Below are 57,422 nucleotides of genomic sequence, written 5' to 3' on the forward strand. Positions count from 1 at the left end.
ATCAGGTGGCGGAATCCGATGCCAACCTGCTCGCAAGGCTTGCTCGTGACTACAACGCAGTGAGCAAACCATCAGGAGGCTACTGGCTTTTTTTACAGCAAGGGGCCACGGCAACGGCTTCAGGGAAGCAGACTGGCGGGATCACCGTCACACCGGATGAAGTATCAAACTGGTCCTACAGTGAAGGTGAGCGGGGGAGTTCGACGGGGAAAGCCACGGGGAGCGGAGGAAAAGCCAAAGAGAAAATTGGTGTGCGTTATTACGACGAGGAGGATGGTACGACAAAGACTTCCTCCGTTGAACATGATGGTCCGGCGATGACCAATCCCTATACCCAGTCGGAGAAATCGACCGCCGAGCAACAGGCAAACTCCAGGAAAACACAGGCGAAGCGTAACGAGCAGAAAATGACGCTCACGGGGCCATGTCGCCCTAAACATGTTCCGCTGACAGCAGAAGCAAGTGTGTCGACTTCCGGTTTTGGCTCCCGTGAGGATCGGGCCTGGGTGGTTGAGTCTCTGGTATTTTCTCTGACGTCAGCAGGATTCAGCTACACCTACAACCTTGTCGTGGATATTCGTAAACCCGCAGCGGCTTCGAAAAAATCAGAAAAGCAGGACAAAACAGGCCCGTCCTACTTCGGTTAACCCTCCCGCCATCCGGCGACTCAGCAACGGAATTTAATCATGAACGGTGTAAACAACCGGACCGGAAAACGCCTGTCCGGCGTCGCCCATTTGCGCCAGTCGGTCAGCGACATACTGACCACGCCCATCGGGAGCCGGGTTCTTGTCCGGGACTATGGCAGTGATCTGTTTTCGCTGGTGGATAACCCCCGGGATGATTTGACCCGGCTACAAATAATTGCTGCGTCTGCGACCGCACTGGCCCGGTGGGAGACGCGGCTGAAGGTAACACGTGTGCTTGTTTCCTTTCCTGAAGAGGAGTCCGGCTGTGTGCTGGATATTGAGGGGATCAACAAGGAAACCAATTTACCTGTCAGAACGGGAGACATAACGATTTATGGCAAGCGGCTATGACGTGATCAACCTGTCCGAACTGGACGTACCGGATGCCATTGTGGTGCCGGATGCGACTGAAATCTTCACCCGGTGGCTGGCGCGCCTGCGGGAACTTGATAAGCAGTTTGATGCGCTGGTGGAATCCGATCCGACGTTTAAACAGGGGGAGGTGAATGCCTACCAGCTGACGCTGGCGTTCCAGCGGGTTAATGATGCCGTGCGGGCGGTATTTCTCGCGAGTGCAAAAGAGGCTGACCTTGACCAGATAGGTGCCGCATTCAACGTTAAACGGCAGGTGATTAAGCCCGGCGATCCGCTTGCCATTCCGCCAGTGGAGCCTGAACTGGAAGACGATGCGGCATTTCGTGAACGCATCCAGCTTTCATGGGCGCAGCTGAATACAGCAGGCGCGCGTAATTCATACCGCTTTCATGCGAAGTCTGCCGATACGGATGTGCTGGATGCCGATGCCTATGGGCCGGAAACCCATAACCGGCCAGGCTACGTTGATGTTTATGTCCTGTCACGCACCGGGGATGGGACAGCGGGACAGCCCCTGCTTGATAAGGTTAACAGCACACTGAATGCAGATGAAATCCGCCCGTTAACTGACTATGTGACGGTAAAAAGTGCCACGATTGCAAACTATGCCGTTACGGCGGAGCTGGAAATTCCGGAAGGACCGGACGCCAGTACGGTGCTGAATAATGCCATCGATGTTTTACGGTCATACACCACGCTTTCTCATCGGATTAAAACCGTCGTCCCGCTGTCTGCCATTTATGCCTCGCTGCAGCAATCCGGCGTGGTCCGGGTAAGGCTGATTTCTCCGATGGCAGATCTGGAAGCGGAACCGGGTAAAGCCCCGTGGTGTACCGCCATTAATGTCACCCGCAGGGAGGTAAGCAGCAATGACGACTAAGTTTCGATCTCTGCTTCCTCCTGGCGCATTTCATGAAGAGCGGGCGCAGGAGCAGGCCAGCGCTGAGCAAATCGCCACTCTCGATACCAACATGGTGCGCAAGTCCAAAAATCCTGACACCTGTCCGGCGCATCTTCTTCCCTGGCTGGCCTGGGAGCATGCCGTTGATTTCTGGGATGACGGCTGGACGGAGGCGCAGAAGCGACAGGTGATAAAAGATGCCGCATATGTGCATCAGCACAGGGGAACGGCCGGCGCGGTACGCCGTTCTCTCGGGTCTGTGAACCTGCCCACGACCGTGGTTGAGTGGTGGGAAGACACACCGCGCGCTGAACCTTATACCTTTCGGATCGAAGTACAGAGCAGTGAGGGGGTCAGCGACGCTCTCTATCATCAGATCCGCCAGCTCACCGATCGGGCCAAGAACCTGCGCAGCTATCTGAGCAAAATTGATGTGATGGCGAATGTGGGTATGGACGGGGCTTTTTATATTTCGGGTGCGACAACAGCGCATATCGATGTGGACATTTTTGCCGGGGAATCTCATGGCTGATTACTACTCAATTATCACTAACCGGGGTAAAGAACTGGAGGCGGAGGCGCTGGCCAGTGGTCGCCTGATTGTACTGACTCACTTTGTGGTGGGGGACAGTAATGGCAAGCAGGTTAAACCCGATCCGGCACAAATCCGGTTAATCAATGAAACGTTCCGGGGAGATATCGCTGAGCTGGTGGTGTCCCCGGAGCAGTCCACGCAGTTAATGGCAAAAATCGTTCTGCCGACCGGGGTTGGTGGATTCACCGTTCGCGAAGTTGGTTTAATGACTGACGCCGGAGAGCTTTACGCGGTGGCAAACTGCCCATCGATCGATAAGCCGGTTGGCGGTGTCAGCGTTAATATGCAGTTTCGCCTGGCGGTATCAGATACCTCAAATATCACGCTGAATGTTGCAACCGGCGACGGGTTATTTCTGCGTATTGACCAGTACCTGAAAGAGATAAAAGCGCGCGGTGCGGAAGCACAAAAAACATCGCGTGAGTCGATTGGTGTCCTCGATGGCACGACACAACAAAGAGGGCTGGTTCAACTTAACAGCGCTGTGAACAGCACCAGTGAAACGCAGGCTGCCACCCCTGTGGCAGTTAAGATCGTAATGGATAATGCGAATGCGCGACTGGCTAAAGACCGGAACGGCGCGGATATACCGAATGTCGCATTATTTCTACAAAACCTTGGCCTGGTAGAAACGATAAATCGAGCAGCCGGTTCGCTGCAAAAAAAACAGAACGGCGCTGATGTACCGCAACCGGATTCGTTTGTACGTAATATCGGTGCCGGGCGAGCTTTCAGTGGCTCGGTCAGTATTGGTGGAGGCGGTAACTGGACAACAGCGGACTTTATCGTCTGGCTTGAAAATCAGGGGGCATTTAATCATCCCTATTGGGTATGCAAAGGTTCATGGTCCTACGGTGATAACAGGGTTATTACGGATACGGGATGCGGGAATATCAGTCTTGCTGGCTCGGTAGTGGAGGTTATGGGAGTACGTGGTGCGATGACTATTCGTATTACTACGCCAACCACCACCGCAGGAAATGGAACGCCTTCCGCTCAGTTTACCTACATCAATCATGGCGATGGTTACTTGCCTGGCTGGCACAGGGATTTTAACACGGCAAATCCTCCTTATGAGTATTACCCCATAGGCGCACCCATACCATGGCCTTCGGATATACCGCCTGCTAACCATGCGCTTATGCAGGGTCAGGCGTTTAATAAATCTGCCTACCCATTACTTGCTGTGGCATATCCAACGGGTGTTATTCCTGATATGCGTGGCCAGATGATTAAGGGCAAACCTGATGGTCGTGCTGTCTTGTCTCAGGAGCTGGATGGTATTAAGTCACACGACCACGGCGCAACGGTCGCAGCTACCGACCTCGGAAACCGTGACACTACCGGGTTTGATTACGGTAATAAATCTGTTTCGGCTTTTGACTATGGCACGAAATCAACAAGCAGCGGAGGCGAACACGCCCACTCGTTAGATGTTTATTATCTCAACACTTCCCAGCAGGCAGCGAAAGTTGGTGCCGGTGGTCAGTGGGCTGGCGGGGTGGGAACTCAGGGAACTTATGTGGGTGGGGCGCATGCTCATTCTGTTGGTATTGGTGCGCACGACCACATTGTTGGTATCGGAGCACATGCTCACTCTGTCTACATTGGTGCGCACAGCCACGGCGTAACTGTTTCGCCGTCTGGTCATGCAGAAAACACCGTAAAAAATACCGCATTTAACTACTTAGTGAGGCTTGCATAATGGCTTTTAAAATGACTGATTCCAACCGGGTAATTACAATCTATAACCTTTCATCAGCAACGAATGAATTTATCGGTCAGGGTGATGGATTTATCCCTGCTAATACAGGGTTACCCGCATACAGTACCGATATTGAGCCGCCTCTGGCGAAAGATGGTTTTGTCGCTGTATTTAATTTTGAGTCAGAAAAATGGTCACTTGTTGAAGACCATCGAGGGAAAACGGTCTACGACATTCATACAGGGGAAGCCGTCACAATTAACCAGTTAGGTAAGTTACCTGACGATGTGGTTTCTGTTGCGCCCGAAGGCCATTTTGTGAAATGGGACGGAAAAAAATGGGTTCATGACACTGAAGCTGAAAAAATGGCACAGATTACGCAGGCGACACAGCAAAAAGAAAGCCTTCTTGCTCTGGCTGCTTTAAAAATCGCACCTTTACAGGATGCAGTTGATCTGGATATTGCAACTGAAGCGGAAGCGGCACTTTTACTGGCGTGGAAAAAATGCCGTGTCTTGCTTAATCGAGTTGATACCTCAAAGCCGGAATGGCCTCCTCTCCCGGATATAAAGGCCAGTTGATAAGGTGCCACAAGAACGGGCGGCAGCGAAAAGCGGAAGTTCATAATTCCTTTGGACAATCCTCCTGGGTGGTTATTATATAAATAAACAGCCACAAAGAGAGTGGACATGACATTGTTTGAGGAATGTAAGGCGTTGCTCAAGGCAGATTTTGATGTTGTGGAAGGGGATGATTTGAGCATGGTAATGGATATTTTTCATCAATATCCATGGCATAGCGGTAATCTCATATGGTCAGAAATGGATTTCAGCGATTATGAACTCACTCATGAGATGTTTAACAGGAGAGACTTAGGCAATAAAACTGTATTTGTCATAGCGGATGATGCCGATGTGCCCGTGTTCAGAACCCATCTACAACTTATTGTCGATAATATCTACGATATTATCGCCATACCACCTAATCTATTTATTTTTAACGATAAAATAATGATTAAGCCTTTATTTCCTCATGATTTTATACGGTTTAGTCTGCGAAAGTGATGAGCAGAAATACTGACTTACTCTCTGTTTATCAACTCAGACTGTTGTTAGCAACGTTCGCTCCTGGCACTTTGCTGCCATTCATAGTGGTAGCTTTAAAACTTTGAGCGAAGGCCAGAAGATAGAACTTATAATTGAAAATTGACAGAAAGGTCCTTCTGGTGGCAGTTTTTCGCTATTTAACGCTTAACTTTATCGCGTAGTGCGCCGTTAAAGCTTGGGGGTTAAGTCGTCTCTAAACTTACCAGTCTGGCCTCCCGGTGGGGCTTTTGCTTTTGTTAGACTTTATTTTTAAAGACTCAACCTTTTTTTCGGCAAAGGTATTTACCTTTAATTACACCATCATAAAAACGGCCTTTGGATTTTGCCGTTAGAAAGTCATTATGAGTTTTTTCAGACACTTTAATGAATTGATAGGCTACTGAATCTACAAAAGCCACCTCCAGCACTTTTTCTGATGAATAATAACTTATGGATTTGATTCTTGATGATATGACTTTCTGAAAGTGCATATTATTTCCTCATTGTTAACATCTTTTCTAACCCATAGTACACCCATAGATGTCTTTCAGGGTTGTTTCACAAAATTATTTTTTTGGTGAAGCGATTGTCAAAGACACCTGCACCGGTTGACTTATGAATCATGAATATTATTATCTCTCCGTCTTGTTAAACAAACTTATGGAGGACAGGTGTTGGGCTGGAAATTACTAATTGGCTTTCTTTTTGTCACCATCATTGGGTTTGCACTATTTGGTTTCATTTTTTCACTCCAGCAACTGCAGTAAAATGGCAGTCACCCTTGCTACATGCCATTCATGAAAAACAAAAACCCGCTCAGGGCGGGTTTTTTATCACGTTCACTTATCTGCTCAGGTCAGTGCCGTCATCGCTGTCGTAAGCGTCTGTGTCGTTATCGGCAATTAAAGCGCGACTACGTTTCCGGCAGCCGGACCTTTGGCACCATTCTCAATCGAGAACTCAACCTTCTGGCCTTCCTCGAGCGTTTTATAATCATTGCTCTGAATGGCAGAGAAATGAACAAAAACATCTTTGCTGCCGTCAGCTGGCGTAATGAAGCCGAAACCTTTGTCAGAGTTAAACCATTTTACTAAACCAGTCATTTTATTCGACATAGATACTTCCTTTAATTTTCTTGAGCCACATGTTGTGGCGAACATGGCCTGCTTGCAGATGAGGACTTATTGGGCACTTAGGAGGAGGCTCACGCAGAAGAGTATCTAAGGATAACGCTTGAAATGAGGACTGCTTTACTAAAACTGCTTTCATAAGGTCTGTATGCCAAACCGATAAGGCATGATGGACTATTACGGGGCAATAATCAAGGTTAGTTTTGTCAATGATTTGTCTGGAAATTTACAATTGAAAGGAGGTAATCTTAAAAGCCCTGACCATTGCAGCCAGGGCTTTTAAGGTACTACAAACTTCAGATTTAACATTAATGGACTTAGTAAAGTGATACTGCTATTTATACTGCTTTAAAATGTACCCGTTAACTACAGATAATATAGGGCATTAATACTAAAAGACCTCCCTCTATTTATCTCGTTATACAACTACCTGCGCTTTTAAAATCTAAGCGTGGCAACTCAAACAAGCACATCCCCCATCGCGACATATACTCTTTGATGCGTTGCCCTTTGCCAGCAGGATTAAAAAACAAACAAAACCGCCAACATAAACTCAAAAAAACAAGGCCTTACATCGTCGCGCTAACACTACCATTTTGCGAACCAGCACAAATACTACAAGGCCTGAAAGCAAACTACATCCCAAACAACAAACTTCATGGCCTGTAAAGCAAAATGGCTTCTCCAGTACTTCTTACTTTTCACTAACTTACCAACCACTTTCATTGTGCTGCTTTGTAGTAATTTACTCATTTTAGATTTGAGGTCAATACTGTTTTTTAAAACATGTTTTTATTTACAGCGATACTGACGGTGCTGCATCCATCGGTTGAACTCACAGTATACAGCGGACTGTCAGATTAGGTTTCGCTCTGTGCCGTAAGAGTGCCAGATCAGGTCTGAATTAATACAACTTAAGCGATATGACCGTTCAAGGTGTTTAATCTGAAACATCATCAATGACGCCAGGAATGCAGAGTTTGATGATTGCCCGGTGATGTGAGCACATCACTGTTAAGTGAAGTATGAAGTGGTGTTACGTGGTTGAGGTTAATTATCATTTCTGTCTGGATTGTTAGACAAACCAATCCCTACTTTTACCGTAGCGAACAACATGATGCACAGAGTGGTAATCACGGCAAATACCAATGAGAGACTAGTAATCATAGGGCTTCTTAATGTCAGATGAATTCTATTGTCAGACAACTGTATAGGGAAAAGGTTCCTGGCAATTATCGTGCTTGCTATTCAAGAGGATATTACAATCCGATAGAACGTAGCCGGCTGGTGATCTGTCGATAGTTTCACCCCAATAATTCCCCGGAGTTTCCCCGTACAGAAAACAGGCATAAAAAAACCAGCCGTAAAGGCTGGTTCTTAAAGGAGTTTTTGGTCGGCACGAGAGGATTTGAACCTCCGACCCCCGACATCCCATGACGCCGTAATACCATCTTGAGGGCTGCTATTTGCCAGAAACGGAAGTATGTAGTTTTACGAGCGTATTACGTAGTAGGCTATGCTTAAATTGACTCAGCAAAACGTGGTTGGACGGCAGTATGCTGGGCTTGCACTTCTGCCACTCCACTTTTTTTCTTACGTAATGCCAATGTCTCGTAATAATGTTGTGCTACAACTGTTTCGATAAAATCGACGTCATTACCTGCAAGTTCATAAACAGCACTCTTGATCTCTTTCAGACTGACGTTAAAAAACTCTTTACGCCTATTAACGAGGTTCGTTCGTTTGGCATCAAAGTGTTGATGAAGCGCATTTTCTAGCGCTGGAGCATCTTCACTATGGATCATGGCGTGAACATCAAAGAGAAAAGGTACTGAGGCACTTCCTAGTTCATCCACCCGGTCCTGAGGGTCAAGACGGCGCGTCATACCGATTTTGAAAACATCTTCGCCGAAAGACCCTACATTGGAAATGACATAGACATGCCCACGTTTGGTTTGCTGTGCCATGCTCAAAGCTTTTTGGCCCTTCAATTCTGCTTCGGTTAAGGCGTCACGTAACTCATCAATTTTTGACTGATATTTTTCTGCCTGTTCGGTAGTCAGTTGCGCCAATTTTGACTCCATTTCCTTACGGGCTTTATCCAGTGCTTTTTGTGCACGAAGCTCTTCCGCTTCTGCCTCTCGAATCGCCCGCTCAATTTCCTGCTGAGCTTTGCGTTCTTCTGCCATTTGAGCACGTATTTCCCGCTGTTCTTCTTTTTCTGACTGTTTTTTCATTTTGTAGGCATGTACGAGATCGAGCTCTTTTAACTTCAGTCTGAGATATTCTTTACTGATATGCACATCATTCACTTCGTTGAGTGCATTGATTTTATCGAAAGCTGCCTGGATCCTGTCATGCATGACTGACCAGTTCTTGAATGTACAGTTGGCAATTGCTGCATCACACTCACCATTGAACGCCCTCGCTGTTAGATTGATAGCTCGGGTAGTCATTTTTTTCCCTTCGGCACGGGAATTATGGACCGTCCAGTCAGTTCCACACCAGATAGCTCCGGCTTTGTTTTTGAGGCGTAATAAGGATTTTTGCTCATTTCTGTTATCTTTGATCGCCTCCTTAAACTCTTCGGAAGTGTCGAAATCGAAATGTGGGTCGAACATACCCATCTCTGCAAAATCTACATCTTCACGATAAAGGGCTATCGCTTTTTCGAGTTCGTCATAAATGCTTTTTTTCTCGGCATATGAGGCACGTAATGAAGTAATTCTCTCCTGTAATGATAGGGTCGTTGACTGTGCATTACTCAACAATGTAGTTGCTTCCTCCTCCAGAGAGGCAGCAGTGCTTTTTGCACCGTCGATGATTTCTCGAGCTTGTTGTTCCGCCTCTAGCGTTACCCGAGTTGCTTCCGTTTCTGCATCAGAAATGACGGAATAACGCTCAAGTTGTGCTGTTTTACTGGCATCTGAGGCCTTCACTGCGCGTAATTTTGTCAAAAGGACAAAAACGATGACAACTAATAATACTGCAACAGTTAATGCAGCGATTGAAAGATAACCCATATTCATTCATAACCTTCCTTGAGAGGATGCTCTTCACATGCAACTAGACATTGCTATCGATGAGCACAATTAAACCCTGATCTATTAATGGTCAATATTATCAAAATAGGGACAATAGGACATACTGTAAGTATCACACTTAACCTGACCAGACCATTAAGTGCAAAAACAGGTATAGATAGTTTTCACATGTTATTGAATAGTAAAATTTTGCGCATAATTTCACCTCCTTTCCGTAAGAATGAAGCTTAGGTTTAGCTCAGAAAGTGTTGGTATATTAAGTATGGAGAAACGAGTAACTAGTTGAATTTTATGAAGTGGAAATATTGTGGATATACCAGCGTGAAAAGTTAAGTTATTGAAAATATTACCAATGAAATCGGTCTCGAAAACCGGAGTAGGGGCAACTCTACCGGGGGTTCAAATCCCCCTCTCTCCGCCAAAACACCGCCTCAACCCAATCGATTTATATCTCTTTCAGCTAAAACTTTATTTGTTCAGTATGCCATTCATAACTGGTTTGCTGGGTATTGTCCTGGTATGCATTGGGCAAACTCGCAGCTACACAAGTTATCACTTAGCCAGCATTCCAGGTAGAGCTTTACCAGCATGTCATTCATTTTGTGACTTCAGTCGAAGTGTTGCACTTTAATAAGGTTGTTCCTCAGCCCAAATACCGGATATTCACTCAGGAATATCCGGATGCGCCTTACTATATCAATACTAAATTTCTGTCGTTTTGCTTCTGATATAAGCTCATGCCCTTGAGACGTTACGCAGCGTTTCGTAGTGAAATATTTATCGCTGAAACGGCAGGTTTCCGTTTAATAGTATGCTTCCCGTTACATCTGGCTGCTGGTAAAATAAGCAACTCAATACTTAACTGCATACTGAAGGGAATCGGAGTGTCCTCATCCATTGACTACCAGATTGAAAAGTACTGTTTAACGGAAAGAGGGGAGTCCCCCAGGTTAACCCGTCAGTGGGCGGATGTTATTGCTGAATGTCAGGATAAAAAAGCAGGGGCAGAGGAGCGCCTGCGTATTGCGTTGCTTAACGTGGATTATGTGACCAGTTTTGAGCTACCTTTTCGGTTGTTGCTAGTACGCACTCCACAGCTAATAGCCAGTGTGCGTGATGAATGGCAACTCAACCAAAAGAATGTGGTTTTCAACGGGAAACGTTTTGGTTGTGTCTGGAGTCTGAAGGCGGATTTGAGCGGGATACCAGATGAGTTTCACTATCATCTGTCCAATCGCATTCGGCGGGTGGATGTATCCGGGATCACGGCCGCACCTTACCAGCAAATAGCAAAAACAGTGAAGTCTCCGCGCGAACGACTGAGAATGGCACTTGAGGCTGGGTTACCGGTTACTGCGCTGGATGGACTTTTTTGGTTTGGGATCCAGAGGATTGCTGCCGATGTGCTAAGGCTTCGGAAGGCTGGTATGGCGATTTCAACATCAGAGACTGAGGTTTTCGACAATCTGACCGATACCCATCGACGGGTCCCTGTTTACAGATGTGACGGTTGTTCAGAGTAACAGCTATGTTGCCCAGACGGGCAATAGCGTCAGGCGTGAAGTATCACTTTTAATAATTTTTCCTGAAAAGACGGAGGCGACGCCATCTCTCTGGCGTTTCACAGAAATCAGGAGATAGCGCAGGCTTAAGATTACACAAAACCCTCATCGTATAATCGGAGAGAGGTTGCCATTAGGGACTAATTTATCCTTTCACAAACAGACTGAGAATGCCGACTCCCAGCGCACTATAAAAAAAGACTCTGTATAAATTATCCGGAATATCAAACCATCTACGAAATATGCCTAATATTACTACAACCAGAACAGCCGGATAGATAGAGCAAAGAACCGGTATCGCCAGTGTTGTCAGCGAATTCAAGCCCAGAATAGCAATTGCTGCTGAGAATATAAGAGACAGAGTCACAAATACGCCGTAAGAAATACCTGTGTTCTGCTTGAAAAATTGTGCTGTACCGCTCGTGAGTCCTATTGCGGTGACAAGGCAGGCCAGAGTAATAATGGCTGCCAGCAATTCTCTGCCATATGTTCCAAAAACAGTCTCTACATATGCACTCATGATTTGCATACCGTTTGTCGCACCAATCTCTGGAGTGTGTGCGCCCATCGATATGTAGCAAATGTAAATCAGAGTTAGTCCGGTGGCAGCAATAAATGCTGATGAAGCAGAATATCGGAAAATGCCTTTAGTATGTGTAACCCCACGTTGCTTAAGCGTGTGTGAGATAATAGCCCCAAAACATAGTGCGCTGATCACGTCTAATGTTTGGTAACCATTTACAAACCCTGCTCTGAAAGCTTGTGTTTCATATATAGTTGTCGCTGTAGTGATCTCGCCTATGGGATGAAACCATGCGCATACGCCAATGAAAATCAGCACACTAATTTTTACCGGTGACAGGACAAAGCCGACGACTTCAAGCATCTTACCTGGCTTTGCTAAAATTGCGCCTGCCAGTCCGAAAAAAACAGCAGAAAAAATAAGTTTTTTCCACCATATGTCTGCTGCTCCATTAGTTATTACTTCATAACTAATGGTAGCTGTGCGTGGAGTACCAAATAACATACCAAGAGTTAAAAAACAAATACCGATGAATATAAAGCTGACCCATTTTCCTAATGGCCTGGTGAGTTCATTGATACTACCTTCATTAATCGCAAGTGAAATTATTGCTAATGCAGGAAATAACACAGCTGTAATAATAAAACCAAAACCAGCGTTAAACGTGTTTGTACCGGCTTGCAGACCAACCAACGGTGGGAATATGATATTGCCGGCACCGAGAAAAAGAGCTAGCGTCATTCCGCCAAGTGCCATAGTTTCTGGCAAGGATAGTTTTGTGTTTGCTGTCATTTATAAACTCGCATTTATGATATTGCCATATTTATTGATTGTGTTATCAATATCACTGGAGGGGTAAAGTATGATTTTCTGAGCATGAGTAATGGTGAAAATATTCACCATTACAAATCAGGGCTGTAATATTACAACTGAAACATCCCTTCAATCATCAAGCGGGCGGCGCCGTATAATTCTACACGCTTATTATCGCCTACAACGCAACGCAATGTGCCCTTTCGCGCACCGCCTTGTTGCGCCGTTAATTCTGTTTTGCCTAACCGTGATGCCCAAAACGGGGCAAGAAAAGTATGTGCTGATCCGGTAACGGGATCTTCATTTACGCCAACTTGCGGTCCAAACCAGCGAGAGACAAAATCAAACTCTTTATCCCCGGCAGTGACAATGACGCCACGGGTATCAAATAAAGCCAATTTATTGAAGTCCGGCGCTAATTTATCAATGATTGCTTTATCGTCCACCAGCACAATCAGATCGTCTGATTGCCATACACTAATCACACCGGTGGTGATACCGAGTGCTTCAAGTAACCCTGCAGGCGCTTCAACTTCTGTGGCAGACTTTGCCGGAAAGTCCATGCAATATTCATGACCTTGCTGAGTCACAGTCAGAATGCCACTGCGCGTATGGAAGCGAATAGATTTGCCAGGATGATTTAGTTTATTGAACATTACCCATGATGTTGCCAGCGTTGCGTGACCGCATAAATCAACTTCTGTCGCCGGTGTAAACCAGCGGAGATGATATCCATCTTCAATAGGTACGAAAAACGCGGTTTCTGAGAGATTATTTTCTGCAGCGATCGATTGCAAAATATCATCATCCAGCCATGCCGTTAATGGGCATACAGCAGCGGGATTGCCTCCAAAGGGGAGCGACGTAAAAGCATCCACCTGGTAAAAGGGGAGGCTGGTTGTGATATTATTTATCATTGATTTTGTCCAGATAGTTATAGATTGTATATCGCGTTACGCCTAATGCTCTTGCTACATGGTTAACGCTGCCTTTAATTTTAAAAAATCCCATTGCATGTATTTCAGATACGACCCGCTTTCTAAAGTCTGTTTTGCTTTCTGAGCCTGTTGGTCGATATTGAGCAAGAACTTCGTCCAGTGACTTATCTTGAATATCTCTGGGGATACTGTCAGCGCTTTCTGTCTCGACAGGTGTTGGCAGAAGATAATCAAGCTCACGCTTTAACCGTACCACGGCCTCAATATCAACATTTATACAGAAGGCCACCAGAGGACTACCTGATTTGCTGTAGTAAATTGTTGATGCACTATTCAGCTTTGTTCCTGCGACCGTTGTTGTTGTATATCCACTGAATACACGGGTAGGGACGGGCTGTGAAGCATCGAGTAGCCCTAAAAAGCCGGCGTCATCATCCGGTCCCGATAGCAGCGCATCTCCAATTTTCCGACCACTTATATGCCCGTTGACAATACTGATAACTGATTTTTCCGGCTGTGTAAGATCGTGTAACACGGCTTCAGTATTTGAGGGGAGAGTTGTACGCAGAGCTTCCAGTGAAGCGCTCAGCACAGTTATTAAGTGATCACGTTCGTTTTTCATTATGGTCTCTTTACGAGGCGACTGCCTGTACCTCTATCTCAACATCCAATTCAAAGGCAAGGCGGCTGGTTGTTACTGTCCTTGCAGGGTAACCATTTGGGAACCACGTGCAATATGCTGCGTTAAACTCAGCAAAATATTTCATATCACTTAACCATACCTGTACTTTGACGACATTATCTTGCGAAATACCTGTACGTTTCAGCGTTTCAACAATGGTATGCATGATCCTCTGCGTTTGTTCAGTCACAGAGCCATACACGGGTTCACCCTCCTCTGTCATAGATACCTGACCTGAAAGAAATACCATGCCATTCCCTTGAACTGCATCGGAAAAAGGGAAGGGCTTACTGGTGGCATAGCGCTTAATACTCATACTTTAGTCTTACTCATCGGGGGGGATATGTCATAACGTTACCACAGCTCCGCCCTGAATTAAACGAAATTGTATTTTTCAACAAATGTTTGTTTTTGTCCTAAAATCTTGTTTACAGATCACAGGAAACAAGCAACGTGTTGGTGTAAAAGTAAGCAAGCGAATAGTTTTTTGTATGATTATTTTCCAGGTGATAATTGGTTTATAGCTTTTTTAAGCAGATAAATCCTATTTTTATTGCGTTGGTTTTTTCTATGTCATTGTTTCTAAATGGTAAATTTTGTAGCCCTTAAATTCAACAAAAATATTGTTTTCAAATATTGTTGAATTTGATTTTGGGTGTCGATAAGATGCCTGTGCTCTGAGATATTTTCCCTGATTCAACCCAGGTGTGTCTGAAGGTGTTTTAGGCTGATCTTTCACATCAAAGTAAAAGTGAAGATCGATTAATTCAGAAACGATAAAATTATCGTTGAATAATGACGGGCTGGATTTGACCTTGCTGGTTCAGGAAAGAGGAATGTCTTTACTATTATCTTAAAAATAGAGCCTAAAGAAACTTCAGTGTACGCATTAATCTTAAAATATATTTAATCATAATAATTAAACGCCTGATTAATGGTATCGCTCAGGTATTTTTTGCCCAGATTTGCTAGCCAGACTAATGGTTACATCATCATTCATATGTGACGAAAATAGTGATCAATATAACTGATGGTCATTATCCGTTGCTATATCTATTCTAATGTAAGGCTGTGTTTATGCAATTAAGCAAAGTGTTTATTGCTGTTATATCTGCGCTGTGTACTACAAGTGCAATGGCTAATGATATCAATAATAACCAGGAAGTTACAATTGATTCCGTATGGGATGAGACCTCAAACAACCCGAGTCGCATCAGAGTTGGGTATGAAACAGACGGTGCTCTGAATATTGTTCAAGGTGGTGACGTTTTAACTAAATACTTCCATATTGGCCAGGAAGATTCTACCGGTACAGTAAATGTCATTGATGGCGGGAAATTGACAGTTAGCGCAGAATCAATGAGTTATCCCTTTGATATTGGCGGGTCTATCGATGGTCAAAACCATAAAGGGACTGGCACTCTTAATGTTTCCGGGCAGGGAAGTCTCGTCACCATATCCTCTACAAATGCTGCAGCTCTCCAGGTGGGGGCCGGGGACGGAAATGGGTTTATGAATATTTCTGATGGCGGAAAAGTTCGCCATCAATCCGGTGGTATATGGATCGGCGGCAGGGCATCTTCATCCGGAGAAACGTCAGGTGTTGTGAGTGTTGATGGTACAGACAGTGAATTATGGAGTGTGGGCAGTATTCATGTCGGAACATACGGCTCCGGAAGCCTCACCACGTCAAATGGCGGACATACCCATAGTGAAGCCACAATCTCGGTAGGCAATATGGATGAGACGAAAGCCTACGATAATCTGATGAGCGTAAAGGGTGCTGATTCAATAATATCATCGAATGATAAAATGACTGTTGGACTTCAGGGTAAGGGGACGGCGGTTGCTTCCGATAGTGGAATACTCAGTGCTCCAGAGATTGTTATCGCGCAAGATTCCGGGTCCAGCGGTGAACTGGCAGTAGGTGCCAGAGCGGGTGCTGATGCGGCGGTTGCAGGAATTATTGATACTAAGAAAATTATTTTTGGTGTTGGTGATGGTGTATTAACACTTAATCATACCAACACGGATTTTGTCCTTGATGCGGATATAAGCGGTACAGGTTCAGTAAATGCTGAGAGTGGGGTTTCTACCTTGTCCGGTGATAACTCCGCTTTTCGGGGGCGTTTTAATATTTCCTCTCCTGCCACACTGGTTATTTCAGAACAACAAAATATCGGCACAAATGAAATTACCATGACCGGAGGCTTACTGGAGATTGACGCAGCTCACGACTGGCAGTTTATTAACACGCTTACTGGGCAGGGCGTACTTCAGATTAATGCAGCGGGAAATACATTTGATTTTAACTCCTCCGAAGTGACTGAGAATTTCAACGGCACGCTGGCGCTTAAAGACACATTATTTTCTCTGGCAGGTACGAATACCGCTGCGCTGAAAAATATGTTGCTGAGTTTAGGTGAAGGAAGTGTGGTCAGTGTTGGGAATGGTCAACAGGTTATTGACGAGCTTGCGTTTGATGGTGGCAAGCTGGTGTTCGGAGATGTTATCCCAGGTCAGACAGAAAGCACGGAAACAGTTCATACCACCGGAGATCTGGATGTTTCAGGAAAGGGAACGATACAGGTAACCACGGGGGGAATGATAAATAACGATACTCCCACACCGAATACCCATATTACTCTTCTGGAGCAGGATGATGGAAACAGCCTGATTCAACTCGTTTCCAGTGATGCGGACACTATCGGCAGCGCAGGAAATTTGATACTGACGGACCAGAACGGAAAGGTTATCAGTGATGCCGTTGAATCCTCTATCAGTCAGAACGGCGAGGTTGTAGCTGAAGGGACCTATGATTACCGTCTTACCAGCGGTGAGAATAATGACGGGTTGTATATCAGTTACGGGCTGACGCAGGTGGAACTTCTTGCGTCTGGCGATAATGCGCTGGCCCTGGGTGCGAATGGTAATAGCGGAAATGCGGCAGACCTCAGTGCCCGTGTAACGGGTAATGGCGATCTGGCAATTGACAGTCAGAAAGGGCAGACCGTTTCGTTGTCAAATACTGATAATGATTACACCGGGGTCACCGATGTTCGTGGTGGTAATTTGCTGATGCAAAACGACAACGTTCTTGGGCAAACGAGTGAACTTCGTCTGGCAGCAGAAACCGGTTTTGATATGAATGGTCACAGCCAGACAATTGATCAACTGTCTGCTGCGGCGGATTCGTTGCTGAATATCAACGGCGGAAGCCTGACGCTGCAACATGGTGGTTCTGTTGACGGTATGCTGGCTGGCAGCGGCGAGCTGAAGATTATCGGCGACACGTTGACGGTAACCGGTGAAAACAGTGCGCTGACGGCTAAAACAACCATCGCAGAAGATGCAAGTGTGTTGATGAATAATACCCTTGGGCTGGGTGTGGGAAATATCGTCACAGCGGGCACGCTGTCTCTGAGCAAATCCGTAGGCACGCTATATAACAATATCAGTGACGCTGGGTTGGTAGAACTGAGCGGCAGCGATGTGGTGCTGGCAGGGAATAACAGTGATTTCTCCGGGCAGTTCACCATTGATGCGGACTCCCGGCTTACGGCTTCGATGGCGGAAAATCTGGGCGATGCGCAAGTCAGTAATGTCGGTTCACTGGTACTTAACAGTGAGAGCACATGGCAACTCGACAACGAGATCTACGGTCAGGGAAGCGTAACCAAAACAGGCACCGGGACCATTACCGTAGGTGATAACGCGGCCTGGACCGGCCAGACTGTTATCGAACAAGGTAGACTGGAACTGGGACAAGCAGACTCTCCGGTGGTACTTGCCAGTACGCAGGTCACTATTCATGACGGGGCGGTGCTCTCCGGCTCTGGTGGAGTAGCAGGCAACATCGATAACGACGGTATGTTACTGGTCGGGTCGGTGGTGAGCGACAACCCTCAGCTGTTTACTGTAGGTGGTGATTTGTCGAACAGCGGTGACCTTGTTACTGGTATTCATGGTCAACTGGCGGGTAATCAACTGGTCGTTAAGGGTAACTACACCGGTAACGGTGGCCATCTTTCATTAAATGCGGCGTTGGGTGACGACAGTTCCGTTACGGATAAGCTGGTGATTAATGGCGATACGAGCGGCAAAACGTCTGTCAGTGTGACGAATACGGGTGGCAAAGGGGCTGCGACTGTCGACGGAATAGAGGTGATTCACGTTGATGGACAGTCAAACGGTGAATTTACCCAGGCGGGACGTATCGTCGCGGGTGCCTACGATTATACCCTGGGGCGTGGTCTGGATGAGAACAGCGGCAACTGGTACCTCACCAGCGGTAAAACCAATCCGGATCCCGATCCGAAACCCAATCCAGATACCGAGAAGGACCTGCGTCCGGAAGGTAGCAGCTACACCGCAAACCTGGCAGCAGCGAACAATATGTTCGTCACGCGACTTCACGATCGCCAGGGTGAGACCCGGTTCACGGATGCACTTACCGGGGAGCAGAAAATTACCAGTATGTGGATGCGACATGTCGGAGGACACAATAGCTGGCGTGATGGCAGCGGGCAGTTGAAAACCCAGAGCAATCGCTATGTGCTGCAGCTGGGGGGAGATATTGCTCAGTGGAGTCAGAACGAGGTTGATCGCTGGCATCTTGGCGTGATGGCGGGCTATGGCAATGAACACAACAACACCCGGTCTTCACGAACCGGATACGATGCTAAGGGATCGGTGAATGGCTATAGTGCCGGCGTATATGCGACATGGTATGCCAATGATGAGTCACACAACGGCGCGTATCTGGACAGTTGGGTACAGTACAACTGGTTCAATAACCATGTGAAGGGCGATGACCTGCAGGGCGAGTCGTATAAATCCAGCGGAGTAACGGCCTCACTGGAAACGGGCTACACCCAGAAACTGGGTGTGTTCAATGGTAGCAAAGGGACACTGAACGAATGGTATGTACAGCCTCAGGCGCAGGCTGTGTGGATGGGAGTGGACGCTGACGATCATCTTGAAAGCAACGGGACGCGAGTCAGCAGCAACGGCAGCAGTAACTTACAGACGCGTCTGGGCATGAAAACCTGGATTAACAGCCATCATCAGATGGATAACGGTAAATCGCGAGAATTCCAGCCTTTTGCTGAGATTAACTGGATCCACAATAGCCGAGATTTTAGTGCAACGATGGATGGCGTGAATGTACGTCAGAATGGTGCGAAAAACATCGGTGAAGTTAAGGTTGGTGTGGAAGGTCAGGTAACTTCCCGTCTGAATCTGTGGGGTAACGTTGGCGTTCAGGTTGGCGATAAAGGCTATAACGACAGCGCCGCAATGGTCGGTGTGAAATGGAATTTCTGATGCCGTTGGATTGATGCAGCATGTAAGACTTTCGCCTGAATTTCTTAACTATACCGGAAGCACCCCGGTGGGTGCTTTGTCCGATAATACGAGTTAATTATGTCTATAACCAAGAAAGCTGCGCCCACAGTGATGGTGTTGCTTTTTCTTCTGACCGGAATGCTGGCCTCATGGTTGCAATGGAATAAAGAGGAAGAACTCATCAGGGAACACGCAGTAGGTAATCTGGTAGAAGAAATTAATCGTGTTTTTAATGGCGCACGGACACTGGCAGCACTTGCCAGTACACATATCCACGAAGCCTGTACGGACGAATTGTTGCGAACACTGAACCGTCTGACGGCATCAGAAGACAGCATCCGCTCACTCAATATTATCGAAAACGGCGAATGGACTTGCTCATCTCTTGAAGGCAGGGAATCGCTGGGAATTCATTCGTCAGGTACAACCACTCACTCTTTGATGATTGAGTTGGTTCATCGTCAAAAGACGGATATGTATATGGTTTATTTCCCTGCTGCGGGGCAAGTGGTTGCGGTTGCGGTCTATAAGGCAGTCATCGATAATATTTTACAAAAATTTTCCCATGATAAAAAAATAGATGCGTTGTTCTTACTGCACCCCGATAGCAAATCTATGACCCGGGTGGCTTCGCATAATTATCCTTTCTGGATTGTGGATAAATCCAATCGACAGGTCGGTGATTATTTACAAGATAATCGCTATATCATTATTTTATTTTTGATTCTGTTGATAAAATCATGTGTTCACTTGCGTCATATACAGCGATTGTCATCGATTGAAACGCTTGCACGGGCGATCGATAACGACGAATTTATTCCATATTATCAACCTGTCGTAGAACTCATGTCCGGAAAAATTGTAGGAGCTGAAGTTCTTGCCCGATGGAACCATCCGGAGCGGGGGATTGTTCCACCTAATGAGTTTATTCATGATGCGGAAAAAAATGGGCTGATTAATGCAATGACGCTCAGTTTACTGGAGCGGGTAGAAGTGGATATGCAACAAATAGGTAATCGCGGAGAGACATCGTTTCATATCGGTATTAACATCCCGCCTGAATCTCTGGAGTGCAATAAATTTACAGACGCCTGTATTCGATTTATTCAACGCATGAGTCTGATTGATATCGGTGTGATGCTGGAAATCACTGAAAGGCAGCTGAATCTAATCCAGGAAAATGTACTTAACCGATTGAAAGACGCCGGTGCATCGCTGGCTCTGGATGATTTTGGTACTGGTTATTCAAACCATGCGGCGTTGCAGAGAATTTCTCCTCAATATCTGAAAATAGATAAGATGTTTATTGATTCACTGGGCAGAGGAGGCGTTGAAGAGTCCATCGTCAGCAACATTGTTCATCTCTCTCAACTGGTACAGATTCCTTTGGTTGCTGAAGGTATTGAAAATAAAAAACAACAGGAGAAACTCCAGCAGATGGGGGTTGCTCTTGGGCAAGGGTATCTATTTAGCAAGCCCGTTCCCTTTAATGTTTTTTACGCCAGGTTTGATAATTCCGTGCACAAAAAATAAGAGCACCTGTTATAGATTTGCGCTAACAATTTTTAGGTCTCAATTACTGGTAAAGTGAATTTTTATTATTTGTTGTGGCTGTATAGTTTGGTTTTGGTTGCTATTATGTTGCATGCTATTTTTTATTGGGTGTGTTTTTGTGCTCGCGTAGAGTTTTACACTGCTTTAATGGGATTAGTTTGATTACGAACGAATTAAATTGTGTTTTTTTTGTTTGCGCGGAGTGTTTAACTGCAAAAATAACTTTTACGGCCGTCGCGTTATTTTATAGTAACTTATTATTAGGTATAATGTTTTTTAGGTTCTCTATCTGACTGGAGTTTGTGATTATTTGAATTGAAATTATTTTTTGTAAATTGCAAAAGGAAATCACTAATAATTTTATCCGTTTTTTTAAGTGGATGATTTTCAAATTCGTCCGTTATGATGTTTTAGTGTTCTTTTCCAGCTTGTGAAGCATCACACTGGTAACGTTGATGTATATTTATCTGTATGTCCTGGGGGCTTGGTTTTTTATGTCGCTGGGTGTTGCCAAAAATACAACATGAGTCATTTTTTCTGTTAGTGATTTAGAATCCGCATTTATACACAATATATCTCACAGAGGGGGTATTCATTTGGCTGCTATTAACAGCTAGCTAAATATATCGTAAAAAATATGAGTGATTAACGATCGTATATTTCAGTCATTATTACGAATTGATGTCGTCTTCGGTTATTGCCAAATATTTAACCGGGCGATAAACCAAAGCTTCACAAGTGAGCAGCAGGAATACATGAATGAAATTTAAATCTTCAACATTACTGGTAGCGTTTAATGATGATAACCAGATTTACAGCCAGGGAATGTTGTCTTTACTGGAAGATATTTTTACCCATGGAATGGGGATTTCATTGTCCCGAATGACTGGGGCGCCTGGCAATTCCTCCATCCGTGTTGCGGATATCTATGTTGATCATTGTGCTGCAGGTGTGCAGGCAATGTGTCGCCCTGAATACAGATTACGTAAGCAGTGCAGCCTGCTGATTGTGATCAGCTCGGCACGCGGAGAGATTTCGCAGAACACAATTCTTCCGTGTCAGCATAACTGTGTGTTTCTGCACAGAACAGATACTCTTGCGGAAATTCGGCGTCAGATAATACTGGCCTGGCATCGCCGGTTTCAGACGAAAGAGGTTAGTTGTCATGCCTGTCGTCCGTTGCTATTAACTAAATCTGAGGAACGAGTTATCGACTATTTAAGCCAGGGAACGTCGTTATCAGAGTTGGTGGACAGGCTGGCTCTAAGTCCGAAGACGGTAAGTTCACAGAAACACAGTCTCATGCGCAAATTTAGCTTGAGCAACAATGTCGAGCTGATGGATTTTATTCTGTGGTGGAAGCGTTATGAGCCAACTCGCAGGCTGAAGGCAACAGTTTCACCTGCATCAGCTATCGCCAGTACTCTGCCTAAAATGGGCATGAATAACCGTCAGTGCATCACGCCTTTTTTTACAGCAAAATCTGACAGGGACGAAAAACCACGCATACGACTGAAAGTGACTGAATAAACCCAGCGAGAATAAGTGGTGTTATACCTCTATTTAAGTTTTTTTGGGGGCATAACACTGATTGTTTTTCTATGCTCTATTAACTGAAAATATTCTGCACCACTCGCGGTATCAGGAAAGGTTGTAAAAATAAAGGAATGGATGATGTCAGTAATGAATCGGGATAGAAAATACACCCCCAAGACATCCTGTCTGGAATCTCACTATCAACGATTAGTTGCTCGCTGGCAGACGACTGCCGCGGCGGTGACGCTACAGGAAATTGCTGAAGAACTGGGATGCTGCCGTCGCTATACGCGGGTGTTACTCCAGTCGATGATGGCACGTCAGTGGCTATCTTGGACCGGACTGCGTGGCCAGGGAGCCAGGGGGCGTTTACACTGCCGTGTGAAAGATGTCTCTATGCAGGAAAAAGAGAAAATTTTCCTCGAAGTGAGCGCGACGTTAGATTCAGAATATGAAAGTTCTCCCCCAGAGGATGTTAGCAGTAACCGTGTGTGTATTCGTTTCTACCGTCCAATTGATGCCATTGTGCCCTCTGACCATACCGGGAGGGTTGAACGCCATCTGTTGAATATGGTTCATGCCGGACTGACTTCCATCAACGATCAAGGTGTTGCAGTGCCGGACGTGGCGATGGCTGCAAAAAAAAGCCAGAATTTACAGACCTGGCGATTTCCTTTACGACAAGGCCTGACCTGGCACAATGGGGAGCCTGTTCATGCCGACCAGTTGTTACAGTCGTTGCAGATTCACCTTGCTCGTCCTGCATTTTCTCATGTGACTTCCGTCGAGCTGGAAAAAGACCGCGGTATAGATACCCTGATTTTGTCACTGTCCCGACCTGATGCGATGCTGGCATACCGATTGGCCGATCCGGTACACCGGCTTGCTCACCCGCAGTCGGGGGAAACGGGGTTAGGGCCTTTCGCGATCCGGGTGCATAACGATCATCAATTGCAGCTTGAGGCATCTTATTGTTATCACGGTACGAAACCGCGGATACAGACCATCGAGTACAGTATTGAGGCCCGTTTGCCTGGCAGGCAGTGGACCACAGTGGTCCTGCTACACCCGGATGAGGAGCCGGAGGGAGCGACGTTTCAGTATCTCCCGAAAGATGATGCTGGTTTTGTCTACCTTGCATTTAATAATCGCAGTGGGAGTCTGAACCCATCGCAGCAACGTTTTATTCAGGCACTGGCTGGCGTTGCTCTGAGATCGCTTATTGGGCGTGAGAATGTATCACCTGTCAGTGAGCAATGGTCAGTACCTGCATTGTCTGAGAATGCGGAAGTCGTTTTGCTGCCGCCAGCGGTGACGCTCGGCTACTTTTGGGCGCCTGAGACGGAAGCATTGATGAAAAATCTTCAGCGTCAGATGCGTTACTGGGGATGTAAACTGACGATACGCCCCATTGATGCCAATTTGTGGTTCCTGCCTGAAAAATGGGATGACTGCGATATAGGTGTGTCGGATCTGCGCTTTCAAACCCCATGGTGGTTCGCACCAGAAACTCGCTTCTGTCATTCGGTTATGATCCGGCAATTCACGCCACCGACATTTTATAGCAGGCTTAGTCAGCTCCTGATTCGCCTTGGACGGGATGAAGCACGCTATCCTGAGCGTATACGCAGGATAATGGACTTACTGATCAGGACTGGCTGCGTGTCTCCGCTATTCACCCTGAAGTTTGAAGTGCGGGCAAGCAAGGGGATCTGCGACGTAACTGTATTTCCCCAGGGATGGCCAGATTTTAATCGAATTTGGGTGGACGTTAACTGAGTACTTTCGGCGAGGAAATACCTGATACTTCCTCGCAATTTAAAAACGTCATTCAGGACGGGTCAGCATAAATAAAATAGCCCGCTTTATATAAAGCGGGCATGCGTATTAATGAGCAGATTAGAACTGATAGACTAAACCAACTGCAACGATGTCGTCAGTCGCGATCCCGTTATCGGCGTAGAACTGATCGTCTTCATCCAGCAGGTTGATTTTATAATCAACGTAGGTGGACATATTTTTGTTGAAGTAGTAAGTCGCACCGACGTCGACATATTTCACCAGATCTTTGTCGGTGTACTGAGCGATACCACGGTTATTATAAACGCCCTGACCACCTAAGTCCTTACCTTTAGACAACAGGTAGGAAACGGAAGGGCGCAGACCAAAGTCAAACTGATACTGGGCTGTGATTTCAAAGTTCTGCGTTTTATTCGCGATACCGTCACTGTTGCCATATGAGGTCATATTGCGAGTTTCAGCATACATTGCCGCCAGGTAAACATCATTCGCATCGTATTTAGTACCAACAGTCCATGCGTCAGCTGTATCGCCGCCCGCAGTAATGCTGGATTTGTCATTGCGGTTGCTTTTTGCAACCTGATCATTTGTACGATCTGAACTGGAATAGGCAGCACCCATGCTTAAACCGAAGTCAAAGTCATAAGAGGTGGACATGCCATAACCATCGCCATTTTGTTTAGCCAGTTTACGACTATTGCCATTACCAGAACCTTCCTGATTTGCGCTGTGCCCTTCATTATTACCCTGATATTGCAGCGCAAAGTTCAGACCATCAACCTGACCAAAGAAGCCATTGTTACGGTAGGTTGCAACGCCGTTGGTACGCCCTGTCATGTAAACATCGGTCTGGGCGTAGGTATCACCACCAAACTCTGGCAGCATATCGGTCCACGCTTCAACGTCGTAGACTACACCGTAATTACGACCATAGTCGAAGGTACCATTCTGACCGAAGCCTAAACCGGCAAAGGCCAGACGAGTCCAGGAATCACCGTGATCGCTTTCGGGGCCGTTGGCCTGAATGTGGTATTCCCACTGACCGTAGCCCGTCATCATATCGTTGATCTGGGTTTCACCTTTAAAGCCAAGACGCGCATAGGTCTGATCACCGTCACTGCCTGCATCATTAGAAAAATAACGCAGACCATCAACTTTGCCGTACACGTCGAGTTTATTGCCATTCTTATTATAGATTTCAGCAGCATTTGCTGCGCCGGCAGCTAATAACGCAGGAAGAAGTAATGCCAAAACTTTTCTTTTCATTATATATTTCCTTTAATAATAATTGATAAGAATATGTAGCTCTATCCAGTAACTACATTTAGATACTATTCTATTAAGTTCGATTGATTTAAAAGATAACATGTAACAAATATATTTTAAATATTTCAATATGTTTCCGTTTGGTTTTTTGATAACTATTTAATATGTGCCTTATTGTTTTATTAAATATTTAAATGTATGTTTTCATGATGTTATGGGTATATTTTAATCATGGTGATTTTATATATTATGTGCGTAAGGAATGATTTCTTTAATCGCATATTGTTGCCATGTCATATTGTAAACTTGGTTGTATTCATTCTTTGATGCTATGTAGTAATTACTTCTTATAAAGAACACAACTGTATGTGGTCTGTGATGACTTTTATTGTTAAGGTAGTTTTCTTTCTGCTGAGAGCGTTAACGTGGATTTACAATACTGGCAGTCGCAGTTTGAAGCGTGGTTACGCAAAAATCACTTGGGACAAGATGCTGCGCATGACATTTTTCATTTTCGACGCGTGTGGATGACGTCGCAAAAGCTGGGTAATGGTGCAGAGATTGACTGGTTGGTGGTTCTGACAGCCTGCTATTTCCATGATCTTGTCAGCTTGTCGAAAAACCATCCTGACCGTCATCGTTCGTCAGTGTTGGCCGCACAGGAGACGCGCCGTGTGTTGGTTCAAGATTTTCCTGATTTTCCTGAAGACCATTTACCAGCGGTGAGTCACGCCATTGAAGCGCACAGCTTTAGCGCAAAAATCACGCCTGAGACTATTGAAGCTAAAATTGTCCAGGATGCTGACAGACTTGAAGCTTTAGGGGCCATCGGTTTAGCACGTGTGTTTGCTGTTTCGGGCGCATTGGGCGTAGCATTGTTTGACGCGGAAGATCCTTTTGCCCGACACCGGACTCCAGACGATAAGCAATATGCGCTTGACCATTTTCAGACCAAATTGCTGACGTTACCGATGACGATGCAAACTGAGCAAGGACGACATCTGGCACAACATAATGCTGACTTTTTGCTGACCTATATGGCGAAATTAAGCGCAGAGCTGAAAGGGGAATATGAAATGCTGGATCTCGCTGCTATTCAACCCTTTACATCAAATCAGTAGACATAACAGTCAAAACGTCAACACCTCTATTTTATGTTAACCTGTCGACCATCCATTTCGGCCGGTTAAACGTATGCAGGAAAAATTTTCAGTAGCAGGCACCATGAACCTGATGACAGATGATACCGGGACCGCCGCGCAGGCGATTTTGGTGAAGTTGCTTGAGATCTACGACGTAAAAACGCTGGTCGCTCATCTTAATGGGATTGGCGAGAATCACTGGAGCCCGGCAATCTTTAAGCGCGTAGTTGCGAATGAGACATGGCATCGCCTTAGCGATAATGAACTTGCTCATCTGAAGACTTTGCTTCCCACGCCGCCCGCGCATCATCCACATTATGCTTTTCGTTTTATCGATCTTTTTGCCGGAATTGGTGGCATTCGCCGAGGTTTTGAAGCAATAGGCGGACAGTGTGTTTTTACCAGCGAGTGGAACAAGCATGCGGTACGAACTTACAAAGCGAACAACTATTGCGATCCAAATCAACATTACTTTAATGAAGATATTCGCGATATCACGCTCAGTCACCATGAAGGGGTGAGTGATCAACAGGCAGCAGAACATATTCGCCAGCATGTTCCTGAGCATGATGTGCTGCTGGCGGGTTTTCCTTGTCAGCCGTTCTCTCTGGCTGGCGTATCAAAGAAAAATGCGTTAGGTCGTGCTCACGGTTTTGCCTGCGATACACAAGGCACGCTATTTTTTGATGTCGTCCGAATTATTGATGCGCGACGTCCGGCTATATTTGTGCTCGAAAATGTCAAAAACTTGAAGAGCCATGACCAGGGAAAAACGTTTCGTATCATTATGCAGACGCTGGATGAACTGGGTTATGACGTAGCGGATGCGGCGGATAACGGACCGGATGATCCCAAAATCATCGATGGAAAACATTTTTTGCCCCAGCATCGTGAACGTATTGTGCTCGTTGGTTTTCGACGCTGTCTGAATTTGAAAACAGACTTTACGCTGCGCAATATTGTTACCCGCTACCCGCAGCGACGTCTTACACTGGCGGAACTACTTGAGCCGACGGTTGATGCGAAATATGTACTGACGCCAGTGCTGTGGAAATATCTCTATCGTTATGCGAAAAAGCATCAGGCGCGCGGAAATGGATTTGGTTACGGCATGGTGTATCCCGACAACCCGGATACCGTGACGCGCACACTATCTGCACGCTATTACAAAGACGGGGCGGAAATCCTGATTGATCGTGGCTGGGACATGGCGCTGGGGGAAAAAGATTTCGACGATCCCAAGAATCAGTTGCACCGTCCACGCAGACTAACGCCCAGAGAGTGCGCGCGTCTGATGGGATTTGAATCACCTCAGGGATATCAGTTCAGAATTCCGGTGTCAGATACCCAGGCCTATCGTCAGTTTGGTAACTCGGTGGTCGTCCCTGCATTCGCAGCGGTTGCCGGACTGCTGGAGCCAAAAATCAAACAGGCCGTTGCGATGCGAGAAAAAGAGAATCTGCATGGCAGACGTTCACGATAAAGCAACACGCAGTAAAAATATGCGGGCAATCGCCACCCGCGATACGGCTATTGAAAAAAGACTGGCCAGCGTGTTGACAGAGCAGGGAGTTACTTTTCGCGTTCAGGATGCTGCGTTACCGGGTCGCCCTGATTTTGTCGTGGATGACTATCAGTGCGTGATTTTCACCCATGGCTGTTTCTGGCATCACCACAACTGTTATTTGTTTAAGACGCCAGCCACCCGAACAGCCTTCTGGCTGGATAAAATAAGCAAGAATGTCGAGCGTGACGGACGGGATCGCGAAAAGCTACAGGCGCTTGGCTGGCGTGTACTGATTGTCTGGGAATGCGCGTTACGGGGACGAAAAAAACTCGCGGATGAGGCACTGTCGGAACGCGTTATTGAGTGGATCTGCGGCGGTGGCTCCACCGCGCAGATTGACACTCTTGGCATTCATTTACTGTAAGGACTTTTCCGATGGAGCCGCGACAACGTCGGCCCTGGCGGGAAAAAGGTATTTACCCAGTGTCACCAGTATTACCGCGAAAACTATCACGCCCAGAGCCAACCACTCGATGAGCGCCAGGCTTTCACCGCCCAGACCTGTTCCTAGCAACACAGCCACCACTGGATTGACGTAAGCGTAACTGGTCGCCAGGGCTGGGCTAACATTGCGGATAAGGTACATATAAGCGTTGATGGCGATGATAGAGCCAAACAGGGCCAGGTAAGCCACCGCCATAAAGCCGGAAAGTGATGGCATAGTGGTTAATTTTTCTCCGCTGAGAAGCGATGCGCACATCAGCACAATACCCGCAGCTAACATTTCAATCGCACCAGCCATCATGCCGACGGGTAAGGTTATGCGTGAGCCGTATACGGAGCCAAATGCCCAGCTCATCGAGCCGATTAGAATTAACACGGCCCCCCACGGATTGCCACTCAGATTTCCCCCGCTGTTGAGCATGATGATCCCTGCCAGTCCGATAGCAATCCCCACCCATTCCAGTTTGCGCGTTTTGATACCAAAAAAACAACTAAAGCAAAGAGTAAACAGTGGAACCGTGGCGACTACCACGGCAGCGATGCCGGAAGGGACATTTTGGTGTTCTGCGACGGTAACCAGACCATTACCCACCGCCAGCAGCAGAATACCGATCAGCGCGGCATTAAGGAGCGGGCGTAAAGGCGGCAGCTTATGACCGCGAATAAGTAAAAACGCAGTTAATAGAATTCCTGCAGAGAGAAAACGCACGCCAGCCATCATCAACGGCGGCCAACTTTCAACACCGATACGGATAACGAAGTACGTGGAACCCCAAATGATATACAGCGCGAACAGCGCACTGAAAAGTGGTAACAATTGCCTGAAACGCATAATCCCTCACGGTGGAAATAAAAAGGTGCAACATAGTAAACGTCAAAACTATCTTGCTGGCGAGATTTATAATTGTCCGCTGTTGTTAAATAATTGTTGACCAGAAAGGCCGGTTTCAGCATTACGTGTTTTACTTCATACTTACGACTGCAAAAAAATAATATTGAGGGTAAAAATTTTGGCAGGAAGTAGCTTACTCACTTTACTTGATGATATCGCCACGCTTCTCGACGATATCTCCATGATGGGAAAACTGGCCGCGAAAAAAACAGCGGGAGTGTTGGGGGACGACCTGTCGCTCAATGCGCAGCAAGTTTCGGGGGTACGCGCTAACCGCGAGCTTCCGGTTGTATGGAGCGTGGCAAAAGGATCTTTCGTCAACAAAGTTATCCTCGTGCCGTTGGCGTTGTTGATCAGTGCTTTCATACCCTGGGCTATCACGCCGTTACTTATGATTGGCGGGGCGTTTCTCTGCTTCGAAGGAGTGGAGAAAGTCCTTCATACTCTGGAAGCCCGCAAGCACCAGGAAACCCCTGTGGAACGTCAGCAACGTCTTGCCACCCTTGCGGCGCAGGATCCACTGACCTTTGAGAAAGATAAAATCAAAGGGGCCGTGCGTACCGACTTTATTTTATCTGCTGAGATTGTCGCGATTACTTTAGGTATTGTGGCGGATGCACCTTTGCTGAATCAGGTGCTGGTACTTTCTGGTATCGCCTTAGCGGTGACTATTGGCGTGTACGGCCTGGTTGGCATTATCGTCAAGCTTGATGACATCGGATACTGGCTGGTAGAAAAGACCAGTACCCTCGCGCAGTTGACAGGTAAAGGGTTGCTGGTAGTCGCGCCCTGGCTTATGAAAACGTTGTCCGTAGTCGGTACTCTGGCGATGTTTCTGGTGGGTGGCGGAATTGTGGTGCACGGCATTGCGCCGTTACATCATGCGATTGAACATTTTTCGCAGCAGCAAAGCGCATTTATCGCGCTTATGCTTCCGACCCTGCTTAACCTCGTCCTCGGTTTCATCATTGGCGGTATCGTGGTGCTGTTGGTGAAAATGGTGGCAAAATTGCGCGGTGTTTCGCACTAAATGTTCTGTGGTTGGTTACGCAAAACTGCTCTTTGTCGTCTAAGGTGAAAAGGTTTCTCTTGATACAGGGGGCAGGTATGGTCTTTTCTGTCAGTGAGGAAGTTACCGCGAAAGAGGGCGGCCCACGTATGATCGTTACCGGGTATGCCAGCGGTATGGTGGAGTGTCGCTGGTACGACGGCTTTGGCGTCAAGCGGGAGGCGTTCCGCGAAGATGAACTGGTGTCCGGTGAACGAAGACCGCTTAGCCAGGAAATCTGAATATATCGCTCAAACGTAACCCGGTGATATCTCAATCATTAGTTATATTTATCATTTTAGTGAGAATTATTTACTTGTCAGACAAAAAAATTGCAGATAAGGTTGCCAACACATCAGATTTCCTGGTGTAACGAATTTTCAAGTGCTTCTTGCATAAGCAAGCTTGATCCCGACCCGATAAGGGCCGGGATTTTTTTCGCCCATAGTCAGCGATTGATCTCAGACACGCTGAAATCATGGATATCAAGCTCGAACGCTTCAGCCAGTTCATGCCATGTGTGGTAATCACGACCGTCAACGCTAACGCGTTCCGGGTCATCGTGGCTTCGGTGAATTTCGCTCTCGCAGATTTCGTTGATTGCCTTCAGCAAAGCGTCCACATCGACGCCGACTTCGCGTTTGGCCGTATCGCTGTACTCTTTCGCGGTTTTCATCCTCATACCTCTCAACCGTTACGGATATCGGGCGCGCGCCGCAAAACTTCTGATGCACGCTACTTAAGTATAGACCGTCGAGAAAACCCGCAATCACACGCGCCAGGCGCTGCCAGAAAAAGGAATTTGTTCTACACTGGCACAAAGCCACAGGAGGAAAACTATGAAGGTGAATGATCGGGTTACAGTCAAAACGGACGGCGGACCTCGTCGACCGGGCGTGGTACTGGCAATCGAAGAGTTTAGTGAAGGCACAATGTACCTGGTTTCGCTGGAAGACTACCCGCTCGGTATCTGGTTCTTTAATGAGTCAGGACATCAGGATGGTATCTTTGTGGAAAAACTGGAGTGATGTAAGTCTTTCGGGTTTATTCTGACTGGTGGAATATCCACCAGTCAGAACGTTTTACCGCATATTCACAAAGATCCCGTTGGTGACGTTATCGGTGAGTCGAACGACGTGATAGATAACCTGCTTATTATGCGTCTTAATCTTCCTTTTTATATTCCCCTTATGGGATGACACCGTCTTTGCCTTGATATTCATTTGATCGGAAATCTGAATTGTTCCCTGACCCGCCATCCACATACGTAGCATACTGGATTCGGTGCGACTTAATGATAATGTCGGCAGTTTTACATCAACGACAATATCGACTTCCTTTTTCAGAATATCGCCAAGAAGTTCATCCAGTGAATCGGGCTTAATCGATTTAGAACTAATCAATAAATTTTTTCTTACTAAGAGATACTCATCAAAATGTACGTTGGCAATTGCCATAAACACAATAAATAATGTACTGGGATGTTGATTAATGATTTGCTTTATTTGCTGACTGTTATCTGGATCGTGGATGAAACAGTCCTCATTAATAAACACCACAGCAGGGTGCAGTGATTCGCAGGCGATGCGGAGTTCGTCAACGGTTGAAATATCGTTGATTTCCCTTTTCCTCACCCCCCGACTTACCAGATACCCGGTCAACCCTAACCGGGTGTAACTGCATAGATCCATAATAATCGTTGACATGGCATACCCTCACTCAATGCGTAACGATAATTCCCCTTACCTGATTATTGCATCACAACTAAACGGAATAATAACTACCCAAGATGACGCTTTCGCTGTTTTTCAGGCGAAATTACTATCCCGTAAAGTTGAGTATAATTTGCCAGGAAACATCTTAAAGTAAAGTAAATGTTGCGATATGTGAGTGAGGCTAAAACAAATAAACCGCGACAGATATATCCTGGTGGATGTTGTTGGTTTATAAATTTAGGACAATCCTTAGTAAAACAGGATAAAAGTTATGGACTATTATTTACAGGCATTTCGCTGACGATATCGGCCAACAAATTAAAAATTTCACTGAATAATCGCTCACAAAACGGTGCAATTAATGGCATCAGGGCGGCCATTAATGAAATACCCACGGTCAGGGTCAGCGGAAAGCCAATCACAAATACCGACAACTGTGGCGCCATACGATTTAGTAATCCGAGTGCGAGGTTGAGGGTAAGCAACAAGGTCATTACCGGCAGGGCAAGCATCAGTCCGTTGAGGAAGATTAAGCTGCCTGCGCGGGCGAGGGCGAGAAACGCATTACTGTTAACCGGATTGCCCCCTATGGGCAGGGTATGAAAGGTATCCACCAGCAGTGAGATCAGCCATAAGTGACCGTTAAAGGTCAAAAACAGCAACATTGCGAGCATATCCATCAGTCTTGCCAGCACAGGCATATTCAGACGACTTCCTGGGTCGAAGAAGGTGGCGAAGGAAAGGCCCATTTGCAGGCCGATTAATTCACCGGCTGTACGAACCGCGGCAAATGCAAACTGCATAGTGAATCCTAACGCGATACCGATCAGGATTTGCTGCATCGCCAGCCATAACGCCCCGGCGGAAAAAATGGGGACGTCAATCGAGGGAAGTGACGGGGCGATAACAATGGTTATCATCAGTCCCAACCCCAGTTTCACCCGTTTGGGTATCGCACGCTCACTGAGAATTGGTGCTGTAGAAATGAGCGCCAGCACGCGCAGCAGTGGCCAGAAGTAAAGATTCAGCCAGTGGAGCCACTCAACGCTGGTCACCTGCAGCATAGTGTTGTCTACCCGATGATATAGGGGATATTGCCGAACAACGTACGTACGTAGTCGAGCAACAGGTTAAGCATCCATGGGCCGGCAACGATGATGGCAATAAAGACGGCGACGATTTTGGGAATGAAGGACAGCGTCATTTCGTTAATCTGGGTTGCTGCTTGCAGAATACTGATGATAAGCCCCGTGACGAGAGCCACCAGCAGCAAAGGTGCGGCGAGGGCAAGGGCAACTTTCATTGCCTCTGTGCCCATCATCATGACCGATTCAGGAGTCATTTCGCGCCTCTAACTGTAAAAGCTTTGTGCAAGCGAGCCGACAAGCAACTGCCAGCCATCAACCAGCACAAACAACATCAGCTTAAATGGCAGCGCAATGGTGGCAGGTGGCACCATCATCATCCCGAGCGCCATCAGTACGCTGGCGATAACCAGATCGATGATCAGGAAGGGAATGAAAATAGTAAAACCTATCTGAAATGCTGTTTTCAGTTCACTGGTGACGTAAGCGGGAAGCAAAATACGCATGGAAACCGCTTCCGGTCCCTGTAACGGTCCGCTGTTTGCCAGGCGCGCAAATAACGCCAGGTCAGCTTCACGGGTCTGGCGTAGCATAAATTCACGCAACGGCTGAGCACCTTTCTCCATTGCTTCCTGCATGGAGATCTTCTCTTCGCTGAACGGTTGATACGCGTCAACGTAGATTTTGTCGATCACCGGAGACATGATGAAAAAAGTCAGAAACAGCGCCAGTCCGAGCAGAACCTGGTTGGGTGGGGCGGATGGTGTTCCCAGCGCGTTACGCAACAGACCGAATACGATGATGATGCGGGTGAAGCTGGTCATCATCAGTAAAATAGCGGGCAGGAACGTCAGGGAGGTGATAAACACCAGCGTTTGTACAGGCAAAGACCAGCTCTGACCTCCGCCGGGCAACGGTTGGCTGACAAGGCCAGGAAGCTGGGCGAAGGCGGCAGGGCTGATCAACCACAAGCCTACCAGCGTGAGGGAAAACAAACGGCGCATCAGGATCTCCCGGGACGCTTGAGCAAACTCTTCATCATGGCCTGGAAATCCGCAGGGGAGGCCGGTTTTTCTTCTGCAATAATGGGCGCAGGGGGGAGGGTGTGCAGTACGTTTATCTGTGATGCAGTGACGCCCAGCACCAGGCGCGCATCCTCGACCTCAACAATGACCACGCGCTCGCGCGGACCTAATGAAGTGCTGGCCGAGACTTTTAGCCCTCGCGTACCGGTCCCTTTCGGTGCAAATCCCAGACGTTTAATGACCCAGGCTGCCGCCAGGATCAACACGATGATCCCGAGCAGCGCGCCACTTACCTGTACCAACGGAGATCCGGATACAGCGGCTGGCTGAGAAACAGTGGCCTGGGTATTCATCATTAACGACTCAGACGGCGCATACGTTCAGACGGCGTAATAATATCGGTGATACGTACACCGTATTTATCCGCGACAACGACGACTTCGCCCTGGGCAATTAGATAACCGTTGATCAGAATATCCAGCGGTTCCCCCGCCAGGCCGTCCAGTGCAACGACGGAACCCTGCGTCAGACGCAGCAGCTCTTTAATGGTCATGCGAGTGCGCCCCAGTTCGACGGTCAGTTTGACCGGAATATCCATGATCAGATCGATATCCTGCAGAGCACCGCTGACGTCGCCACTGCCTAGCTGCTGAAATACTGCATCGGCCGCACTTTTAGTTGTGGTTGTTTTTTGCTCGTTTAACGCGTCAGCCCACAGATCGTCCAATGCGCCAGTGTTCTCATCGGACGGATTATTCATATCACTCATTTGGGCTGTTCCTCATTCAGCGAATTCAAAATCGGGTTTATCAAATGTTCCACGCGTAACGCATACTGACCGTTTACGGTGCCATATTGGCTGGTCAGCACAGGCACGCCGTCCACATGAGCAATAATGCGGTCGGGTTTTTCAATCGGCAGTACATCGCCGGGTTTCAGCTTTAAAATCTGGGATAGCCGCAGCGGAATGTCGGCAAAGTTTGCCACCAGCTCCAGCTCAGAATGCTGAACCTGACGCACCAGATTATTGCGCCAGTTCTGATCTTCATTACGCGAGTTTTCCAGCGGCGGGTTAACCAGTAGTTCGCGTAAAGGTTCAATCATGCTGAATGGCAGACAGATGTTAAATTCACCGGTCAGGTTGCCAATCTCAACATGGAAGGGCGTATTCACGACGATGTCATTGGGTGATGTGGTGATATTGGTAAACTTCACCTGCATCTCGGAACGAACGTACTCCACTTCCAACGGGTTGATCGCTTTCCATGCGTCGCTGTAGCTTTCCAGCGCCAGCTTCAGCATGCGATTGATCACGCGCTGTTCAGTATGGGTAAACTCGCGCCCTTCCACTTTTGTCGGGAAACGGCCATCACCGCCGAACAGGTTATCGACGGCGATAAACACCAGACTTGGCGAGAACACCACCAGACCCGTACCGCGTAGTGGTTTCAGGTGGATTAAGTTCAGGTTGGTCGGAACCGGTAAGTTACGCGCAAACTCGTGATATGGCTGGATACGGATCGCACCCACGGTAATATCCGGGCTACGGCGTAGCAGGTTAAATAACCCCATCCGGAACTGGCGCGCAAAACGTTCGTTAATAATCTCCAGCGCTTGCAAACGCTCACGTACTACGCGGCGTTGCGTATTGGGATCATACGGACGAATATTGCTTTCGTTTGCAATACCGGAAATGGGTTCGTCTTTAGTTTCGCTATCGCCGTTAAGCAATGCGTCAATTTCAGCCTGAGAAAGAATACTGTCGCCCATGTCTTTACCGCAGAATAAAAGCTGTATAAAGAACGTCGGTGACAACCTGTTTTGGTTGCCCGACAACGAGCGGAGTCGCGAGTGTCTCTTTGATGGCGGCAATCAGTTGTTGCTTGCCTTCCTCAGTAGAGAGCGTGGCGGCATTTTGACGAGAAAACAGCAGCAGTAAACGGCTGCGTACTTCTGGTAGATATTCGTTAAGACGCGCGCGCGTAGCTTCGTCTTTCATGCGTAGCGTAACGCCGATATACAATACGCGATCCGCATCGCCCAGATTGACGGTAAACGTATCCAGTGCAAAAAAGACCGGGGCCGGCGGTGGGGCTGGTTCCGCTTTGACGCTGGCGGACGGCTGCTGCTGCTGCATGCGCCAGTAGCTATATCCCGCAGTTGCGCAGGCGGCGAGGGTAATTAACACCAGCAGAGGGATCCAAATAGCGCGTTTACTCTTTTTGTTAATCGCGGAGTCAGTCATCAGATACGGGCTTCCTGTTTCGGTACAGCTTATGGGCTGATTATCCCGTGTCCTGTCCACGACAAAGCGTGGAAAAGACGCGGATAATCATGCTACCTCTGGCGTTAGGCGAAGATGTCTACTGCGCCATCACCGCGCGCAATGGCTTGCAACGAGGCCGGTGCTGCCATCATTGCGTCATCTTCGGAGGCAAAAAGATCTTGCCCGTGGGCGCGACCAGTCTGTTGCTGCTGGGCAGATGACTGCTGTTGACCGGCAAAACTTTCGCTGCTGATGCTACTTTGCCCCAACTGGATCCCGCTTTCAGCCAACTGAGTGCGCAGCATCGGTAATGCCGCTTCCAGTGCCGCTCGAACATGGCTATGCGGCGACATCATTTGCAACTGCGCCATGTTGTCATCGAGCTTGAGAGAAATTTGTACCTGACCCAAATCCTGCGGATGCAGACGCAGTTCGGCGCTTTGCTGGCCCTGACGAGTGAACAACGTAACGTGCTGGCTCAGCGATTGCTGCCATTCGTGGCTACCCAATGGCGCGCTCAATACCGGTGCGGCTGTGGGCAGTGGCTGCGCGTGTGTTTGGCTGCCAACCGGCGGTGCTATTGCTACACTCGCAGTCGTTGGCGAGGGGGCGCTCTCGATCTCAGTTCTGGCAGCAGCGGCAGCCGCCAACGGTGTTAATGTCGGATTACTGGCCTGATCAACGCCACTGGTGTGTACTGCGGTATCCGTTTTACCTTTTTTCATGTCACCCGCTGCGAGCGCCGCGGTATTATCCCCATTAGCACCGTTCGCATTGCCGCGTAACAGGGTGGTCAGGGCGGTATCGGCCGGTGCAGTCGGTGTGTCAGCGGCTGGCGTAACGGCTGGTTGACCTGGCAGCATGGCGAACAGCGCACTCAGCTTGGCGAGATCTTCATCGCTCAGCGTTGTCGTTTTTTCGTCCTGTTGGGCGGCCTTGCTCAACGTTGACAGGGCATTGACTTTCAGCGACGGGGTAAGTGCTGACAGCAGTTGCTGTGCGTCAGTCAAATCGCCCAGCGTGGCATCTGTCTGCACCTCTTTTTGTGCCAGGAGGTCGGCTAGCTTTGCTGTTTGCGTGGTGTCGCCATTTTTTTGCAGCAATCCCTTTTGCAGTTTGCTTCCTGCCGCCTGTAAATCCGCAAGGGACAGTGGCGCATCTTTACCCTGCGCGTCGCCCGCGCCTAGTGCGCCAGCCAGCAGAGCTAAAAAATCCTCGGGTGAATCTACCGCTTTTCCTGACTGAAGACCTGCGGCTACGTCGGTGTCGGTGGTGATCAGTTGGGGCAAAGTAATCATTCGGGTTTCCTCATAGCTGCACGCTGAGCAAATTCATCCATTTTCTTCTGATCCAGTCGGTTTTCAGCCAGTAAGGCCGCCGTGGTCTGTCTGTCCTGCAGAGTCTGCCATGCCTGAAGCCGTTGCTTTTTATCTCGCCAGCTGTTGAGCGCCTGGTCAACTTTCTGCGTCCACTGATTAAGCTGTTGGCGATGCTGTTCAATCGCTTTTTCCAGCGTTTGAATAAATTGCTGGTAGTTAATCCAGCGGTTACTGGTAATACCCTGACCCATATCGCTATTAAGATTGGTACGGTACTCATGCTGATAATCGATCAGCATCTTCAACTGTTCTTCCGCCTGCTGACATCCACGACGCATTTCTCCCAAAAGAATCGCGGCGTCATCTACCTCTTTTTCAGCCAGGTCTTTCAGCGTTGCCAGCGCACCATGTTGTGCCATGACCTATGTTCTCCTGCTTTATCACACCCCAGGGAAAATCAGATCCAAAGCCTGCAGGGAGTCTTCCCAGTCGGCTCGTTCAAAGATGCCTTGCTGTAAAAATGCTTCCAGTTGCGGCCACAAGGCGATGGCTTTATCCAGCATCGGATCGCTGCCTTTGGCATACGCGCCCACGCTGACTAAATCGCGGTTACGCTGGAAACTGGACAGTAGCTGTTTAAAGTTACGCACCCGCGCATAGTGTTTTTCACTGATGAGCGCGGTCATTGCGCGGCTGATTGACGCCTCGATATCTATTGCCGGATAGTGGCCAGCTTCAGCCAGATGACGAGACAGGACAATGTGTCCGTCAAGGATCGCACGGGCGGAGTCGGCTATCGGATCCTGCTGGTCATCGCCCTCGGTCAGTACGGTATAAAATGCGGTAACTGAACCGCCGCCGTGAATACCGTTCCCGGCACGTTCCACCAGCGCAGGCAATTTCGCAAACACCGATGGCGGATAGCCTTTGGTCGCGGGCGGTTCGCCGATAGCCAGAGCAATCTCACGCTGCGCCATCGCGTAGCGGGTGAGGGAATCCATAATCAGCAGCACGTGCTGACCGCGATCGCGAAAATCTTCGGCAATGCGTGTGGCATAAGCGGCACCCTGCATACGCAACAGCGGGGACACATCCGCCGGAGCAGCAATCACCACGGAGCGTGCGCGACCGTCAGCCCCGAGAATATTTTCGATAAAGTCTTTAACTTCGCGACCACGTTCGCCTATCAGGCCAACGACGATAACATCGGCCTGGGTGTAACGTGCCATCATGCCGAGCAGGACACTTTTACCGACGCCGGAACCGGCGAAAAGCCCCATACGCTGACCTCGTCCAACGGTTAACAGCGCATTGATGGGGCGCACTCCGGTATCCAGCACGTGTTCAATTGCGGTACGTTGCAGCGGGTTAAATGGTGGCGTGATTAACGCACCGGTTTCCGTAGTATCGGGAGCGGGCAGGCCATCGAGCGGTTTACCGCTGCCGTCGAGAACACGCCCCAACAGGGCCGGGCCAAGCGGCAATTGTTTTCCGCTTTGCAGTCCTTCACCTGCAATGTTTTTCGCGTAAACGCGTGCACCGGGCAGAACGCCTTCAACTTCTTCGAGCGGCATCAGAAACAGCCGTTGGCCGTTAAAGCCCACTACCTCGCTTTCAACTTCCTGAGTTTCAGTACCTTCCTGACGCTCAATGACGCAGGTTGCGCCCAGCGGCAGTTGTAAGCCTGTAGCCTCCAGTACCAGCCCCGTTGCACGGGTCAGGCGTCCGTAGCGACGCACAGACGGTAGCAGCGACATTTTCTCTTCGAAGTTATCCAGCGTATTGAGCCAGCGAGTCAGGCGCGTTGTCATTACACGACTCCTGGTGCTGCCAGGCGGCAAAGTTCTTGCCAGCGTGTAGCAACGCTGGCGTCAAGATCGCCTTCGTCGGCCGACACTTTGCACCCGCCATGGTGCAAAGTAGGGTCGCCGCGTAGCCGCCAACCGTGCAGGCTAAGGGTCGCGCCCAGCATCTCTTCTACACGCTGGAGATCGTCCGGGTGTACGCGTAACTGCGGTTTACCGCTGAACAGCGGCTCTTGTTGTAACAACTGCTGGATTTGTTTAATCAGCGCGGCGTTATCGACAATCGGTGTCTGACCAATAACCTGACGTGCTGCCTCCAGCGCCATCTGCATCAGGCGTGAGGCGATCACGCTGTCCAGCGCATCCAGCGTATTTTGAAACTCGCTCACCAGTTGCTGCATGCGGGCATGAATCGGCGCATGCTGAGCGCGGGCCTGGTTCTGACCTTGTTCCAGACCCTGTGCTAAACCATCCTGATAACCCTGCTCATGTCCTTTCTGTCGACCTTCAGCCAGACCGGCGTTATACCCCTGCTCATGGGCCTGGAGCTGCATCTGCGCCAGCTGTTGTTCAAGCTGCTGCTCAGCAGATAGCTGTGGCTCTTCTGCCTCTTCGGACAGCGGATCATCGCTGTGTTCGGCCAGTACAAACTCCGCCATTGGCGGTGCGAGATCGTCCGGTGTCCAGACTTTCCATGGCAGTTCGTTAGACATAGGTATCCTCGCCACTGCCGATCACCATTTCGCCGGTTTCTGCCAGGCGACGCACAATAAGCAGAATAGCTTTCTGTTCGTTTTCCACCTGAGACAAACGTACCGGACCGCGGTTGGCGAGGTCGTCGCGCAGGATATCGGCGGCACGCTGCGACATATTGCGCAGGAACTTCTCGCGCAGCGGCTGTTCGGCACCTTTCAGAGCGATCAACAGCGATTCGGAATCCACTTCCTGCAGCAGACGCTGGATGCTGCGATCGTCGACATCCACCAGGTTTTCGAACAGGAACATCTCGTCGATAATTTTCTGCGCCAGCTCGCCGTCGAATTCGCGTACGGCGGTAATAACTGCTTCTTCCTGCTGTGTTTTCATCAGGTTGATAATTTCTGCTGCTGTTCTCACGCCGCCCATTTTGCTGCGTTTGAGGTTCTGACCGTCGAGCAGGCCGTTCAGTACTTCGGTCAGCTCAGCCAGTGCGGCAGGTTGCACGCCGCCGAAGGTGGCAATACGCAGCATCACATCGTGGCGTAAACGTTCGTCAAACAGTGCCAGAATATCGGCAGCCTGACCACGTTTGAGGTGTACCAGAATAGTGGCAATGATCTGCGGGTGTTCGTCGCGGATAAGGTCGGCGGCGCTTTGTGGCTCCATAAAGTTGAGCGTTTCAATGCCGCTGGTGGTATCGCGAGTTTCCAGAATATCTTCCAGCAGGCTGGAGGCACGTTCTTCGCCCAGCGCTTTCACCAGGACAGAACGCAGGTATTCGTTAGCGTTGATGTTCAGCGCCGCGAACTGTTCTGCTTCTTGCTCAAACTCGGCCAGTACATCCGTCAATTGCTTATTGGAGATCTGCCGGACATTGGCCATCGCCGTACTGAGTGCCTGAACTTCGCGCGTGGAAAGGTGCTTAAACACCTCAGCCGCGCGATCTTCGCCAATGGTCATCAGTAAAATGACGCTTTTATCGGTGCCGCTAAGATTACTCATGTTCGTTATTTATCCACTGGCGGATGACCAGCGCCACGACGCGCGGATCGTTATCTGACATTTCGCGAATACGCTGGCTCATGACTTCTGCACCCAGACGCTGATTCGTACGACGTTGCTGGGTCTGCTCATCTTTGCTGAGACGAACTTCTACCGCTTCTTCGGTTTCCTGACGGACTCGCGTCTGCTCGTTCGCGGCTTTCGCCTCTTCGCTGCGACGCAGGAGTTGCGGACGTACTGCTTTACGCCACAGGATCCAGGCAACCAGCAGAACCAGTAACCAACGTCCGGCAACTATCAGCTGTTCAATAAAGGACTGCTGCTGCCAGAACGGTAATTCTCCGCCTGTTTCGTCTGTCGCCGTGAAGGGTGAATTCACCACGTTGAGGGTATCGCCGCGTTTATCGGAGAAGCCCATAGCTTCGCGGGTCAGGTCCTCAATTTGTTTCATCTGATCAGCGGTTAACGGCAGGGGCTTGCCATCCGGCAACGTTTTATAGTTGACCACGACCGCTACGGAGAGGCGTTGCACATCGCCCACATTCATCTTGGTGTGACGAATGGTACGGTCGACTTCGTAGTTGCTGGTCTCATTGCGCTGGGTATTACGCGGGCTAGTGTTGGCGTTATTGGCCGTCTGCGTCGTTTGTGCATTCTGTGCATTTTGCTGATTAGCCGGTGGCGTAGCGATTGGTGCGGTATTAGCCGGGGCTGGCTGATTAGACAACGCTCCTGGAACTCCGCCAGGATACCCACTACCTATCTGCTCGCTGACGTTCAACTGACGTGAACGCAGTACCGCCTGCGACTCATCGCCGTTCGGACTGTACTGCTCTTCGGTTTGCTCTTTGCTGGCAAAATCCAGCTGTGCGGTAACCTGCGCGTGGACGTTACCGTTACCGACGATAGGGGACAGGATCGATTCAATGCGACGCTGAACACGACTTTCAACATCGCTGGCATATTTCAACTGCGCATCGTTCAGATCGCGGCTGCTGGTATTCGACTGGGTTAACAGATGACCCGCCTGATCGACCAGCGTGACGTTGCCAGGCGGCAAACCCGCGACGGCACTGGAAACCAGGTGTGTTACCGCGCTAATTTGACCTTCATCAAGCGCCCGTCCCGGTTCAAGATTCACGGTGACAGAGGCAGAAGGTGATTTTTGCTCACGTACGAACAGCGAAGGTTTTGGCATCGCCAGGTGAACACGGGCGCGTTTGACCGGTCCCAAAGTTTCAATGGTACGGGCCAGCTCGCCTTCCAGCGCACGCTGGTAGTTCACTTGCTCGCTAAACTGGCTGATGCCAAATTTTTCCTGATCCAGCAGCTCAAAGCCCACCGCGCCACCTTTCGGCAGGCCTTGCTGCGCCAGGCGCAAACGCAGTTCATGGACTTTATCAGCAGGGACTTCAATAGCGCCGCTTCCCTCGGTGAAACGATAGGGAACGTTCATCTGCGTCAGTTGGGTGACGATTGCGCCGCCGTCCTGATCGGAAAGGTTGCTGAACAGTGTGCGGTAATCAGGCGCTTTGGCCCACAGGACCATCGCCACAATAATAGCGACGGCGGCAGCACCCGCCACAATCAGAGGAATTCTGGGATTCGCGCGCAGGCGATTTAACCACTCGAGAGGTTTAAGTTGGGTTGCAGTCGATGCTGTCGCACTCATCTCGCACCTCGTGGATTATCGTGGACGGCGTTTTTTGCAAAGTGGAACAAGACTCACTCCCGGGTCAGCAAACTCGAAAAATTGACGGTCTCATTATTTGCGGTTTCTCATTTTTCTATGCGCCAAAAACCGAGGTTTTTTATCGTTATTTAGCGCCTTTATCTTATTGACGAGCTGGTAATCTCTGCTAAGTAAAAAAACATCCAGGGGATCAGTATGTCGGCAATACAGGGGATTGAAGGGGTCATCAGCCAGCTACAGGCCACGGCGACGTCAGCGAAAATGCAGGATATGCAGCCACAACCAACCGTGAGCTTTGCCGGTCAGCTGCATGCGGCGTTAGACCGAATCAGCGATGTGCAAACTGCCTCTCGCGTGCAGGCAGAAAAATTTACTCTGGGCGAACCCGGTATTGCGTTGAATGATGTGATGACCGATATGCAAAAAGCGTCGGTCTCAATGCAAATGGGCATTCAGGTGCGAAACAAACTGGTATCGGCGTACCAGGAAGTGATGAGCATGCAGGTGTAGTGAGCTGAAAAATCTCCCGCTGCACGACGCAACGGGAGTGTCTATCTACTTCTGAATCAGATAGCGAATCGTTGGGCCATCCTGCTGAATATCCAGAACTGTATATCCGTGATTACGGGCATCCAGTGGGATATTGTTGATCGACTGCGGGCAATCGCTCACCACTTCCAGAATTTCACCTTTCTTCAACTGTGGCATCGCTTCCAGCGTTGCAACGGCCGGGTATGGGCACGGTTCACCAACCATGTCGAGGCGGTAATCAGGGACGATATTTTTCATGCGGATTCCTTAGCCGGCGTCAGCCCGGCACGGCGGAAGAAGCGTTTTTCCCAGCCAATGATCAGCATCAGCGCGGCAAACAACAGCAGATAAGTCACCAGCAGGCCACCGAGTGGACCAAAGGTATTAAGCAGATTCACTTTATCCCAACTGGTGGCAAGTGCAGGAGCAAAGTCATCCCAGTAGTACGCCAGAATGGTAGAGCCGATAACGTTACCCAGACCGACCCACCAGTAGTGCACCTGACCCTCAACTGCTCGGTACATCCAGCCAGTTTCACAGCCGCCAGCCAGCACGATCCCAAAGCCAAACAGTAAGCCACCGATCACTGCGTTGGGACCTGCCCACATGATCTTCGGCTCGACGCCCAGTTGTACATAGCTGAAAATACCGATGGCGCTGACCGCCATCCCGAAGATGATCGCTTTTGCCATATGGGTGCGCCCGGAAATCCACAGATCGCGGAAGGCCGAGGTGAAACAGATTTGCGCCCGTTCAATCAGCAGGCCAAAACCAACACCGAACAGCATGGCAAGCCCGAGTTTGGGTTTATCCATTGCCGTCAGCAGCGCCCAACCGATCATGCCGATAAACACCAGCATACCAAGGCGAAAGCGGCGACGAGCCTGCTCTGGTTTTTGCGTTAACGGTGATGCCGCGGACACTTTCTGCATTTTGACCGGAATACGAAACATTGGTAACAGGGTAAAGCGCGCGCCGAACCATGAACCAATCGCCGTAGCCAGTGCGAAGAACCAGGCATGCAATGAGAACTGCGGAATACCGGTGAAAAACGCAGCAAGGTTACAACCCATGGCCAGACGTGCGCCGAAACCGGCAATCATCCCACCGATAATCGCCTGCATAATACGTACCCGGCTACGAGGCATGCGTAATTTAACGTTGTTGGCCCACAGCGCGGCGGCAAAGCAGCCACCGAACATACCGAGGATCATCATCCCGTCGATGCGGGTCAGCGGAGAGCCTTCGAGGTGGATCAGTTTGTAGTATCCCCACTCTTCGGCGTGAATGCCAAACAGTTGCAGGATTTGACCACCCCAGCGGGTGAATTCACCGGTAACGGCCCAGAAGGTACCCGTAATGCCGAAATAGTAAGTGGAGAGAATACCCGCCGCGATGACCGCAGGGGCAGGGGCCCAAAATTTAATTAACCAGGCCTGTTTGAAGTGTTGCCATGACATGCGTTTTGCCTCTGAACTCAGAAGGTATTTAACAAGAGTTGTGGATACTACACCGTTCAGAATTTTTGACTATTAGTAATAAGAAGTATTATTGCCTGGATCAATATTTATCCGCACACCCGAAAGGCTGGCGACATCAGGGGTTTAATGCCACAATCCCACTTTCTTCGCATGCAGGATGAATGATGAAAAAATTAGCAATCATTGGTGCGTTGCTGGCCCTTGCCGGATGCGCCGAGGTAGAAAATTATAACGACGTGGTGAAAACGCCAGCCCCCGCCGGTCTGGAAGGGTACTGGCAGTCAAAAGGTCCGCAGCGTGCGCTGGTGAGTCCGGAAGCCATCGCCAGTCTGGTGGTCACTAAAGAGGGGGATACGCTGGATTGTCGCCAGTGGCAGCGGGTGATTGCCGTTCCGGGGAAATTGACAATGATCTCCGGCGATCTCACCAACGTGACGGCGAAGCGCGAGCTGTATGAAATTGACCGCGAAGGCAATACGCTGGAATACGACGGCATGACGCTGCAACGAGTTGATCGCCCAACGCAGGAGTGTGCTGAGGTGTTAAAGAAAACGCCACTGGCTACACCGCTGCCATAAGCTTTGTGCCCCGGTAGCCCGCGCCACCGGGGTTGTGCATTACAACACCTCTTCAATCACCCATACGCTAACGCTGCCGCCATTGCAGAAAAACGTCGCCTCGCCATTTTCGTCTGTCACCACACTTTCTTCTCGATTGCCCAGATAGTCACGCCAGGTTTTATTGGCGTAATTCACGCCGAGCGCGATGGTCTTTTCACCATCATCACCGTTGGACAGCACTACCACGCAGCCCGGATCATCGTCTGTGCCGCTCCGGCTAAAAGCAATACAGTTGGGGTGATCAAAATACAACGTTTGTATGCCATGGGCGAAGCGCTGGCGGGCCAGGATTAGCTCATCAAGCTGTTCAATGATTGGCATGTCGATAGGATAGGTTTCGCCATCGCCTCCGGTGTCTTCGTAGTGCGCGCCGTATAAATCGGGATAGAAAACCGACGGTACACCATTTTCTCGCAGCAGGATCAGCGCGTAGGCCAACGGTTTAAACCAGGGTTCGACGGGGGCTTCCAGCGCCTGTAACGGCTGGGTATCGTGATTGGCGACTAACGTCACCGCATGGAATGGGTCGGCCTCAACCAGCGTGTCGGTGAATATCTGGCTCATATCATAATCGCGGCCCTGACGGGACGCTTCATGAAACTTCATTTGCAAAGGGGCATCGAAAAGCATGGTTTTCCCCTCCACCTGGTTGATATAGGTTTGTAGTTTGTCTACTTCGTGAGACCAGTATTCAGCGACAATAAACAGCGGCTTTGGCGCAACCTCTTGCACGTGTTCGATCCACTCCTTATAAAACCAGGCTGGAATGTGCTTCACCGCATCGAGGCGAAAGCCGTCACAATGTGTTTGATCCATCACCCAACGTGCCCAGTATTTGAGCTCTTCGGTCACGGCATGGTTACGGAAATCGATATTCTCGCCCATCAGATAGTCAAAATTGCCTAATTCATCATCAACCTGATCGTTCCAGCCTTCACCGGTGTAATCATTAACGATTTTGAAAATGCCATCCTCGGTCGGGTTTTCGATGTGATCGATGCCGCTGAAGCATTTAAAGTCCCAGATGAATTGAGAATACTGACCCGCGCGGGCAGGGAAGGTGTAGCGTGTCCAGCCTTCACATTCGACGATCTCGTCGTCAATTTGCGTGCGGTCCTCGGCGTTAACGCGCTGGACACGGATTGCTTCTTTCTCATCCGCGCCCATTTTGTGGTTTACCACCACGTCCAGCAGGACGGCAATATCGTTGTGTTTCAGCGCATCTATTGCCGCCAGCAGTTGGTTTTTATCGCCGTATTTAGTGGCGATGGTGCCTTTTTGATCGAACTCGCCCAGATCAAACAGATCGTAAGAGTCGTAACCGACAGAATACCCGCCTGAAGCGCCTTTATAGGCGGGCGGAAGCCATACCATATTGATGCCGATATCATTGAGTCCGCCAGCGCGTGCGGCAAGTTCGGACCACAGGTGACCACCATCAGGGTAATACCAGTGGAAGTACTGCAATAACGTGGGATTTTTCATCTTCCGTGCTCCAGAAGTCGATTGGCCGACCTCTGGAGTATGGAAGATTATTCAGGCGAGACGGGAAATTATTATGGGGTGGTTGGAGCGTCGGGAACCAACAGCATGCCAGAAAGACGACCATAGGCGTTATTCAGCGTCTTCTGACGGGTTGACTGACCGATCAGACCGCTGAGTTCATCCAGCCGCTGTTGCAGCAATGCTTTGAGTAACTGTTCGTTATCCAGCGTCTGTTTAATATACCCGGCAACCAGATCCTGAACGCTTCGCGTAATGCCTGGTGGAGTTTTTTCTTCCATGACCACTTCAATACTTTGCAGATAGCTAACTTCCTGTTCCAGTAAAAGGTCCCATTCACCGCGCTGCGCCAGTTCCAGCAGCGAGTGACTGAGTAGCGCGATGCGCTGCCAACGGTTGATAAACTCCACGGCTGAGGTCATTAACGGGACTCCTGGGACGACGCTTTTGGTGAGATCTGCTTCCAGGCTTCCGCGATGTTGCCGAGTAACCCTTCGACTTCTTCAATGGCCTGGCAATCATTGCGCAAATTAGCTTGCAGCAAACGGCGGATCATGTAGTCGTACAGCGCAGACAGATTAGTTGCCACTTCGCCGCCATTGTCCTGATCCAGACCAGCTTTCAGACCATTATCAATAATATTAATGGCTTTACTGAGTGCCTCGCCTTTGGCGACAATATCGCCCTGCTGCATAAACAGGCGAGCGCGCACCAGGGCGCTGTTTGCGCCGTCAAACAACATTTCAATCAGCTGATGCGGACTGGCGCTCATTACGGCGCTTTCCACGCTGACCTGTGCATAGGCTTTGGTACCGCTCGCGGTATACATACTTACCTCGTGTTATCAGGAGTTACTCATTGCAGTAAATTGTTGGCCCAGGTAGGTACTGGTATTGTTCAGTTTGCTCATCATTGAGTCCAGTTGCGTAAACTGTGCTTTATAGCGTGCGACGGTATCGTCAATGCTATTACTCACTGCCAGATACTGTTTGGTCAGTTTTTTCAGCGTGGCGTTGATATTGTCCTGGGCGCTGTCGATGATGCCGTCATCAGCCAGATAGCTTTTCACTTCGGTAGCGATTTTGGTGGTAATTCCGGTTTCTTTGCCATCGCCAACCAGCAACTGACGAGTGGCAGCCGTGTTATCCTCCAGCGCTTTTTTCAGCTTGGCGTCGTCAATTTTCAACTTGCCTGAGGTACCGTCGGTGGTAATACCGATTTCACCCAACGTTTTGAACGCACCGTCATTGGCACCGTTAGAAAACTGCGCGCGGATCCCTGTCTGGATAGTACGTACGGCGCTGTCGCCAAGCAGTGCGCCATTATTCGTATCTTGGGTTTCGGCACCTGGATCCACCTCAGTGTATTTGGTCAGCGTAGAGAAGGTATCCAGCAGTGAGTTATAGGCATCAACCCAGCCTTTAATCGCTTCAGTGGCTTTATCGTTGCTCTTGGTGACAGTAATGCGCGCATCGGTCACTTCTTTGGTCAGATTCAGCGTCACACCTTGTGGGGCATCGGTAATGGTGTTACTGGGGCGTTCAATATCGATGCCGTTGACTGTTAACTGCGCATTTTTGGCACCCACCAACTGTTTCATACTGCCGCTGCCAGCAGTGCTGTCAAAGGCCAGTAAATCATTCAGTTTACTGTCGCCAGATACTGAAATAGTCATCTGATTATCTGTACCGCTGTCTGCCGTCAATACCAACTGATAATCATTTTCTTTTACTTTTACAATACTGGCAGAAATACCGCTGTCTGCGTCGTTGATGGCATCACGGATCCCTTCCAGTGATGTCTGGTCTTTGGTGAGTTTAATTTCCAAAGGCTTTTCACGACCTTTTTGTTCAATTTTGATCGTGCGGCTATCAGAAGATGTATCGCCAAGGACATCCTTCGTAGAACTGATACCTGATTTGGTGCTCAATGATTGCGCTTGCGCCAGCTGTTTGACGCTCACGGTATAGGTTCCGGGCGCTGCACCAGCAGATGTTGATACCTTAAGGTCTTCAGTACTACTGGTTACAGTGGTGCTTTTAAACAGGTCGGCACTGTTTAGCGTAGTATTCGCTGTCTGGAATTTTTCCAGCGCGCTTTTTAGCGTGCCGTAGGCCGTCAAACGTGCAGTATTGGCACTCTGCTGCTGAGTAATTGGAGTTAAACGTTTTTTTTCAGCAGTAGTCAGGTTTGTCAGCAATGTATCCAGCGGTAAGTTTGAGCCGACGCCCAGTGATGTAAATGAAGGCATGCCTAATTCCTTGTGATTGCAAACAGTAGTTAAGCGGTTTATCGGCAATCTGCGCGCAAAGTTTAATAATAGTTTTGCGAAAATAATGCGCAGAATAGTGGCAATTAAAGAGGGTATTTCAGAGGCTAAGAAAAAAGAGGGCGGAAAGTGAAAATTATCTAAAGTTCGAAATTAACGTGCCGATACATGGGTTACGGTGAGAAACCGTGGGCAACAGCCCAATAACATCAAGTTGTAATTGATAAGGAAAAGATCATGGCACAAGTCATCAATACTAACAGCCTGTCGCTGTTGACCCAGAATAACCTGAACAAATCTCAGTCTTCCCTGAGTTCCGCAATCGAGCGTCTGTCCTCCGGTCTGCGTATCAACAGTGCGAAGGACGATGCAGCAGGTCAGGCGATTGCTAACCGCTTCACCTCTAACATTAAAGGTCTGACTCAGGCTTCCCGTAACGCTAATGATGGTATCTCCATCGCGCAGACCACTGAGGGCGCGTTGAATGAAATCAACAACAACCTGCAGCGTGTACGTGAACTGTCTGTTCAGGCCTCCAACGGTTCTAACTCAGATTCCGATCTGGACTCTATCCAGGCAGAAATTACTCAGCGTCTTGCTGAGATTGACCGTGTATCTGGTCAAACCCAGTTTAACGGTGTGAAAGTTCTGGCTCAAGATAACACCCTGAAAATTCAGGTTGGTGCAAATGATAACGAAAGCATTTCCATTAATCTTAAAGAGATCACCAGCGGAACCTTAGGTCTTAATGGTTTTCGTGTTACGGGCGACAAAGCCGCAACGTCCGATCAGTTGATAAAAGATTTCGGTGCCAGTGGTTCAAAAGACTATAAGTTGGGAACAACTGGATATAATGTTAATGTTGCAACCGGGGAAGTCACAACGGCAGCTGATGACAAGGCGGTATTTATTGGCGCTTCTTCAGGAACATTAATTGCTGCTGATAAGAATACTGCTATAGATAAAGTAGCTAGCGCTAAAGACGTTGCAGTTGCAGCAAAAGATGTAAAACAAGGAAATAGCTTTACCTGGATGGGGACGACCTGGAAAGCAGCAGGTGATACTGATTCAAACGGAAATGGTAGCTTCAAAGCATCAATTGATGGCAAAGAGATTACGTTAACTGTCGATGGGTCTACAGATGCTACCGGTAAAGATGCAACGTTGACTGTCGCTGGTGGGGCTCTTTATGAAGAAGGTGCTGCTGGCTCTAAAAAACTGACTACGCACGGAACTAACGTTGCAGCAAAAGAATCTGATCTGGTTCAACAGAAGGCTAGCCTTACTGGCGGAGATTTAAAAGTCGGAGCTGTTGATTACAAAGTAGACTCGGCTGGCAATGTATCCAATGCAGGCGGAACTCAACAGATTTTTGTTCAGAATGCAGGTACTGCTAACGCTAAACTTGTTGAGCAGGATAAAGCCAGTGAAGCTACGCGTAACCAGTTAGATGTATTAGATAAAGCAATTGCTCAGGTTGATACCTTACGTGGTGATCTCGGTGCGGTTCAGAACCGTTTCGATTCCACTATCACCAACCTGGGTAACACCGTTAACAACCTGACTTCTGCTCGTAGCCGTATCGAAGATGCTGACTATGCGACCGAAGTGTCCAACATGTCTAAAGCACAGATCCTGCAGCAGGCAGGTACTTCTGTACTGGCTCAGGCCAACCAGGTTCCGCAGAACGTTCTGTCTCTGCTGCGTTAATTTACACTTATCGCGCAAACCCCGCTACGGCGGGGTTTTTTACATTCAGCTTTACCCGTAACCCCCAAATAACCCCTCATTTCACCCACTATTCACCCGATTAAAACCCCTGCAGAAACGGATAATCATGCCGATAACTCATTTAACGCAGGGCTGTTTATCGTGAATTCACTGTATACCGCTGAAGGTGTAATGGATAAACACTCGCTGTGGCAGCGTTATGTACCGTTGGTGCGTCACGAAGCATTGCGCCTTCAGGTGCGCTTGCCGGCGAGCGTAGAACTGGATGACCTGCTACAAGCGGGCGGCATCGGGTTATTGAATGCAGTTGACCGATATGACGCTTTGCAAGGAACGGCATTTACCACTTACGCAGTGCAGCGTATTCGTGGAGCTATGCTGGACGAACTACGCAGCCGGGATTGGGTGCCGCGTAGTGTCCGGCGCAATGCTCGCGAAGTGGCACAGGCGATGGGGCAACTGGAGCAGGAATTAGGGCGCAACGCGACGGAAACCGAAGTGGCGGAGCGTCTGGCTATTCCTGTGCAAGAGTATCGTCAGATGTTGCTTGATACCAATAACAGCCAACTCTTCTCATACGATGAGTGGCGGGAAGAGCATGGCGATAGTATTGAGCTGGTGACCGAAGAGCACCAGCAGGAAAACCCGTTACAACAGCTTCTTGAGGGGAACTTGCGCCAGCGCGTGATGGACGCGATTGACGCGTTGCCGGAGCGCGAGAAACTGGTGTTGACGCTGTACTACCAGGAAGAGCTGAATCTGAAAGAGATTGGTGCTGTTCTGGAAGTGGGCGAATCACGGGTCAGTCAGTTGCACAGCCAGGCTATCAAACGTCTACGCACCAAACTGGGTAAGCTATAGGGGTAATTTTACCCCTGAACAATGCCGCATAACGTATTGACTACCAGGAGTTATCATGACGGTGCAGCAATCAAAAAGACGGCCTCTAAGCCGCTACCTCAAAGATTTCAAACACAGCCAGACGCATTGCGCCCATTGCTTTAAGTTACTCGACAGGATCACGTTGGTCCGCCGGGGACAGATTGTGAATAAAATCGCTATCGCCCGCCTGGATACGCTGATGGATGACGCCGCCTGGGAGCAGGAAAAAAAAGAGTGGGTGGCGTTATGCCGTTTTTGCGGTGATTTGCATTGCAAAGAACAAAGCGACTTTTTTGACATCATCGGCTTTAAACAATTTTTGTTTGAGCAAACCGAGATGAGCCACGGTACGGTACGCGAATATGTCGTTCGCCTGCGTCGCCTCGGCAATCATCTGACCGAGCAGAATATCTCCCATGACCTGCTGCAGGAAGGATTCCTCGACGAAAACCTCGCCCCGTGGTTACCGCAAACCAGTACTAACAATTACCGCATTGCGCTGCGTAAATATGAGCAGTTTAAAGCCCATACGCATATGGGACATATGCAGAAATCCTCCTGGACAGCCAGTTCTGATATATATTAAAAACGAATAAGGTGTAACAGAGTCGTGTTTGTGGATCACGGCAAACGCTTTACACTATGCTCATAAATAGCAGTCACTAATGACAATATTCGGGGTAACTATGAAATTAGCACTTCTGGGACGTCAGGCTCTGATGGGTGTAATGGCTGTTGCACTTGTCGCCGGAATGAGTGTAAAGACTTATGCGGATGAAGGTCTGTTAAATAAAGTGAAAGAGCGCGGCACGCTGCTGGTGGGTCTTGAAGGGACCTATCCCCCGTTTAGTTTTCAGGGTGATGACGGCAAGTTGACCGGTTTTGAGGTGGAATTTGCCCAGGAACTGGCAAAGCACCTTGGGGTTCAGGCCTCGCTGAAGCCGACCAAATGGGATGGCATGCTGGCATCACTTGATTCAAAGCGCATTGATGTCGTCATCAACCAGGTGACCATCTCTGACGAACGTAAGAAAAAATATGATTTCTCTACCCCGTATACTGTTTCCGGTATCCAGGCGCTGGTGAAAAAAGGAAATGAAGGCGTTATTAAGACCGCTGCTGATCTGAAAGGTAAAAAAGTTGGCGTCGGTCTGGGAACCAACTATGAAGAGTGGCTGCGCCAGAACGTACAGGGCGTAGATATCCGCACCTATGATGACGATCCGACTAAATACCAGGATTTGCGCGTAGGCCGTATTGACGCCATTCTGGTTGACCGTCTGGCTGCGTTGGATCTGGTTAAGAAAACCAAAGACACGCTGGCTGTAACCGGTGAAGCCTTCTCCCGTCAGGAGTCTGGCGTGGCGCTGCGTAAAGGCAACGAAGATCTGCTGAAAGCAGTGGATGCAGCAATTGCGGATATGCAGAAAGACGGTACGCTGAAAGCCCTCTCTGAGAAATGGTTTGGGGCGGATGTGACGAAATAATCGTCACCCGAATAAAAAAGGCGCCTTTAACAGCGCCTTTTTTTATTTCACAGCGCCTTAATGTGCATAATAAAAAGAACATCACAACAACGTCTGCTCAATGGATTTTGGGTTGCAGCCAATGTACGTGCGGCCCGAAAGACAACGAGTCAATACCGGAGGCTCTATGCCACTGCATAACTTAACGCGCTTTCCGCGTCTGGAATTTATTGGCGCACCAACGCCGCTCGAATATCTCCCGCGTTTTTCCGATTATCTCGGACGCGATATTTTCATTAAACGTGATGACGTCACGCCGATGGCAATGGGCGGCAATAAGCTGCGCAAGCTGGAGTTTCTGGCGGCGGACGCGCTGCGTGAAGGCGCAGATACGCTGATAACCGCGGGCGCCATTCAGTCTAACCACGTTCGCCAGACGGCGGCGGTGGCGGCGAAGCTGGGTCTACATTGCGTGGCGCTGCTGGAAAACCCGATTGGCACAACTGCTGAAAACTATCTCAGTAACGGTAACCGCCTGCTGTTAGATCTGTTCAATACCCAGATTGAAATGTGTGATGCGCTGACTGACCCGAACGCGCAGCTCCAGGAACTGGCGACACGCATTGAGGCTCAAGGGTTTCGTCCGTATGTGATCCCGGTCGGCGGTTCAAATGCGCTTGGTGCATTGGGCTATGTTGAAAGCGCGCTGGAAATTGCTCAACAGTGTGAGGGCGCGGTTGAGCTCTCTTCTGTCGTGGTAGCATCAGGCAGCGCGGGAACGCATGCCGGTCTGGCCGTTGGCCTGGAACAACTGATGCCAGGCGTTGAGCTGATTGGGGTGACCGTATCGCGCAGTGTAGCCGATCAAAAGCCTAAAGTTGTTGCACTTCAACAGGCTATTGCCAGTGAACTGGAACTGACGGCTGCGGCAGATATTCTGTTGTGGGATGAGTATTTTGCGCCGGGCTACGGTATGCCAAATGAAGAAGGCATGGAAGCGGTAAAACTGTTAGCGCGTCTGGAAGGTATCTTGTTAGATCCGGTCTATACCGGTAAAGCGATGGCAGGATTAATCGACGGCATCAGCCAGAAACGCTTTAAAGATGAAGGGCCAATTCTCTTTATTCATACCGGTGGGGCGCCTGCGCTGTTTGCCTACCATCCTCATGTGTAACGGCAAGGTAGAAAAACGCTAATGCAAGAAAGTATCCAACTGGTGATTGATTCGCTGCCATATCTGCTGAAAGGTGCGGTATTTACGCTTCAGCTGAGTATTGGCGGGATGTTTTTCGGGCTGGTGCTGGGGTTTATCCTCGCACTGATGCGCCTGTCGCCGCTGTTACCTGTCCGCTGGCTGGCGCGCTTTTACATTTCTATTTTTCGCGGAACCCCGCTGATAGCCCAGCTGTTCATGATCTATTACGGCCTGCCGCAGTTTGGCATTGAACTGGATCCTGTCCCGGCGGCGATGATTGGTCTGTCGCTGAATACGGCGGCTTACGCGGCGGAAACGCTGCGCGCGGCAATCTCCTCCATCGACAAAGGCCAGTGGGAGGCCGGGGCGAGTATTGGTATGACGCCGTGGCAGACAATGCGCAGGGCGATCCTGCCACAGGCTGCGCGCGTAGCCTTGCCGCCGCTGAGTAACAGCTTTATCAGCCTGGTGAAAGACACTTCACTGGCCGCGACGATTCAGGTACCGGAACTGTTCCGTCAGGCACAACTGATTACTTCGCGTACGCTGGAGGTGTTCACCATGTATCTGGCGGCCTCGCTGATTTACTGGGTGATGGCGACGGTGCTTTCCGCACTGCAGAACTATTTTGAAGAGCAGCTAAACCGCCAGGAGAGAGAGCCGAAATGAGTGCTATCGAAGTCAGAAACCTGGTGAAAAAATTTCACGGGCAAACGGTGCTACACGGTATCGATCTGGATGTTAAACCCGGTGAAGTCGTGGCAATTATCGGGCCGAGCGGCTCGGGGAAAACCACCCTGTTGCGTAGCATTAATTTGCTCGAGCAACCGGAGGCGGGCACGATCAAAGTTGGTGACATTACTATTGATACCGCACGCTCCCTGAATCAGCAAAAGGGATTAATCCGTCAGTTGCGTCAGCACGTGGGCTTCGTATTCCAGAACTTTAATTTGTTTCCGCATCGTACGGTGCTGGAGAACATTATTGAAGGGCCGGTTATTGTCAAAGGTGAGGCGAAGGATGAAGCGACAGCCCGTGCGCGTGAACTGCTGGCGAAGGTAGGGCTTGCGGGTAAAGAAACCAGTTATCCACGGCGTTTATCCGGCGGACAGCAGCAGCGCGTGGCTATTGCTCGGGCGCTGGCGATGCGTCCGGAAGTGATCCTCTTTGATGAGCCAACGTCCGCGCTTGATCCGGAACTGGTTGGCGAGGTACTGAGCACCATTCGTCAGTTGGCGCTGGAAAAACGCACCATGGTTATTGTGACGCATGAAATGAGCTTTGCACGTGATGTTGCCGACCGGGCGATATTTATGGATCAAGGACGGATAGTGGAGCAGGGACCCGCAAAGGCTTTATTTACCGATCCTCAGCAACCTCGTACTCGCCAGTTTCTTGAAAAATTTCTGATGCAATAAATAGTGCCACAGCACTCACCAAAGCCGTTTTGGTTAGTGCCCTGCATAACTATTTATAATTATTGATTTAATATGGGCTCACCACTCTGCTGCAATAGCCTGTTGTTGAGCCATACTCAAGTAATTCCACACTTGTCCGATAATTTGCATATATAAAATACATTTATGTGTTAGCGTGTTCATACATTTGTGATGATTATCAATCTCAGGAGCATTACCACTTAGTATGCAGGATCATGATTTCTTCACCTGGCGACGGAGTATGCTGTTACGCTTTCAGGAAATGGCGACGGCAGAGGATGTCTATAATGAATTACAACATCAGACGCAACATCTGGAGTTCGATTTTTACGCGCTCTGTGTCCGTCATCCCGTACCATTTACCCGGCCTAAAACGGCACTTCATACGACGTATCCCAAAGCATGGGTGGCGCATTATCAATCCGAAAATTATTTCGCTATTGATCCGGTGCTGAAGCCTGAAAATTTCAGTCAGGGCCATCTGCCCTGGAATGACACGTTGTTCCGCGATGCCCAACCACTGTGGGATGCGGCGCGTAATCACGGATTACGTAAGGGGATTACCCAGTGCTTAATGTTGCCGAATCGGGCTTTGGGCTTCCTGTCTGTGTCGCGTGCGAGCGTGCGTAATAGCAGCTTTGAGCAGGATGAGGTGGAACTAAGGATGCAACTGCTAATACGGGAAAGTCTGTCAGTTCTAACTCGACTGGAAGATGACATGGTCATGACGCCGGAGATGCGTTTTAGCAAGCGGGAAAAAGAAATATTGAAATGGACCGCAGAGGGAAAAACATCTTCAGAGATAGCGATGATTCTGTCGATTTCTGAAAATACTGTTAACTTCCATCAGAAGAATATGCAGAAGAAGTTCAATGCCCCGAACAAAACACAGATTGCCTGCTATGCCGCAGCAACCGGGCTTATCTGAGTAAATTGTCGTTCTGAGTATCAGGCGCAAAAACCGGCTGAGAGCAATGCTGTCAGCCGGTTTCTTATTACTGACGGTAGGCCTGTTTAATTTGCTTAACAGTGCTGGAGAATACCTCAGCCTGTGTTTCG

Annotated in this window: 59 protein-coding genes, 1 tRNA gene and 1 pseudogene (1 of these 61 running past the window's edge); 29 read left to right on the forward strand and 32 right to left on the reverse strand. The window is 48.8% G+C overall.

Features of this window, described 5'->3' with window-relative positions; all coding sequences use genetic code 11:
• From OH663_RS03585 to OH663_RS03615, 7 genes and pseudogenes are all read left to right on the forward strand, one after another.
• A pseudogene (locus tag OH663_RS03585) lies at positions 1-647 on the forward strand (contractile injection system protein, VgrG/Pvc8 family); the annotation flags it as partial.
• Positions 648-686: 39 nt separating this feature from the next.
• A complete protein-coding gene (locus OH663_RS03590) occupies positions 687-1,040 on the forward strand; it encodes a GPW/gp25 family protein (protein ID WP_033816600.1) in 354 nt (117 codons plus the stop codon).
• On the forward strand, positions 1,024-1,944 hold the full coding sequence (locus OH663_RS03595) for a baseplate assembly protein (protein WP_263525686.1): 921 nt from the start codon (positions 1,024-1,026) through the stop codon (positions 1,942-1,944). The genes OH663_RS03590 and OH663_RS03595 overlap by 17 nt, the downstream gene beginning before the upstream one ends.
• Positions 1,934-2,497: a phage tail protein I gene (locus OH663_RS03600; RefSeq protein ID WP_181638171.1), complete on the forward strand. Its 564-nt coding sequence runs from the start codon at positions 1,934-1,936 to the stop codon at positions 2,495-2,497. The genes OH663_RS03595 and OH663_RS03600 overlap by 11 nt, the downstream gene beginning before the upstream one ends.
• A complete protein-coding gene (locus tag OH663_RS03605; RefSeq protein ID WP_181638170.1) occupies positions 2,490-4,265 on the forward strand; it encodes a phage tail-collar fiber domain-containing protein in 1,776 nt (591 codons plus the stop codon). The genes OH663_RS03600 and OH663_RS03605 overlap by 8 nt, the downstream gene beginning before the upstream one ends.
• A complete protein-coding gene (locus OH663_RS03610) occupies positions 4,265-4,846 on the forward strand; it encodes a tail fiber assembly protein (RefSeq protein ID WP_048221204.1) in 582 nt (193 codons plus the stop codon). The genes OH663_RS03605 and OH663_RS03610 overlap by 1 nt, the downstream gene beginning before the upstream one ends.
• Before the next feature lie 108 nt (positions 4,847-4,954).
• A complete protein-coding gene (locus tag OH663_RS03615; RefSeq protein WP_048221205.1) occupies positions 4,955-5,329 on the forward strand; it encodes a CDI toxin immunity protein in 375 nt (124 codons plus the stop codon).
• A 299-nt stretch (positions 5,330-5,628) separates the two neighbouring features.
• Here the strand turns inward: OH663_RS03615 and OH663_RS03625 are convergent, their stop codons facing one another.
• From OH663_RS03625 to OH663_RS03635, 4 genes are all read right to left on the reverse strand, one after another.
• Entirely contained in the window at positions 5,629-5,841 is a 213-nt protein-coding gene (locus OH663_RS03625; protein WP_048221207.1) for a KTSC domain-containing protein, read from the reverse strand.
• A gap of 411 nt (positions 5,842-6,252) precedes the next feature.
• The gene (cspG, locus tag OH663_RS03630) at positions 6,253-6,465 is read right to left on the reverse strand and encodes a cold shock protein CspG (RefSeq protein ID WP_048221209.1); all 213 of its coding nucleotides are present in this window, start codon (positions 6,463-6,465) and stop codon (positions 6,253-6,255) included.
• A gap of 1,065 nt (positions 6,466-7,530) precedes the next feature.
• Positions 7,531-7,647, reverse strand: coding sequence for a YnaM/YnfT family protein (locus OH663_RS26045; protein WP_404979421.1), 117 nt, complete (start codon positions 7,645-7,647; stop codon positions 7,531-7,533).
• 353 nt (positions 7,648-8,000) lie between these two features.
• A complete protein-coding gene (locus OH663_RS03635; RefSeq protein ID WP_181539782.1) occupies positions 8,001-9,509 on the reverse strand; it encodes an SNIPE associated domain-containing protein in 1,509 nt (502 codons plus the stop codon).
• A gap of 313 nt (positions 9,510-9,822) precedes the next feature.
• Between OH663_RS03635 and OH663_RS03640 the strand changes: the two genes are divergently transcribed.
• Both OH663_RS03640 and OH663_RS03645 read left to right on the forward strand, forming a co-directional pair.
• Positions 9,823-9,945 (forward strand) — tRNA-OTHER (locus tag OH663_RS03640).
• A 463-nt stretch (positions 9,946-10,408) separates the two neighbouring features.
• A complete protein-coding gene (locus tag OH663_RS03645) occupies positions 10,409-11,047 on the forward strand; it encodes an ECs1377 family protein (RefSeq protein ID WP_045449685.1) in 639 nt (212 codons plus the stop codon).
• Between the two features lie 184 nt (positions 11,048-11,231).
• Here OH663_RS03645 and brnQ read toward each other — a convergent pair whose 3' ends face one another.
• From brnQ to OH663_RS03665, 4 genes are all read right to left on the reverse strand, one after another.
• Positions 11,232-12,401 (reverse strand): branched-chain amino acid transport system II carrier protein, encoded by a 1,170-nt coding sequence (gene brnQ, locus OH663_RS03650; RefSeq protein WP_045444390.1) that lies wholly within the window; start codon positions 12,399-12,401, stop codon positions 11,232-11,234.
• 131 nt (positions 12,402-12,532) lie between these two features.
• On the reverse strand, positions 12,533-13,339 hold the full coding sequence (locus OH663_RS03655; protein ID WP_200012783.1) for a PhzF family phenazine biosynthesis protein: 807 nt from the start codon (positions 13,337-13,339) through the stop codon (positions 12,533-12,535).
• Positions 13,329-13,982, reverse strand: a complete 654-nt coding sequence (locus OH663_RS03660; RefSeq protein ID WP_045444385.1) for a helix-turn-helix transcriptional regulator — start codon at positions 13,980-13,982, stop codon at positions 13,329-13,331. Before OH663_RS03660 ends, OH663_RS03655 begins: the two co-directional genes overlap by 11 nt.
• A 10-nt stretch (positions 13,983-13,992) precedes the next feature.
• Positions 13,993-14,358 (reverse strand): RidA family protein, encoded by a 366-nt coding sequence (locus OH663_RS03665; protein WP_045444382.1) that lies wholly within the window; start codon positions 14,356-14,358, stop codon positions 13,993-13,995.
• 761 nt (positions 14,359-15,119) lie between these two features.
• Between OH663_RS03665 and OH663_RS03670 the strand changes: the two genes are divergently transcribed.
• The 4 genes from OH663_RS03670 to OH663_RS03685 all read left to right on the forward strand — a co-directional run bounded on the left by OH663_RS03670 (position 15,120) and on the right by OH663_RS03685 (position 24,257).
• Entirely contained in the window at positions 15,120-19,367 is a 4,248-nt protein-coding gene (locus OH663_RS03670) for an autotransporter outer membrane beta-barrel domain-containing protein (RefSeq protein WP_200012785.1), read from the forward strand.
• 99 nt (positions 19,368-19,466) lie between these two features.
• A complete protein-coding gene (locus OH663_RS03675) occupies positions 19,467-20,921 on the forward strand; it encodes an EAL domain-containing protein (RefSeq protein ID WP_200012787.1) in 1,455 nt (484 codons plus the stop codon).
• A 780-nt stretch (positions 20,922-21,701) separates the two neighbouring features.
• Positions 21,702-22,472 (forward strand): response regulator transcription factor, encoded by a 771-nt coding sequence (locus OH663_RS03680; protein ID WP_200012790.1) that lies wholly within the window; start codon positions 21,702-21,704, stop codon positions 22,470-22,472.
• 153 nt (positions 22,473-22,625) lie between these two features.
• Positions 22,626-24,257, forward strand: a complete 1,632-nt coding sequence (locus OH663_RS03685; protein ID WP_200012792.1) for an SgrR family transcriptional regulator — start codon at positions 22,626-22,628, stop codon at positions 24,255-24,257.
• Positions 24,258-24,377: 120 nt separating this feature from the next.
• On the opposite strand, the gene ompC is transcribed toward OH663_RS03685, so the two are convergent.
• Complete coding sequence (ompC, locus tag OH663_RS03690) at positions 24,378-25,544, reverse strand: porin OmpC (protein WP_048221217.1); 1,167 nt, start codon at positions 25,542-25,544, stop codon at positions 24,378-24,380.
• 425 nt (positions 25,545-25,969) lie between these two features.
• Between ompC and OH663_RS03695 the strand changes: the two genes are divergently transcribed.
• From OH663_RS03695 to OH663_RS03705, 3 genes are all read left to right on the forward strand, one after another.
• A complete protein-coding gene (locus tag OH663_RS03695; protein WP_045444368.1) occupies positions 25,970-26,665 on the forward strand; it encodes a phosphohydrolase in 696 nt (231 codons plus the stop codon).
• Positions 26,666-26,738: 73 nt separating this feature from the next.
• Positions 26,739-28,169 (forward strand): DNA cytosine methyltransferase, encoded by a 1,431-nt coding sequence (locus tag OH663_RS03700; RefSeq protein WP_200012794.1) that lies wholly within the window; start codon positions 26,739-26,741, stop codon positions 28,167-28,169.
• On the forward strand, positions 28,150-28,617 hold the full coding sequence (locus tag OH663_RS03705; protein WP_048221219.1) for a very short patch repair endonuclease: 468 nt from the start codon (positions 28,150-28,152) through the stop codon (positions 28,615-28,617). Before OH663_RS03700 ends, OH663_RS03705 begins: the two co-directional genes overlap by 20 nt.
• On the opposite strand, the gene yedA is transcribed toward OH663_RS03705, so the two are convergent.
• Positions 28,609-29,529 carry a drug/metabolite exporter YedA gene (gene yedA / locus OH663_RS03710; protein ID WP_200012795.1) on the reverse strand — a complete coding sequence of 307 codons (921 nt, stop codon included), beginning with the start codon at positions 29,527-29,529 and terminating at the stop codon, positions 28,609-28,611. The genes OH663_RS03705 and yedA overlap by 9 nt on opposite strands.
• A gap of 178 nt (positions 29,530-29,707) precedes the next feature.
• Here yedA and OH663_RS03715 point away from each other — a divergent pair, with 178 nt between their 5' ends.
• Together OH663_RS03715 and OH663_RS03720 are read left to right on the forward strand one after the other, a co-directional pair.
• The gene (locus tag OH663_RS03715) at positions 29,708-30,619 is read left to right on the forward strand and encodes a DUF808 domain-containing protein (protein WP_200012797.1); all 912 of its coding nucleotides are present in this window, start codon (positions 29,708-29,710) and stop codon (positions 30,617-30,619) included.
• Between the two features lie 77 nt (positions 30,620-30,696).
• Positions 30,697-30,879 carry a YodC family protein gene (locus OH663_RS03720; RefSeq protein ID WP_045444360.1) on the forward strand — a complete coding sequence of 61 codons (183 nt, stop codon included), beginning with the start codon at positions 30,697-30,699 and terminating at the stop codon, positions 30,877-30,879.
• Positions 30,880-31,085: 206 nt separating this feature from the next.
• On the opposite strand, the gene yodD is transcribed toward OH663_RS03720, so the two are convergent.
• Entirely contained in the window at positions 31,086-31,313 is a 228-nt protein-coding gene (gene yodD, locus OH663_RS03725) for a YodD family peroxide/acid resistance protein (protein WP_045444359.1), read from the reverse strand.
• A 163-nt stretch (positions 31,314-31,476) separates the two neighbouring features.
• Here yodD and dsrB point away from each other — a divergent pair, with 163 nt between their 5' ends.
• A complete protein-coding gene (dsrB, locus tag OH663_RS03730) occupies positions 31,477-31,665 on the forward strand; it encodes a protein DsrB (protein WP_045444358.1) in 189 nt (62 codons plus the stop codon).
• Positions 31,666-31,719: 54 nt separating this feature from the next.
• On the opposite strand, the gene rcsA is transcribed toward dsrB, so the two are convergent.
• From rcsA to fliF, 14 genes are all read right to left on the reverse strand, one after another.
• Entirely contained in the window at positions 31,720-32,343 is a 624-nt protein-coding gene (gene rcsA, locus OH663_RS03735; RefSeq protein WP_045444355.1) for a transcriptional regulator RcsA, read from the reverse strand.
• Between the two features lie 278 nt (positions 32,344-32,621).
• Complete coding sequence (gene fliR, locus OH663_RS03740) at positions 32,622-33,416, reverse strand: flagellar biosynthetic protein FliR (RefSeq protein WP_045444352.1); 795 nt, start codon at positions 33,414-33,416, stop codon at positions 32,622-32,624.
• A gap of 8 nt (positions 33,417-33,424) precedes the next feature.
• A complete protein-coding gene (fliQ, locus tag OH663_RS03745; protein ID WP_045444349.1) occupies positions 33,425-33,694 on the reverse strand; it encodes a flagellar biosynthesis protein FliQ in 270 nt (89 codons plus the stop codon).
• A 9-nt stretch (positions 33,695-33,703) separates the two neighbouring features.
• Positions 33,704-34,441, reverse strand: a complete 738-nt coding sequence (fliP, locus tag OH663_RS03750) for a flagellar type III secretion system pore protein FliP (RefSeq protein ID WP_045444346.1) — start codon at positions 34,439-34,441, stop codon at positions 33,704-33,706.
• A complete protein-coding gene (gene fliO / locus OH663_RS03755; protein WP_136345466.1) occupies positions 34,441-34,818 on the reverse strand; it encodes a flagellar biosynthetic protein FliO in 378 nt (125 codons plus the stop codon). The genes fliP and fliO overlap by 1 nt, the downstream gene beginning before the upstream one ends.
• Complete coding sequence (fliN, locus tag OH663_RS03760; protein WP_200012798.1) at positions 34,818-35,231, reverse strand: flagellar motor switch protein FliN; 414 nt, start codon at positions 35,229-35,231, stop codon at positions 34,818-34,820. The genes fliO and fliN overlap by 1 nt, the downstream gene beginning before the upstream one ends.
• Positions 35,228-36,232 (reverse strand): flagellar motor switch protein FliM, encoded by a 1,005-nt coding sequence (gene fliM, locus OH663_RS03765; RefSeq protein WP_045444342.1) that lies wholly within the window; start codon positions 36,230-36,232, stop codon positions 35,228-35,230. Before fliM ends, fliN begins: the two co-directional genes overlap by 4 nt.
• A 4-nt stretch (positions 36,233-36,236) precedes the next feature.
• On the reverse strand, positions 36,237-36,707 hold the full coding sequence (gene fliL, locus OH663_RS03770; protein WP_200012799.1) for a flagellar basal body-associated protein FliL: 471 nt from the start codon (positions 36,705-36,707) through the stop codon (positions 36,237-36,239).
• Positions 36,708-36,811: 104 nt separating this feature from the next.
• Positions 36,812-38,026, reverse strand: coding sequence for a flagellar hook length control protein FliK (gene fliK, locus OH663_RS03775; protein ID WP_200012800.1), 1,215 nt, complete (start codon positions 38,024-38,026; stop codon positions 36,812-36,814).
• Complete coding sequence (gene fliJ / locus OH663_RS03780; RefSeq protein WP_045444334.1) at positions 38,023-38,466, reverse strand: flagellar export protein FliJ; 444 nt, start codon at positions 38,464-38,466, stop codon at positions 38,023-38,025. The genes fliK and fliJ overlap by 4 nt, the downstream gene beginning before the upstream one ends.
• Positions 38,467-38,487: 21 nt before the next feature.
• Positions 38,488-39,858, reverse strand: coding sequence for a flagellar protein export ATPase FliI (gene fliI, locus OH663_RS03785; RefSeq protein WP_045444331.1), 1,371 nt, complete (start codon positions 39,856-39,858; stop codon positions 38,488-38,490).
• Entirely contained in the window at positions 39,858-40,565 is a 708-nt protein-coding gene (gene fliH / locus OH663_RS03790) for a flagellar assembly protein FliH (protein ID WP_045444329.1), read from the reverse strand. The genes fliI and fliH overlap by 1 nt, the downstream gene beginning before the upstream one ends.
• Complete coding sequence (fliG, locus tag OH663_RS03795) at positions 40,558-41,553, reverse strand: flagellar motor switch protein FliG (protein WP_045444327.1); 996 nt, start codon at positions 41,551-41,553, stop codon at positions 40,558-40,560. Before fliG ends, fliH begins: the two co-directional genes overlap by 8 nt.
• A complete protein-coding gene (fliF, locus tag OH663_RS03800) occupies positions 41,546-43,225 on the reverse strand; it encodes a flagellar basal-body MS-ring/collar protein FliF (protein WP_200012802.1) in 1,680 nt (559 codons plus the stop codon). The genes fliG and fliF overlap by 8 nt, the downstream gene beginning before the upstream one ends.
• A 216-nt stretch (positions 43,226-43,441) precedes the next feature.
• Between fliF and fliE the strand changes: the two genes are divergently transcribed.
• Positions 43,442-43,756 (forward strand): flagellar hook-basal body complex protein FliE, encoded by a 315-nt coding sequence (gene fliE, locus OH663_RS03805; protein WP_045444321.1) that lies wholly within the window; start codon positions 43,442-43,444, stop codon positions 43,754-43,756.
• A gap of 45 nt (positions 43,757-43,801) precedes the next feature.
• On the opposite strand, the gene yedF is transcribed toward fliE, so the two are convergent.
• Both yedF and yedE read right to left on the reverse strand, forming a co-directional pair.
• Positions 43,802-44,035, reverse strand: coding sequence for a sulfurtransferase-like selenium metabolism protein YedF (gene yedF, locus OH663_RS03810; protein ID WP_000790504.1), 234 nt, complete (start codon positions 44,033-44,035; stop codon positions 43,802-43,804).
• Positions 44,032-45,237, reverse strand: coding sequence for a selenium metabolism membrane protein YedE/FdhT (gene yedE, locus OH663_RS03815; RefSeq protein WP_048221225.1), 1,206 nt, complete (start codon positions 45,235-45,237; stop codon positions 44,032-44,034). Before yedE ends, yedF begins: the two co-directional genes overlap by 4 nt.
• A gap of 185 nt (positions 45,238-45,422) precedes the next feature.
• On the opposite strand from yedE, the gene yedD reads away from it, so the two are divergent.
• Positions 45,423-45,836, forward strand: coding sequence for a lipoprotein YedD (gene yedD, locus OH663_RS03820; protein WP_045444315.1), 414 nt, complete (start codon positions 45,423-45,425; stop codon positions 45,834-45,836).
• A gap of 39 nt (positions 45,837-45,875) precedes the next feature.
• On the opposite strand, the gene amyA is transcribed toward yedD, so the two are convergent.
• The 4 genes from amyA to fliD all read right to left on the reverse strand — a co-directional run bounded on the left by amyA (position 45,876) and on the right by fliD (position 49,632).
• Entirely contained in the window at positions 45,876-47,363 is a 1,488-nt protein-coding gene (gene amyA / locus OH663_RS03825) for an alpha-amylase (RefSeq protein WP_048221227.1), read from the reverse strand.
• A gap of 71 nt (positions 47,364-47,434) precedes the next feature.
• Positions 47,435-47,803, reverse strand: a complete 369-nt coding sequence (gene fliT / locus OH663_RS03830) for a flagella biosynthesis regulatory protein FliT (RefSeq protein ID WP_045444309.1) — start codon at positions 47,801-47,803, stop codon at positions 47,435-47,437.
• Positions 47,803-48,210 (reverse strand): flagellar export chaperone FliS, encoded by a 408-nt coding sequence (gene fliS, locus OH663_RS03835; RefSeq protein WP_200012803.1) that lies wholly within the window; start codon positions 48,208-48,210, stop codon positions 47,803-47,805. Before fliS ends, fliT begins: the two co-directional genes overlap by 1 nt.
• Positions 48,211-48,225: 15 nt before the next feature.
• On the reverse strand, positions 48,226-49,632 hold the full coding sequence (fliD, locus tag OH663_RS03840) for a flagellar filament capping protein FliD (RefSeq protein WP_200012804.1): 1,407 nt from the start codon (positions 49,630-49,632) through the stop codon (positions 48,226-48,228).
• Positions 49,633-49,887: 255 nt separating this feature from the next.
• On the opposite strand from fliD, the gene OH663_RS03845 reads away from it, so the two are divergent.
• From OH663_RS03845 to sdiA, 8 genes are all read left to right on the forward strand, one after another.
• Positions 49,888-51,360 (forward strand): flagellin N-terminal helical domain-containing protein, encoded by a 1,473-nt coding sequence (locus OH663_RS03845; protein ID WP_200012806.1) that lies wholly within the window; start codon positions 49,888-49,890, stop codon positions 51,358-51,360.
• A 162-nt stretch (positions 51,361-51,522) separates the two neighbouring features.
• On the forward strand, positions 51,523-52,242 hold the full coding sequence (locus OH663_RS03850; RefSeq protein ID WP_045444297.1) for an RNA polymerase sigma factor FliA: 720 nt from the start codon (positions 51,523-51,525) through the stop codon (positions 52,240-52,242).
• Between the two features lie 55 nt (positions 52,243-52,297).
• Positions 52,298-52,849 carry a flagella biosynthesis regulatory protein FliZ gene (gene fliZ / locus OH663_RS03855; protein WP_045444294.1) on the forward strand — a complete coding sequence of 184 codons (552 nt, stop codon included), beginning with the start codon at positions 52,298-52,300 and terminating at the stop codon, positions 52,847-52,849.
• Between the two features lie 100 nt (positions 52,850-52,949).
• Positions 52,950-53,750 (forward strand): cystine ABC transporter substrate-binding protein, encoded by an 801-nt coding sequence (gene tcyJ / locus OH663_RS03860; RefSeq protein WP_045444291.1) that lies wholly within the window; start codon positions 52,950-52,952, stop codon positions 53,748-53,750.
• A 166-nt stretch (positions 53,751-53,916) separates the two neighbouring features.
• A complete protein-coding gene (gene dcyD / locus OH663_RS03865; protein WP_048221233.1) occupies positions 53,917-54,903 on the forward strand; it encodes a D-cysteine desulfhydrase in 987 nt (328 codons plus the stop codon).
• Positions 54,904-54,924: 21 nt separating this feature from the next.
• Positions 54,925-55,593 carry a cystine ABC transporter permease gene (tcyL, locus tag OH663_RS03870; protein WP_045444284.1) on the forward strand — a complete coding sequence of 223 codons (669 nt, stop codon included), beginning with the start codon at positions 54,925-54,927 and terminating at the stop codon, positions 55,591-55,593.
• Positions 55,590-56,342, forward strand: a complete 753-nt coding sequence (tcyN, locus tag OH663_RS03875; RefSeq protein WP_045444281.1) for an L-cystine ABC transporter ATP-binding protein TcyN — start codon at positions 55,590-55,592, stop codon at positions 56,340-56,342. The genes tcyL and tcyN overlap by 4 nt, the downstream gene beginning before the upstream one ends.
• Positions 56,343-56,568: 226 nt before the next feature.
• Positions 56,569-57,291, forward strand: coding sequence for a quorum-sensing transcriptional regulator SdiA (gene sdiA / locus OH663_RS03880; protein WP_045444278.1), 723 nt, complete (start codon positions 56,569-56,571; stop codon positions 57,289-57,291).
• Between the two features lie 67 nt (positions 57,292-57,358).
• Here sdiA and OH663_RS03885 read toward each other — a convergent pair whose 3' ends face one another.
• Positions 57,359-57,422, reverse strand: partial view of a DUF2594 family protein gene (locus tag OH663_RS03885; RefSeq protein WP_045444275.1) — the end only. Its footprint extends 161 nt past the window's final position; 64 of the gene's 225 nt are visible here — the last part of the coding sequence; its start codon lies off the right edge, out of view — the gene reads right to left on this strand; it ends in the stop codon at positions 57,359-57,361.

It is taken from the genome of Citrobacter sp. Marseille-Q5395, assembly GCF_947057495.1.
Classification (GTDB): domain Bacteria; phylum Pseudomonadota; class Gammaproteobacteria; order Enterobacterales; family Enterobacteriaceae; genus Citrobacter; species Citrobacter murliniae.

Coding starts and splice junctions, on each gene's coding strand:
- OH663_RS26045 (WP_404979421.1), bottom strand. CDS start 7,647: ATGATTACTAGTCTCTCATTGGTATTTGCCGTGATTACCACTCTGTGC.
- OH663_RS03705 (WP_048221219.1), top strand. CDS start 28,150: ATGGCAGACGTTCACGATAAAGCAACACGCAGTAAAAATATGCGGGCA.
- fliH (WP_045444329.1), bottom strand. CDS start 40,565: ATGTCTAACGAACTGCCATGGAAAGTCTGGACACCGGACGATCTCGCA.
- dsrB (WP_045444358.1), top strand. CDS start 31,477: ATGAAGGTGAATGATCGGGTTACAGTCAAAACGGACGGCGGACCTCGT.
- fliG (WP_045444327.1), bottom strand. CDS start 41,553: ATGAGTAATCTTAGCGGCACCGATAAAAGCGTCATTTTACTGATGACC.
- yedA (WP_200012795.1), bottom strand. CDS start 29,529: ATGCGTTTCAGGCAATTGTTACCACTTTTCAGTGCGCTGTTCGCGCTG.
- OH663_RS03665 (WP_045444382.1), bottom strand. CDS start 14,358: ATGAGTATTAAGCGCTATGCCACCAGTAAGCCCTTCCCTTTTTCCGAT.
- fliO (WP_136345466.1), bottom strand. CDS start 34,818: ATGATGAATACCCAGGCCACTGTTTCTCAGCCAGCCGCTGTATCCGGA.
- OH663_RS03700 (WP_200012794.1), top strand. CDS start 26,739: ATGCAGGAAAAATTTTCAGTAGCAGGCACCATGAACCTGATGACAGAT.
- fliM (WP_045444342.1), bottom strand. CDS start 36,232: ATGGGCGACAGTATTCTTTCTCAGGCTGAAATTGACGCATTGCTTAAC.
- dcyD (WP_048221233.1), top strand. CDS start 53,917: ATGCCACTGCATAACTTAACGCGCTTTCCGCGTCTGGAATTTATTGGC.
- fliK (WP_200012800.1), bottom strand. CDS start 38,026: ATGATTACTTTGCCCCAACTGATCACCACCGACACCGACGTAGCCGCA.
- fliI (WP_045444331.1), bottom strand. CDS start 39,858: ATGACAACGCGCCTGACTCGCTGGCTCAATACGCTGGATAACTTCGAA.
- fliQ (WP_045444349.1), bottom strand. CDS start 33,694: ATGACTCCTGAATCGGTCATGATGATGGGCACAGAGGCAATGAAAGTT.
- OH663_RS03655 (WP_200012783.1), bottom strand. CDS start 13,339: ATGATAAATAATATCACAACCAGCCTCCCCTTTTACCAGGTGGATGCT.
- OH663_RS03845 (WP_200012806.1), top strand. CDS start 49,888: ATGGCACAAGTCATCAATACTAACAGCCTGTCGCTGTTGACCCAGAAT.
- OH663_RS03600 (WP_181638171.1), top strand. CDS start 1,934: ATGACGACTAAGTTTCGATCTCTGCTTCCTCCTGGCGCATTTCATGAA.
- fliS (WP_200012803.1), bottom strand. CDS start 48,210: ATGTATACCGCGAGCGGTACCAAAGCCTATGCACAGGTCAGCGTGGAA.
- fliN (WP_200012798.1), bottom strand. CDS start 35,231: ATGAGTGATATGAATAATCCGTCCGATGAGAACACTGGCGCATTGGAC.
- OH663_RS03660 (WP_045444385.1), bottom strand. CDS start 13,982: ATGAAAAACGAACGTGATCACTTAATAACTGTGCTGAGCGCTTCACTG.
- tcyN (WP_045444281.1), top strand. CDS start 55,590: ATGAGTGCTATCGAAGTCAGAAACCTGGTGAAAAAATTTCACGGGCAA.
- OH663_RS03675 (WP_200012787.1), top strand. CDS start 19,467: ATGTCTATAACCAAGAAAGCTGCGCCCACAGTGATGGTGTTGCTTTTT.
- OH663_RS03685 (WP_200012792.1), top strand. CDS start 22,626: ATGAATCGGGATAGAAAATACACCCCCAAGACATCCTGTCTGGAATCT.
- tcyL (WP_045444284.1), top strand. CDS start 54,925: ATGCAAGAAAGTATCCAACTGGTGATTGATTCGCTGCCATATCTGCTG.
- fliP (WP_045444346.1), bottom strand. CDS start 34,441: ATGCGCCGTTTGTTTTCCCTCACGCTGGTAGGCTTGTGGTTGATCAGC.
- OH663_RS03635 (WP_181539782.1), bottom strand. CDS start 9,509: ATGAATATGGGTTATCTTTCAATCGCTGCATTAACTGTTGCAGTATTA.
- OH663_RS03595 (WP_263525686.1), top strand. CDS start 1,024: ATGGCAAGCGGCTATGACGTGATCAACCTGTCCGAACTGGACGTACCG.
- yedE (WP_048221225.1), bottom strand. CDS start 45,237: ATGTCATGGCAACACTTCAAACAGGCCTGGTTAATTAAATTTTGGGCC.
- OH663_RS03605 (WP_181638170.1), top strand. CDS start 2,490: ATGGCTGATTACTACTCAATTATCACTAACCGGGGTAAAGAACTGGAG.
- fliF (WP_200012802.1), bottom strand. CDS start 43,225: ATGAGTGCGACAGCATCGACTGCAACCCAACTTAAACCTCTCGAGTGG.
- fliJ (WP_045444334.1), bottom strand. CDS start 38,466: ATGGCACAACATGGTGCGCTGGCAACGCTGAAAGACCTGGCTGAAAAA.
- fliT (WP_045444309.1), bottom strand. CDS start 47,803: ATGACCTCAGCCGTGGAGTTTATCAACCGTTGGCAGCGCATCGCGCTA.
- OH663_RS03680 (WP_200012790.1), top strand. CDS start 21,702: ATGAAATTTAAATCTTCAACATTACTGGTAGCGTTTAATGATGATAAC.
- OH663_RS03590 (WP_033816600.1), top strand. CDS start 687: ATGAACGGTGTAAACAACCGGACCGGAAAACGCCTGTCCGGCGTCGCC.
- rcsA (WP_045444355.1), bottom strand. CDS start 32,343: ATGTCAACGATTATTATGGATCTATGCAGTTACACCCGGTTAGGGTTG.
- cspG (WP_048221209.1), bottom strand. CDS start 6,465: ATGTCGAATAAAATGACTGGTTTAGTAAAATGGTTTAACTCTGACAAA.
- brnQ (WP_045444390.1), bottom strand. CDS start 12,401: ATGACAGCAAACACAAAACTATCCTTGCCAGAAACTATGGCACTTGGC.
- sdiA (WP_045444278.1), top strand. CDS start 56,569: ATGCAGGATCATGATTTCTTCACCTGGCGACGGAGTATGCTGTTACGC.
- OH663_RS03670 (WP_200012785.1), top strand. CDS start 15,120: ATGCAATTAAGCAAAGTGTTTATTGCTGTTATATCTGCGCTGTGTACT.
- fliR (WP_045444352.1), bottom strand. CDS start 33,416: ATGCTGCAGGTGACCAGCGTTGAGTGGCTCCACTGGCTGAATCTTTAC.
- fliZ (WP_045444294.1), top strand. CDS start 52,298: ATGACGGTGCAGCAATCAAAAAGACGGCCTCTAAGCCGCTACCTCAAA.
- ompC (WP_048221217.1), bottom strand. CDS start 25,544: ATGAAAAGAAAAGTTTTGGCATTACTTCTTCCTGCGTTATTAGCTGCC.
- yedF (WP_000790504.1), bottom strand. CDS start 44,035: ATGAAAAATATCGTCCCTGATTACCGCCTCGACATGGTTGGTGAACCG.
- fliE (WP_045444321.1), top strand. CDS start 43,442: ATGTCGGCAATACAGGGGATTGAAGGGGTCATCAGCCAGCTACAGGCC.
- OH663_RS03610 (WP_048221204.1), top strand. CDS start 4,265: ATGGCTTTTAAAATGACTGATTCCAACCGGGTAATTACAATCTATAAC.
- fliD (WP_200012804.1), bottom strand. CDS start 49,632: ATGCCTTCATTTACATCACTGGGCGTCGGCTCAAACTTACCGCTGGAT.
- yedD (WP_045444315.1), top strand. CDS start 45,423: ATGAAAAAATTAGCAATCATTGGTGCGTTGCTGGCCCTTGCCGGATGC.
- OH663_RS03615 (WP_048221205.1), top strand. CDS start 4,955: ATGACATTGTTTGAGGAATGTAAGGCGTTGCTCAAGGCAGATTTTGAT.
- yodD (WP_045444359.1), bottom strand. CDS start 31,313: ATGAAAACCGCGAAAGAGTACAGCGATACGGCCAAACGCGAAGTCGGC.
- tcyJ (WP_045444291.1), top strand. CDS start 52,950: ATGAAATTAGCACTTCTGGGACGTCAGGCTCTGATGGGTGTAATGGCT.
- OH663_RS03720 (WP_045444360.1), top strand. CDS start 30,697: ATGGTCTTTTCTGTCAGTGAGGAAGTTACCGCGAAAGAGGGCGGCCCA.
- fliL (WP_200012799.1), bottom strand. CDS start 36,707: ATGACTGACTCCGCGATTAACAAAAAGAGTAAACGCGCTATTTGGATC.
- amyA (WP_048221227.1), bottom strand. CDS start 47,363: ATGAAAAATCCCACGTTATTGCAGTACTTCCACTGGTATTACCCTGAT.
- OH663_RS03625 (WP_048221207.1), bottom strand. CDS start 5,841: ATGCACTTTCAGAAAGTCATATCATCAAGAATCAAATCCATAAGTTAT.